Source organism: Paenibacillus lutrae, from assembly GCF_009757775.1.
Lineage (GTDB): Bacteria > Bacillota > Bacilli > Paenibacillales > NBRC-103111 > Paenibacillus_F > Paenibacillus_F lutrae.
The window spans coordinates 748,226-805,896 of record NZ_RHLK01000002.1; the positions used below are offsets into that span (position 1 = coordinate 748,226).

49 protein-coding genes and 3 pseudogenes (2 of these 52 running past the window's edge) are annotated in these 57,671 nt (G+C 52.1%); 31 read left to right on the forward strand and 21 right to left on the reverse strand.

Annotated features, from left to right (window positions below; all coding sequences use genetic code 11):
• Positions 1 to 772 carry the 3' portion of a 4-hydroxy-3-methylbut-2-enyl diphosphate reductase gene (locus EDM21_RS05610; RefSeq protein WP_157333625.1) on the forward strand. The gene continues 191 nt to the left of window position 1, outside the view, so only the last 772 of its 963 coding nucleotides appear in the window; the start codon falls outside the window, past its left edge; the stop codon is at positions 770 to 772.
• Positions 773 to 962: 190 nt separating this feature from the next.
• On the opposite strand, the pseudogene EDM21_RS05615 reads toward EDM21_RS05610, so the two are convergent.
• Positions 963 to 1,259, reverse strand: a pseudogene (locus EDM21_RS05615) (hypothetical protein); the annotation flags it as partial.
• Positions 1,260 to 1,424: 165 nt separating this feature from the next.
• On the opposite strand from EDM21_RS05615, the gene aroF reads away from it, so the two are divergent.
• The 5 genes from aroF (at position 1,425) to EDM21_RS05640 (ending at position 7,552) form a co-directional block, all read left to right on the forward strand.
• Positions 1,425 to 2,468 (forward strand): 3-deoxy-7-phosphoheptulonate synthase, encoded by a 1,044-nt coding sequence (gene aroF, locus EDM21_RS05620; protein WP_157333627.1) that lies wholly within the window; start codon positions 1,425 to 1,427, stop codon positions 2,466 to 2,468.
• 217 nt (positions 2,469 to 2,685) lie between these two features.
• Complete coding sequence (gene glnA / locus EDM21_RS05625; RefSeq protein ID WP_157333629.1) at positions 2,686 to 4,110, forward strand: type I glutamate--ammonia ligase; 1,425 nt, start codon at positions 2,686 to 2,688, stop codon at positions 4,108 to 4,110.
• Positions 4,111 to 4,278: 168 nt separating this feature from the next.
• Positions 4,279 to 5,589, forward strand: a complete 1,311-nt coding sequence (locus tag EDM21_RS05630) for a DUF1800 domain-containing protein (RefSeq protein WP_157333631.1) — start codon at positions 4,279 to 4,281, stop codon at positions 5,587 to 5,589.
• Positions 5,590 to 5,604: 15 nt separating this feature from the next.
• Entirely contained in the window at positions 5,605 to 6,831 is a 1,227-nt protein-coding gene (locus EDM21_RS05635) for a DUF1501 domain-containing protein (protein ID WP_157333633.1), read from the forward strand.
• Positions 6,832 to 7,003: 172 nt separating this feature from the next.
• A complete protein-coding gene (locus EDM21_RS05640) occupies positions 7,004 to 7,552 on the forward strand; it encodes a hypothetical protein (RefSeq protein WP_157333635.1) in 549 nt (182 codons plus the stop codon).
• Between the two features lie 130 nt (positions 7,553 to 7,682).
• Here the strand turns inward: EDM21_RS05640 and EDM21_RS05645 are convergent, their stop codons facing one another.
• Positions 7,683 to 7,778 (reverse strand): sporulation protein YjcZ, encoded by a 96-nt coding sequence (locus EDM21_RS05645; RefSeq protein ID WP_084783409.1) that lies wholly within the window; start codon positions 7,776 to 7,778, stop codon positions 7,683 to 7,685.
• A 5-nt stretch (positions 7,779 to 7,783) separates the two neighbouring features.
• On the opposite strand from EDM21_RS05645, the gene EDM21_RS05650 reads away from it, so the two are divergent.
• Together EDM21_RS05650 and EDM21_RS05655 are read left to right on the forward strand one after the other, a co-directional pair.
• A complete protein-coding gene (locus EDM21_RS05650; protein ID WP_157333637.1) occupies positions 7,784 to 7,975 on the forward strand; it encodes a hypothetical protein in 192 nt (63 codons plus the stop codon).
• Between the two features lie 2 nt (positions 7,976 to 7,977).
• Positions 7,978 to 8,784 (forward strand): YheC/YheD family protein, encoded by an 807-nt coding sequence (locus EDM21_RS05655; protein ID WP_157333639.1) that lies wholly within the window; start codon positions 7,978 to 7,980, stop codon positions 8,782 to 8,784.
• A 219-nt stretch (positions 8,785 to 9,003) separates the two neighbouring features.
• Here the strand turns inward: EDM21_RS05655 and EDM21_RS05660 are convergent, their stop codons facing one another.
• From EDM21_RS05660 to EDM21_RS05695, 8 genes and pseudogenes are all read right to left on the reverse strand, one after another.
• The gene (locus EDM21_RS05660) at positions 9,004 to 10,086 is read right to left on the reverse strand and encodes a YheC/YheD family endospore coat-associated protein (protein WP_157333641.1); all 1,083 of its coding nucleotides are present in this window, start codon (positions 10,084 to 10,086) and stop codon (positions 9,004 to 9,006) included.
• Positions 10,087 to 10,285: 199 nt separating this feature from the next.
• Positions 10,286 to 11,050 carry a C40 family peptidase gene (locus tag EDM21_RS05665; RefSeq protein WP_157333643.1) on the reverse strand — a complete coding sequence of 255 codons (765 nt, stop codon included), beginning with the start codon at positions 11,048 to 11,050 and terminating at the stop codon, positions 10,286 to 10,288.
• A gap of 25 nt (positions 11,051 to 11,075) precedes the next feature.
• A complete protein-coding gene (locus tag EDM21_RS05670; RefSeq protein ID WP_157333645.1) occupies positions 11,076 to 11,600 on the reverse strand; it encodes a C40 family peptidase in 525 nt (174 codons plus the stop codon).
• 217 nt (positions 11,601 to 11,817) lie between these two features.
• A complete protein-coding gene (locus tag EDM21_RS05675) occupies positions 11,818 to 13,167 on the reverse strand; it encodes a YheC/YheD family endospore coat-associated protein (RefSeq protein WP_157333646.1) in 1,350 nt (449 codons plus the stop codon).
• A gap of 82 nt (positions 13,168 to 13,249) precedes the next feature.
• A complete protein-coding gene (locus tag EDM21_RS05680; RefSeq protein WP_157333649.1) occupies positions 13,250 to 13,450 on the reverse strand; it encodes a CLC_0170 family protein in 201 nt (66 codons plus the stop codon).
• Between the two features lie 11 nt (positions 13,451 to 13,461).
• Positions 13,462 to 14,685 (reverse strand): annotated as a pseudogene (locus EDM21_RS05685) (Ger(x)C family spore germination protein).
• Positions 14,666 to 15,775, reverse strand: coding sequence for a GerAB/ArcD/ProY family transporter (locus tag EDM21_RS05690; protein WP_157333651.1), 1,110 nt, complete (start codon positions 15,773 to 15,775; stop codon positions 14,666 to 14,668). The pseudogene EDM21_RS05685 and the gene EDM21_RS05690 overlap by 20 nt, the downstream one beginning before the upstream one ends.
• Positions 15,772 to 17,424: a spore germination protein gene (locus EDM21_RS05695; protein ID WP_157333883.1), complete on the reverse strand. Its 1,653-nt coding sequence runs from the start codon at positions 17,422 to 17,424 to the stop codon at positions 15,772 to 15,774. Before EDM21_RS05695 ends, EDM21_RS05690 begins: the two co-directional genes overlap by 4 nt.
• 221 nt (positions 17,425 to 17,645) lie before the next feature.
• Here EDM21_RS05695 and EDM21_RS05700 point away from each other — a divergent pair.
• Positions 17,646 to 17,855 (forward strand): annotated as a pseudogene (locus EDM21_RS05700) (IS3 family transposase); the annotation flags it as partial.
• Positions 17,856 to 17,922: 67 nt separating this feature from the next.
• Here EDM21_RS05700 and EDM21_RS05705 read toward each other — a convergent pair.
• The 4 genes from EDM21_RS05705 to EDM21_RS05720 form a co-directional block, all read right to left on the reverse strand.
• Positions 17,923 to 19,023, reverse strand: a complete 1,101-nt coding sequence (locus EDM21_RS05705; protein WP_157333655.1) for a nitric oxide synthase oxygenase — start codon at positions 19,021 to 19,023, stop codon at positions 17,923 to 17,925.
• A 220-nt stretch (positions 19,024 to 19,243) separates the two neighbouring features.
• Positions 19,244 to 31,078 carry a beta strand repeat-containing protein gene (locus EDM21_RS05710; RefSeq protein WP_157333658.1) on the reverse strand — a complete coding sequence of 3,945 codons (11,835 nt, stop codon included), beginning with the start codon at positions 31,076 to 31,078 and terminating at the stop codon, positions 19,244 to 19,246.
• A gap of 401 nt (positions 31,079 to 31,479) precedes the next feature.
• Complete coding sequence (gene thpR, locus EDM21_RS05715) at positions 31,480 to 32,157, reverse strand: RNA 2',3'-cyclic phosphodiesterase (RefSeq protein ID WP_235918040.1); 678 nt, start codon at positions 32,155 to 32,157, stop codon at positions 31,480 to 31,482.
• A gap of 53 nt (positions 32,158 to 32,210) precedes the next feature.
• Positions 32,211 to 32,666 carry a GNAT family N-acetyltransferase gene (locus EDM21_RS05720; RefSeq protein ID WP_157333660.1) on the reverse strand — a complete coding sequence of 152 codons (456 nt, stop codon included), beginning with the start codon at positions 32,664 to 32,666 and terminating at the stop codon, positions 32,211 to 32,213.
• A gap of 278 nt (positions 32,667 to 32,944) precedes the next feature.
• Here EDM21_RS05720 and serC point away from each other — a divergent pair, with 278 nt between their 5' ends.
• Positions 32,945 to 34,033 carry a 3-phosphoserine/phosphohydroxythreonine transaminase gene (gene serC, locus EDM21_RS05725; RefSeq protein ID WP_157333661.1) on the forward strand — a complete coding sequence of 363 codons (1,089 nt, stop codon included), beginning with the start codon at positions 32,945 to 32,947 and terminating at the stop codon, positions 34,031 to 34,033.
• Positions 34,034 to 34,253: 220 nt separating this feature from the next.
• Here the strand turns inward: serC and EDM21_RS05730 are convergent, their stop codons facing one another.
• The gene (locus EDM21_RS05730) at positions 34,254 to 34,967 is read right to left on the reverse strand and encodes a response regulator transcription factor (protein WP_157333664.1); all 714 of its coding nucleotides are present in this window, start codon (positions 34,965 to 34,967) and stop codon (positions 34,254 to 34,256) included.
• A gap of 147 nt (positions 34,968 to 35,114) precedes the next feature.
• Here EDM21_RS05730 and trmL point away from each other — a divergent pair, with 147 nt between their 5' ends.
• On the forward strand, positions 35,115 to 35,579 hold the full coding sequence (trmL, locus tag EDM21_RS05735; protein ID WP_157333666.1) for a tRNA (uridine(34)/cytosine(34)/5-carboxymethylaminomethyluridine(34)-2'-O)-methyltransferase TrmL: 465 nt from the start codon (positions 35,115 to 35,117) through the stop codon (positions 35,577 to 35,579).
• A gap of 149 nt (positions 35,580 to 35,728) precedes the next feature.
• Here trmL and EDM21_RS05740 read toward each other — a convergent pair whose 3' ends face one another.
• Positions 35,729 to 37,081: an arsenic transporter gene (locus EDM21_RS05740; RefSeq protein ID WP_157333887.1), complete on the reverse strand. Its 1,353-nt coding sequence runs from the start codon at positions 37,079 to 37,081 to the stop codon at positions 35,729 to 35,731.
• A 687-nt stretch (positions 37,082 to 37,768) separates the two neighbouring features.
• Here EDM21_RS05740 and EDM21_RS05745 point away from each other — a divergent pair.
• The 5 genes from EDM21_RS05745 to EDM21_RS05765 all read left to right on the forward strand — a co-directional run bounded on the left by EDM21_RS05745 (position 37,769) and on the right by EDM21_RS05765 (position 41,545).
• Complete coding sequence (locus EDM21_RS05745) at positions 37,769 to 38,026, forward strand: AbrB/MazE/SpoVT family DNA-binding domain-containing protein (RefSeq protein WP_172798812.1); 258 nt, start codon at positions 37,769 to 37,771, stop codon at positions 38,024 to 38,026.
• Between the two features lie 223 nt (positions 38,027 to 38,249).
• Complete coding sequence (locus tag EDM21_RS05750) at positions 38,250 to 38,690, forward strand: DUF2500 domain-containing protein (RefSeq protein WP_157333668.1); 441 nt, start codon at positions 38,250 to 38,252, stop codon at positions 38,688 to 38,690.
• Positions 38,683 to 39,513, forward strand: a complete 831-nt coding sequence (locus EDM21_RS05755) for a CPBP family intramembrane glutamic endopeptidase (RefSeq protein WP_157333670.1) — start codon at positions 38,683 to 38,685, stop codon at positions 39,511 to 39,513. The genes EDM21_RS05750 and EDM21_RS05755 overlap by 8 nt, the downstream gene beginning before the upstream one ends.
• A 488-nt stretch (positions 39,514 to 40,001) precedes the next feature.
• A complete protein-coding gene (locus EDM21_RS05760) occupies positions 40,002 to 40,235 on the forward strand; it encodes a hypothetical protein (protein ID WP_157333672.1) in 234 nt (77 codons plus the stop codon).
• Positions 40,236 to 40,531: 296 nt separating this feature from the next.
• The gene (locus tag EDM21_RS05765) at positions 40,532 to 41,545 is read left to right on the forward strand and encodes an NAD(P)/FAD-dependent oxidoreductase (RefSeq protein ID WP_157333674.1); all 1,014 of its coding nucleotides are present in this window, start codon (positions 40,532 to 40,534) and stop codon (positions 41,543 to 41,545) included.
• A gap of 54 nt (positions 41,546 to 41,599) precedes the next feature.
• Here EDM21_RS05765 and EDM21_RS05770 read toward each other — a convergent pair whose 3' ends face one another.
• Positions 41,600 to 42,043, reverse strand: a complete 444-nt coding sequence (locus EDM21_RS05770) for an ArsR family transcriptional regulator (protein ID WP_157333676.1) — start codon at positions 42,041 to 42,043, stop codon at positions 41,600 to 41,602.
• A gap of 499 nt (positions 42,044 to 42,542) precedes the next feature.
• Positions 42,543 to 43,544 (reverse strand): DUF2161 domain-containing phosphodiesterase, encoded by a 1,002-nt coding sequence (locus EDM21_RS05775; protein WP_338043934.1) that lies wholly within the window; start codon positions 43,542 to 43,544, stop codon positions 42,543 to 42,545.
• 199 nt (positions 43,545 to 43,743) lie between these two features.
• Between EDM21_RS05775 and EDM21_RS05780 the strand changes: the two genes are divergently transcribed.
• The 8 genes from EDM21_RS05780 (at position 43,744) to EDM21_RS05815 (ending at position 51,193) form a co-directional block, all read left to right on the forward strand.
• A complete protein-coding gene (locus tag EDM21_RS05780; RefSeq protein WP_338043935.1) occupies positions 43,744 to 44,622 on the forward strand; it encodes a sigma-70 family RNA polymerase sigma factor in 879 nt (292 codons plus the stop codon).
• A gap of 122 nt (positions 44,623 to 44,744) precedes the next feature.
• Entirely contained in the window at positions 44,745 to 45,188 is a 444-nt protein-coding gene (locus EDM21_RS05785) for a carboxymuconolactone decarboxylase family protein (protein WP_157333678.1), read from the forward strand.
• 198 nt (positions 45,189 to 45,386) lie between these two features.
• On the forward strand, positions 45,387 to 47,282 hold the full coding sequence (locus EDM21_RS05790; protein ID WP_157333680.1) for a PrkA family serine protein kinase: 1,896 nt from the start codon (positions 45,387 to 45,389) through the stop codon (positions 47,280 to 47,282).
• Between the two features lie 205 nt (positions 47,283 to 47,487).
• Positions 47,488 to 48,876: an MATE family efflux transporter gene (locus tag EDM21_RS05795; RefSeq protein WP_157333682.1), complete on the forward strand. Its 1,389-nt coding sequence runs from the start codon at positions 47,488 to 47,490 to the stop codon at positions 48,874 to 48,876.
• Between the two features lie 137 nt (positions 48,877 to 49,013).
• Entirely contained in the window at positions 49,014 to 49,382 is a 369-nt protein-coding gene (locus EDM21_RS05800) for a hypothetical protein (RefSeq protein WP_235918041.1), read from the forward strand.
• Positions 49,383 to 49,595: 213 nt separating this feature from the next.
• Positions 49,596 to 49,871 (forward strand): hypothetical protein, encoded by a 276-nt coding sequence (locus EDM21_RS05805; protein WP_157333891.1) that lies wholly within the window; start codon positions 49,596 to 49,598, stop codon positions 49,869 to 49,871.
• A gap of 160 nt (positions 49,872 to 50,031) precedes the next feature.
• Positions 50,032 to 50,808, forward strand: a complete 777-nt coding sequence (locus tag EDM21_RS05810) for a class I SAM-dependent methyltransferase (RefSeq protein WP_157333684.1) — start codon at positions 50,032 to 50,034, stop codon at positions 50,806 to 50,808.
• A gap of 88 nt (positions 50,809 to 50,896) precedes the next feature.
• A complete protein-coding gene (locus EDM21_RS05815) occupies positions 50,897 to 51,193 on the forward strand; it encodes a hypothetical protein (protein WP_157333686.1) in 297 nt (98 codons plus the stop codon).
• Here the strand turns inward: EDM21_RS05815 and EDM21_RS05820 are convergent.
• Positions 51,171 to 52,235 carry a LacI family DNA-binding transcriptional regulator gene (locus EDM21_RS05820; RefSeq protein WP_157333688.1) on the reverse strand — a complete coding sequence of 355 codons (1,065 nt, stop codon included), beginning with the start codon at positions 52,233 to 52,235 and terminating at the stop codon, positions 51,171 to 51,173. The genes EDM21_RS05815 and EDM21_RS05820 overlap by 23 nt on opposite strands.
• A gap of 268 nt (positions 52,236 to 52,503) precedes the next feature.
• Between EDM21_RS05820 and EDM21_RS05825 the strand changes: the two genes are divergently transcribed.
• The 3 genes from EDM21_RS05825 (at position 52,504) to EDM21_RS24905 (ending at position 54,379) form a co-directional block, all read left to right on the forward strand.
• On the forward strand, positions 52,504 to 53,271 hold the full coding sequence (locus EDM21_RS05825) for a DUF817 domain-containing protein (RefSeq protein WP_201280758.1): 768 nt from the start codon (positions 52,504 to 52,506) through the stop codon (positions 53,269 to 53,271).
• Between the two features lie 81 nt (positions 53,272 to 53,352).
• Entirely contained in the window at positions 53,353 to 54,057 is a 705-nt protein-coding gene (locus tag EDM21_RS05830) for a lysoplasmalogenase (protein WP_157333692.1), read from the forward strand.
• Between the two features lie 199 nt (positions 54,058 to 54,256).
• A complete protein-coding gene (locus tag EDM21_RS24905; protein ID WP_338043936.1) occupies positions 54,257 to 54,379 on the forward strand; it encodes a DUF6254 family protein in 123 nt (40 codons plus the stop codon).
• A 105-nt stretch (positions 54,380 to 54,484) separates the two neighbouring features.
• Here the strand turns inward: EDM21_RS24905 and EDM21_RS05835 are convergent, their stop codons facing one another.
• Positions 54,485 to 55,552 carry a cation diffusion facilitator family transporter gene (locus EDM21_RS05835; protein WP_157333694.1) on the reverse strand — a complete coding sequence of 356 codons (1,068 nt, stop codon included), beginning with the start codon at positions 55,550 to 55,552 and terminating at the stop codon, positions 54,485 to 54,487.
• A gap of 17 nt (positions 55,553 to 55,569) precedes the next feature.
• On the reverse strand, positions 55,570 to 55,878 hold the full coding sequence (locus EDM21_RS05840; protein ID WP_157333892.1) for an ArsR/SmtB family transcription factor: 309 nt from the start codon (positions 55,876 to 55,878) through the stop codon (positions 55,570 to 55,572).
• 196 nt (positions 55,879 to 56,074) lie between these two features.
• On the opposite strand from EDM21_RS05840, the gene EDM21_RS24910 reads away from it, so the two are divergent.
• From EDM21_RS24910 to EDM21_RS05860, 4 genes are all read left to right on the forward strand, one after another.
• Complete coding sequence (locus EDM21_RS24910; protein ID WP_235918042.1) at positions 56,075 to 56,461, forward strand: metal-sensitive transcriptional regulator; 387 nt, start codon at positions 56,075 to 56,077, stop codon at positions 56,459 to 56,461.
• A gap of 22 nt (positions 56,462 to 56,483) precedes the next feature.
• Positions 56,484 to 56,687, forward strand: a complete 204-nt coding sequence (locus EDM21_RS05850) for a copper ion binding protein (protein WP_166541840.1) — start codon at positions 56,484 to 56,486, stop codon at positions 56,685 to 56,687.
• A 289-nt stretch (positions 56,688 to 56,976) separates the two neighbouring features.
• Positions 56,977 to 57,189 (forward strand): hypothetical protein, encoded by a 213-nt coding sequence (locus EDM21_RS05855; protein WP_157333696.1) that lies wholly within the window; start codon positions 56,977 to 56,979, stop codon positions 57,187 to 57,189.
• A gap of 124 nt (positions 57,190 to 57,313) precedes the next feature.
• On the forward strand, positions 57,314 to 57,671 hold the 5' portion of the coding sequence (locus EDM21_RS05860) for a helix-turn-helix transcriptional regulator (protein WP_157333699.1). Its footprint extends 593 nt past the window's final position; 358 of the gene's 951 nt are visible here — the first part of the coding sequence; the start codon lies at positions 57,314 to 57,316; its stop codon lies off the right edge, out of view.

The following is a 57,671-nucleotide window of genomic DNA, read 5'->3' on the forward strand; positions in this document are numbered from 1 at the left end:
TCTTGAAATTCTGGATCAGGTGACGACCGGGACAGTGATCTTCACGGCACACGGCGTGTCGCCTGAAGTCCGCCGCATCGCGCGCGAGAAAGGCTTGACGGTTGTAGATGCGACTTGCCCGGATGTGACCAAGACGCATGACCTGATCCGTGAGAAGACGGCCGAGGGCTATGAAATTATTTATATCGGTAAAAAACACCATCCGGAGCCGGAAGGCGCCATCGGGATCGCTCCCGACCGCGTTCATCTGATCGAGACGCTCGAAGACGCGGATGTACTGGAGCTTGCGCTGCAGAACTCCCGCGTGCTGATCACGAATCAGACAACGATGAGTCAATGGGACATTAAGCACATTATGAAGAAGCTGCTGGAGCGGTTTCCGAAAGCGGAGATTCATAATGAAATTTGTCTGGCGACCCAGGTTCGTCAAGAGGCTGTGGCTGAGCAGGCCAAAGAGGTCGATCTGGTCATCGTCGTCGGCGATCCGAAGAGCAACAACTCCAACCGTCTGGCGCAGGTTTCCGAGGATATTGCGGGGGTAAAAGCATACCGCATATCCGATGTATCCGAAATCCGCCGGGACTGGCTGATGACGGTTCGTAACGTAGGAGTGACGTCCGGCGCATCGACGCCGACTCCTATTACGAAGGAAGCGATCGCTTATCTGGAGCAGTTCGATCCTGCGGATGAGTCGACATGGGAAATTAACCGGACCATCAACATGAAGAAACTCATCCCGATGCCCAAAGCACGGGCCGGCATTAAATCCTAGCCGATCCGGTTCGCTTAATTCGGCAGGCCGTTTCTAAACGTATTTAGATTGCCGCCATTAATTAAAGAAATAGATACGCTAAAGACTGTTCGATAGTTAAAAAGCCGGATTCCTGTTCTAAGGAATCCGGCTTTTGATTGTTAAATAAGCTGAGATGCTGTTTAGATGTTGCTTCAGGCGTCCTGACTTGTTATTTCTTCGGGGATGGTTCATTTTTGTGTTCAATAACTTGCACTACTTTAGGTTCAATGGCTCTTAACTGTTGTTCATAGGAAATCGTGCTTTTGGGAACATCGCCATTATTTTCACCTTGAATTTGTGCATCCACCTGGGTTTTTGAAATGACATCAATCACTTGTTGTTTAGAGATATTTTTAGATGCTGCTATCTCCACAACAGAGTTCCCTTGTGCTAATTCTTCTTTTAATTCCTCCGGGCTAATTTTTAGTAAAGCAAACAGATCTGCATCATTTAAAAAGTCTCGGGCTTGACGAAACTGAAATAGAGTTGTATATTTACTTTATCGAATAAAAGCATAAAAGCTTAGACGTATAAAAGCTAAAAAGCATAGAAGCTTAAAAGCTCGAAAGTGAAATAGTGAGGAAGCACGGCCGGCATTAGCAAATACAAACCCATAGGAGTGGTGAATGAAATGATCGCAATTCTTTCTAATAAGGTGGAGCAAGGCCGAATTGATGATATCGTCCAAATTATCCAAAGCCATGGTGTGCAGGCTCATGTATCCCGCGGCGATGACCGGACGGTCATCGGAATTATCGGCCAAGCCGATCCTGTACTTGCAGAACAGCTGCGTCAGCAGAAAGGCGTCGAGCAAGTGGTGAAGATCTCGAAATCCTACAAACTGGCAAGCCGTGACTTTCATCCGGCGGATACCGTAATTCGAATCAAGGATGTCGAAATCGGCGGCGACCAACTGGTTGTTATGGGCGGCCCCTGCGCGGTAGAAACCCCTGAGCAAATGGATGAAATCGCACGTCTGGTCAAAGCGGCCGGAGGCCAAGTGCTCCGCGGCGGAGCCTTTAAACCTCGTACAGGTCCATACAGCTTCCAGGGCGTTGGAGTGGAAGGTCTGGTTATGATGGCTGAAGCGGGACGCAAGCATGGGCTTCTGACGATCACAGAAGTCATGACACCGGAATACGTCGATATATGCGCCGAGTACACGGACATTCTGCAGGTCGGTACCCGCAACATGCAGAACTTTGATCTGCTCCGTAAGCTCGGTACGATTCAAACGCCAGTGCTGCTTAAGCGCGGTTTCAGCTCCACTTACGATGAGTTCCTCAATGCGGCCGAGTACATTCTGGCGGGCGGGAATCCGAACGTTATGCTGTGCGAACGCGGAATCCGAACATTCGAGACGTACACGCGCAACACGCTGGATCTTACCGCGATTCCGGTACTCCAAAGCTTGAGCCATCTGCCGGTCATCTCGGACCCGAGCCACGGAACAGGACGCCGGGAACTTGTCGAACCGATGACCAAAGCATCCGTAGCGGCGGGAGCGGACGGCCTCATTATCGAAATGCATACAGATCCGGACAATTCGATGACCGGAGACGGAGTTCAATCGCTTTTCCCGGAACAATTCGCCAAATTGCTTCGCGATCTGGAGCAGCTGGCCCCGCTTTGCGGCAAACGTTTCGACACATCCAAGGAAGCTGTACTAGTATAATTCCACCAATAATTCCATTATTAAATCCACTGAAAACCGGAGAAATCCGGTTTTTTTCGTTTCATGTGATGAAACCTTACACAATTTAAAAAAATACCTGACATGACTATTGACGATATTTCCGGCAGCGCTATATAATATGTAAAAAGATGAGTTGAAAACTTGAACATTACACAGAGAATCCAATGTGAATGTACGGAATTAGGAGGGTTTACACATGTCAGTTAAGAACGTATTAGACCTTATCAAGGAAAAAGGCATTGAATGGGTTGATTTTCGTTTCGTAGATCTACTGGGTAAAGCGCACCACATTTCTTTGCCGGCTTGCGAAGTTGAGGAAGAAACATTCGAGAACGGGGTCGCTTTTGACGGTTCCTCCATTCAAGGTTTCCGCGGTATTGAAGAATCGGACATGGTTATGATGCCGGATACGGAATCCGTCTATGTGGATCCTTTTACCGCTCATCCGACACTGATCGTTATGTGCAACATCCACACTCCTGACGGCGAGCGTTATGAGCGCGATCCGCGCAGCATCGCACACAAAGCAGAAGAATTCCTGCAAACGGCCGGCGTAGGCACAACGGCATTCTTTGCTCCTGAATCCGAGTTTTTCATTTTCGACGACGTTCGTTACGAGAGCAGCATGAATACTTCCTTCTATTCGGTCGATTCCGAAGAAGGGGCATGGAACACTTCCCGCAAAGAAGAAGGCGGCAACCTGGGCTTCAAAATCGGAGTCAAAGGCGGCTACGTGCCTGTACAACCCGTGGACAGCCAGCAGGATATCCGCAGTGAAATGTGTAAACTTCTCCAAGAAGCAGGTCTTCGCATCGAGCGTCATCACCACGAAGTAGCAACAGCAGGTCAAGCCGAGATTAACTTCCGTTTTGACACCCTCACTAAAACCGCAGACAATTTGATGAAATACAAATATATTGTACACAACACAGCCAGACAGTATGGAAAAGTAGCGACTTTCATGCCTAAGCCACTCTTTGGAGACAATGGTTCCGGTATGCACGTTCACCAAAGTATCTTCGATGGCGACACGCCTCTGTTCTTCGACAAGAACGGCTACGCGAATCTGAGTGAAATGGCTATGCACTACATCGGCGGTATTCTGTATCATGCTCCCGCACTGATCGCGCTGACTAACCCGTCCACCAACTCGTTCAAACGCCTTGTTCCGGGTTATGAAGCACCGGTTAACCTGGTGTTCTCCAAAGGAAACCGTTCCGCGGCTGTCCGTATTCCGGTTGCTGCTGTGACACCGAAGGGCTGTCGGATCGAATTCCGTACACCGGACTCCACGGCTAACCCATACCTTGCTTTTGCAGCTATGCTGATGGCGGGTCTGGACGGCATCAAGAAGAAGATCGATCCTCGCGAACTCGGCTACGGCCCGCTGGATAAGAACATTTATGAGCTGTCCGATGCAGACAAATCCGAAATCCGCAGCGTTCCAGGCACACTGGAAGAAGCTCTTGACGCTCTGGAAGCGGATCATGAATTCTTGCTCCAAGGCGAAGTGTTCACGAAAGACTTCATTGCGAACTATGTCGATATCAAACGCGGCGAAGCGAAAGCTGTTGCAATCCGCATCCACCCGCACGAGTACTCCCTGTACTTCGGCTGCTAACAGCCTTCCTTGCCGGTTATTTTAAATGATGTCTTACAGACTCCCGAAACAGTTTCCAAATGTTTCGGGAGTTTTTGTTTTCTTAACACAGGCTTAGCATGTTCCTGAACTCTATGTCATATTTTGGTTGTATGATAGAAGGAATGAAGGAGTAAGGTGGTGCCACACATGAAAGATTGGAGCGAGAAGGAAGTGCTTCACCTATTGGGGAGAACGTCCTTTTCTGCTGTCCCGTCAGAAGTTCAAGAATGCTTGAAACTGGGAAAGGAAGAATCGGTCCGAAGGCTGACTTCCGGAATTCCTTTAATAGATGGATCACAGGATGTACTGCCATTCGGGCAGGTAAAAGCGGATGACAAACCGCTTATCGAGAAGGGGCTCGGCGACCAGCAAACCTACTGGCTTTACCGGATGATCGCGTCTCCGACTCCTTTGATCGAGAAAATGACCTTGTTCTGGCATAGTCATTTTGCCTCGTCCTATTACAAAGTGAGCGACATGATGCTGATGGTGCGGCAAAATGAGCTTCTGCGCAAGCATGCGCTGGGCAGCTTCCGTTCACTGCTCGATGCGATCCGGCAGGACCCGGCTATGATGCTGTATCTGGATGTTTCCACGAACCGCAAAGGGTCTCCGAATGAGAATTATGCCCGTGAGATGATGGAGCTTTTTACACTCGGAATCGGCAATTACAAGGAGGAAGATGTGAAGGAGGCGGCGCGGGCTCTCACCGGCTGGAGCTACGACCGCAAAGCGGATAAGGTACAGTTTGTCGACAAGCAGCATGACGAAGGCGGCAAAGTGCTGCTGGGGGAGAGCGGCAGATTCAATGCGGAAGATACCGTGATTATCCTGATGAGGCAGACGGCTCTGCCGAAGTTCATCGCTTCGAAGCTTCTGACATACTTCGGTACGGAGAATCCTCCGGAAGCATGGATCGATAAGGTGGCGCGGAACATCAAGAAATTAAATACGATCGGGGACGTTCTCTACGAACTGCTGATCTCCGATGAGTTCTATGAACCGGCATACCGGATGTCGCTGGTCAAAACTCCCGCGGAATACGTGGCCGGCGCTATGCGCTCGCTGGATATTCCGCTGACGGCAGCCATGCGCGCATCCATGGGCCTGATGGGCATGGATCTGTACGCCCCGCCGGATATATCCGGCTGGAAGGGCGGAGCATCCTGGCTGTCCACCAGCCGCCTGCTTGCCCGCTATCAATTCGCGGACAAAGTGTCCAAGCGGGTTACGGACAGCCAGATCCAGGCGATGTCGCCCGCAGAATCAGGGGCGGGCGGGGAGGCTTATGTCGAGCGCTGGAGCCGGAGCGTCGGCATTCCAAGTCTTGGCCGCAATACGGCGGCTGTATTGTCCCGGTATGCGTCCGAAACCATTGTAGCCTCCAAGAAACCGGCAGGGGGCAAAAGAAGTCTGCTTCAGCTTCTGCTCATTAGTCCGGAAGCGCAGATGAAGTAACCGGAGGGTGAGAATATGAATCTGACACGAAGAGAGTTTCTGATTAAAGGGACGGCGCTGGTCGCGGCGCTCGGGCTTGGAGGACCGCTGCTCTATGCGGACAGCAAGAAGCTGCTTACGCCGGGACCGTCCCGCGATACGGGCAAGGCACTGGTTGTCGTGCAGCTGTCGGGCGGCAGCGACGGGCTTAATACGCTGATTCCGTATGGAATCGGGGCTTACCATGACGCAAGGCCGACTCTTAAGCTCAAACAGCATGAAGTGTTTGAGATCAATGGGCAGCTGGGGCTGCACCCGAGCCTCAGCGAGCTGAATGAGCTGTACAAGCGGGGCAAGCTGGCGATTGTTCAAGGCGTCGGCTATCCGAAGCAGGATTATTCGCATTTCAGATCCATGGAGATCTGGCATACGGCGGAGCCGGAGAAGCGGATAACCAATGGCTGGGTAGCCCGGTATGCCGCCGCTTCGCTGGACGCCGGCAATCCGCTTCGGGCCGTGCAGCTCGGTAAGACACAATGCAGGGCACTGATGCATGATTCTATGTCGCTTCCATTGGTATCGACAATTGATTCTTACAAAATTTTTACGAACAAAACATCCGATCCCGACCGGAACCGTCTCAACAAGGCTTTCCTGGATATGTACGATCCGGGCAAGCAGATTACGCCGCTGCGCGTCATTTGCAGCAGCGGGATGGAAGCCTACCGCAGTGTGGAGGCTGTGCAGGCACTGGCTCCCCGGTACCGGGAAGGGGTGATTTATCCGGATACGGCTTTTGCCAGGGAACTGCAATTGGCTGTGAGATTGCTGGCGTCAGGTTCGGATACGCGCGTGTTCTATACGCAGGTAGGGCCTTTCGACGACCATGCCCATGAGAAGGCGAATCACGGCAAAATGCTGCGGACCGTAGACGCGGCTCTGGGAGCCTTCTACCGTGACCTGGAGGCGCACGGGCTTCAGGATAAAGTTATGACGATGGCATTCTCGGAGTTTGGCCGCAGGGTCAAGGAGAATGGCAGCGGAGGAACCGACCATGGAACGGCCGGGCCTGTCTTCCTGTTGGGAGGAAGCGTCAGCGGGGGACTGTATGGAGCTTATCCGAGTCTTACGAAGCTGATCAAGGGCGATCTTGAATCTCAGGTGGATTTCCGCTCCATCTATTACACCATTGTGGAAGATTGGCTCCAAGGCGATGCCAAGAGCACGCTGGGCCGGACATACGAGAAATTGTCGTTTATTTAGTGACCAAGAAGGCCAGTCCTGACGGAATGGCCTTTTTTTATTCTACCCTGCGTTCAATGTACGGTCTTATAATGGAGATGAAAAGACTTTGTTGTCAGCAATTTATTTGAAGTGACAGCCTTGCATTAGACTAAATGGTGAGAAAATTCGCTATTAAAGGGGGAGAATAAAGTTGAAAAAGTTTATCCTGTTATGCCTTTTCTTAATCACTGCGGCAGGCTGTTCTCAGAATCCTCCTCCGTACTCTTATGCGGCGCTTGATGTTTCGAAAGTCTATACATCGTTTGAAGAGATCGCCGAAGCTTCTCCAATCATCGCCGAAGTAAAGATAACGGATCATCAAGAAACCATTCATCACCTGAATGCGGATTTTGCCAAAACACAGATAGAAATCGTTACAGTCTTTAAGGGGAAACAGCAACTGGAGCGCACCCGCCTTAATCTGCTAGAGCTTGCGACACTGAATATTACCAAAGACACTCACAAAGGGAACTATGTGCTTTTTTTGCGGCCTTATGAAGGGCCGATCGCTCAAAATGCCTACACGATCGCCGGCGTATACCAAGGCAAGTTTAAAGTAGCCGACAATCATCAACTTATGTATGATGCAGAAAAATACGATGCCGTGAACACTTTTCAAAAAGAGTTTGTACAAACAATGAAGACAAATAAGCTGAGCGCAAAAATTGAAGCTTCTGTCTCCACCGGAAATTTGGAATGAATGAAGTGGATTTCTATCCACTATGCTCAACGTATTCTTGCTGAGCCAATAAGGCTGCTGCCACCAACAAAGAGAAGGCCAATCCCAAAGGGATGGCCTTCTCTTTGTTTAAAGCTTCATGCACGCCGGATTAGTACAAGAAAGCGCGGCTGATGATTACCAGAAGGATGAAGAGAACCAGAATGGCACCCGTGCTTGTGAAACCGCCGTATCCAACTCCTGACATTTCGCATGACCTCCTTCGTAATGGAGTACACGATATCCTATGCGGCGGGTTCCGGGTTGGTCTGGGTGGGCGCGCCTAATCTGCCGAGGATGGGATGCACGTTTTACCCGGCTCTGCCGTACACTATACAAGAGATGAAGCTTCGGCTGCGCCGGCTTCCACGGCAGCTGCTGCGCCTGGAGAACATGGGAGGATGACCATGGATTCACAGAATGTTCTGCCTAACAACAAGCTGGGTAAAACCCAATACCTTAACCGGCATCCGGAGCTAAAGAAGTTTCTTCCCGATTCAGCTTCGGAATCCAAAGAGCACATCCGGGATTGGCTGAAGCGATACAATGTGGTGTATGTCAAACCCAATAATGGAACCGGGGGCCGGGGGATTCTGCGCGTAGATATTCTGACCAAAGGTAAATACCGCTATCAGATCGGCAAGCGCAAGAAGGTGTTTGACAGCTACGAGGATCTGTACCGTTCTATGTTCCCTTACCTGAAGGAACGGAAGCATCTCGTTCAGCGCGGTATCCGGCTTCTAACCAGCAAAGGACGCCCGTTTGACATTCGGATTATGGTTCAGAAGAACTTCGACGGGGAGTGGGAAAACACCGGAATTATCGGGAGAGTCGCACACCCGGACAAAATCGTAACAAACTATCACAGCGGAGGGACGCCAACTGCCCTCCCGAGGCTGCTTGAAGAGTATTTGAAACCGGATCAAGTGGAAGAATACGTGAAAAAGCTGAACGGGCTCGGTTTAGAAATCGCGGAATATATGCATACCGGATATCCGAAAGTAACCGCCTTCGGGGTGGATATCGCGATCGATAGAGATCTTAAGCCATGGATTCTGGAAGTGAACACCAAGCCCGATCCGTTTATTTTCAAGAAGCTCCAAGATAAAACGGTTTTTCGCAAAATATGGCGGTACATCCGGGCCAATCACTCACCGCTCCCTGTATATAAAGGTAAAAAGCGGCACCGTAAACTTTCTTACGGCAAAGCATAGGGTAGAGGTTGTAAGGGGCGGGTGAGCTTCTCCAGTGGATACAACAAAAAGAATGGTTCTGCTAAGACACGGGAAGGCAACTTCCTGTGTCTTTTCGTCATCTTCGGTTCAGCCGGTCACAAGCTTCCTGCAGCGGTTACCTGTCAAGAAGAAGATGCTAAGTACATATAAAAAAACCTCTAATGCAGGGGCATTAAAGGCAATATGAAAATCATGGGATTATTCTTTCACGCTCTCTTCCTTCAGGTGCATGGCGTATTGGATAGGGCGGCGGATCGCTCTGACGTACAGATCGCTGCGCCCCATTTTCTTGAACAGTTCCCGGCCTGGCTTGGGATTCACTTCAATGAGCCAGACGCGGCCGCGTGTATCGATTCCGATATCGAGGCCGAATTCGAGCATGCTGCCGTACTGCTTCTCAATGGCCGATACGATCCCGTGAGCAAGCTCGCGGCACTCGGCTACGATTTCTTCCGTTTTTTTGACGCCAAACCGTTTGTGCAGAACATCGGCCACACTGGCCGCTCTGCCGCCGCCGTGAAGGTTGGAGGTCGGATTGTTCACGCCTCCGATCCTCATACCTTCACCGGTCACTTCCCAGTTTCCGTTCTCATTCTTCTGGATCAGGAGCCTCATGTCAGATACGTGACCCGGAATCAGTTCGAGGTCCAATCCCTGCTGGATCATGAAGCTGCCTTTACGGATTCTTTCCTGCTGGACCCACCGGTTGAGCCAGTTGCCGAGCGATGAAATGTCTTTGAAAAGCAGATTCCGCCTGCCGTATCCTCTCGTACGTCCCAGCAGCCGGTAACCGTCTTTTGTTTTGGAGACTTTCACGATACTTTTGCCTCCGGTCCCGTTACCCGGTTTAATATACAGGATCGTATGTTTTTTGAACATTCGTGTCAGGTTGTCTAGGCTGTAATCCACGGTAGCGGGAATCCATTTGATAAGATTCTCGTTATTGGTAAAAAGCCGGGTTGCGCTCATTTTATTCGTAAACGTGTTGTTGGCATATATAAAATGTTTTTGTTTGCGGAACTCGCGATATCCGTCTTGAGCCGTTCTGCAGCGGTCGATCACCACGTCGGGCCAAGGAAACGTCCGATGAGTCCAGCCGCCTTTCTCAAGTGGTACGTAGCCCCGCACCTGCTTTTTATCCGGGAACGCATCTTTATGCGAGAAGATAAACACAGTGGCACCTAATTTCTGGCCTTCCTTTACAAGTGAGCGGAAGTACCCCGGTTCTTTGAAGGAATGCCCCTCCCTCCAAGTGAGGATGCCGATTACGGGCTTTGCCATAACAACTACCATTCCCTTCCCTTAGACTGTAATATCATATGGTCCCTTAGGGAAGATGGTGTGCTGTGCCGCACCCAAAAGCGGCGTACTTGCCCCTATAGGGTGAGGGTAGTGAGGGTACATAGCTCGTCGAAGTTCATGCTTCCCTGCATTAAAAAAATCCGGGAGTATATCTCCCGGATTAAGACAGTTATGCAATTTATTTAAGAACGCGCGCCGCAGCGACAAAATGTTTCTGCTGCCAGCTTGCGTTCATATCACCAATAACAACATCATCCTTAGGGTTAACGTTGTGAATAAACTTGCCATTGCCCATATAGAGGCCTACATGTCCGATTTTTTGAACCTTATCGGTGTATTTGTATGTAGCATTGGTGGAGAAGAACACGAGATCTCCTTTGCGGAGTTCGCTTTTACTGATTGGAGTCGCGGCCTTATACTGGGATCTTGCTCCCCATTTCAGGTTGATGCCTTCCTTGGCAAATACATATTTGGTGAAGGAAGAACAGTCAAACAGTAATTTGTTCGTATCGTTCTTACCGTACTGATACTGCACTTTACCTTCCAGACTCTTGGCAAAAGCAATAATGTTGTCGGCTTTTTTGGCTAACGTAATGTTAGAGGATGACGAACTGCCGGATTCCGGTTTCGTAGTGGTACCGCCGCTTACCTTTTTGAAGAAAAGGGTAGAGATGTAACCGGTCTGTCCCTTGTAATTGACTTTTACGAAGTAACGGTTTGTTTCTTCCAGAAGTTTCAGCTCCGTACCTTTTGGAACGGTGCCGTAAATTTTACCTTTTCCGGAAACAGGTTCCTGTTTTAAGTAAGGGGTTCCGGTGGTAATAATAATGGATGTAGTACTTGATTTAACAGCGGGAGCCGTCTCTGCAAAGGCGGCTCCTGCTACAGAATAACTGCTGCCTAGTACGGCAAGGCTTAGTACTAGTTTAGATAGACGCTTCATTCGATTAATCATCTCCTGGTGTAAATTACTTGATGACTCGTACCGCTGTCACGTAGTGCTTGTCCCACCAGCCGGAACCCATGTTGCTGTATTTCACGCCTCCCTTACCGAAAGTGTGCAGGACTTTATTATTACCGGCATAAATACCGACGTGACCAATACGTTTAATGGAGTTCTTCGAATATTTCAGCGTAGCTGTCGTAGAGAAGAAGACCAGATCGCCTCTTTTAAGCTGGCTGCGTTTAATCGGCTTGCCGTTCTCATATTGACCGCGTGCTCCGCGTGCCAGTTTGATTCCGTTCTTCTGGTATACGAACTGTACCAGTGAAGAGCAGTCGAATGAGCTGGTGTTACCGGTTTTCGCTCCCAATTTGTAAGGTCTGCCCATATAATTATCGGCCAGATCAATAATCTTGTTGGCTTTGTTTGCAAAAGCTGCATTGGAGATCGCGGCCTCGGTTTGTGTAGGTAGAGCAGTTAATCCACCCGAGAGGGCTATTGTGGCGCTCAGACTTGCGATGATGAGTTTCTTTCCTAGTTGTAGTTTCATGTCTTGTACCTCCATCTCGTTGATGTTTCCCAGTATAGCATAGGAGAAGATGGAGTTTTTTGGATAAAAAAACGCAAACCCAGACGAGTACTGGGTTTGCGCGCTTTAATTAGAAAACAATTAGAATTGGCGGAAAGCATGATGTGCAGCAGATGAATAGGCTTCCACAGCCGATTTCCTTCGATTATCTCTTCCTATCTTTTATTTACGGCCAAAGTTAAGTTTGGGCGGCCAAATACTTGGAATACCGGATAACCCTGCGGACAGACGGGCGAATTTTGCCTTCACTGCTGTCCAGCGGGGTATTGTCGTTCTTGGAGGGCTTGGAGTTGACCTCCAGCAGCCACACTCTGCCGCTCGTATCCACAGCGAGATCAACACCCAGCTCGCCAAATAAAGAAGGGATGTTCGTCTGGATGCCGGCGGCGACAGCTACGGCAGCCTTACGGATTTGTTCCGAGATTTTCTTGAGGTCCGCTGCCGGAAGCGAAGTGCGGGCGAGTGTTTCCTTGACCGTGCCCAGTGATCCCCCGCGGGCGAGATTGGACACGAAGTGATTGGCCCCGGCAATGCGGGCGACCACGGAGGTTACGGCCCATTCTCCTTTTTGATCCTTTTGCACGAGGGCCCGGAAATCGACGGGGCGTCCGCCCACATGAATGAGCGTAAGCCCCTGCTGAATCTGGTAGCGGCTTGTTTTGAGTTTGCCCAGTTGGGCGCTGAACAGCTTGGATAAGCTTCTGTACACTCTCCGGTTCGTACCGTTAACCGTTGGAATCTCACAGCTGTACGTTTTATCTCCAAGGTCTGTAATGCGGAGAATGCCTTTGCCGAGGCTGCCCAGAACGGGTTTGAGGAACACAACCGGGTATTTACCGCACATCGTCTGGAGCATGGCATAGTTTTTAAAAGGATGAGACTCCGGCAGGAAACTTTTGCAGGCCTCATCATTTTTGAGGGCTTGAAATACTTCGGTTTTGTTCAAATATTTCTCGTTAAAGACTTTTGCCCCGTGAGACTTTGCTTCGCGAAAAAACTGCTGGACCTTCGGGCGCGCTTCGAGTACCCGGGAAGTCAGCCGGTTGTAAATGACCGAAGGGATAGGGAACGTCCCCCGCTTCCAGGAACCCTCCGAGTAATGCCACCCGCTTACCTGGGAACTGCCAGACGTAATTCCTTCTACCGTGAAGATGAACACACGCGCGTTCTGCTGCCTGCTTGCTTCATCAAGTTCCTGGCAGAAGGCCGTGATCGCGCCGAACAGCCCCTTGGACGAATCCGGGTACACGTTTTTGATCAGCACGCCGATCAGGGGATTCGTCTTGGGGGCTTTGGTGCCGCGGATTGTGGCGGTGGCGGTATCATCTTCAGCTCCGGACAATGCCGGCTGACTAGTGGAGTCCGCTGCAGAGGCCCCGTTTACCTCTAGCGGGAGATCTCCTTGTGATCCCGGACAGGCGCGGTCCGAGCGATTCTTACTGCGTGACGGACGCTCAGTTCCCCGGACCAGTCCGGCCGGGTGTGCAGATGCTTGCCGCGCTTGGCGGGACGGAACAAGTCTGGCCATAAACAAACCCCTTCTCCAAACGAATCTCCTGCAAGCATTTTATTAGAAGGGGACGCTTGTTGTGCCTGTACCTGTGAGGGAATTACCAGAAGTAATGGCGGAACAGGAAGTACATCAGGAAGATAAGCAGACCCGCTAGGATCTCGAACCAGCCAAGCCACATCGCCCAGGTTTTTTCTTTGTCCCAGCCGCTTATTTCGCAGATACGCTTCTCTACCAAGAGCAGCCCGAGACCGGCAAGCAGGAAGAAGGAAGCCAGGTAATGCAGATAGCCTAAATACATAACCTCTCCTCCTATTTGTATTCCATCCCGGTGCGGTTCAGATGAACTTTGGTGCTGACTTCTATCGGTAAGGTACGGTATGCCTGATGCCATTTCTCTTTCGTCTTGATGTGTGTGTTCCAATATCCGGGTTCCTTCGCTCTGACATATTCCCCTAATCCGAAAATATCGGACTACTTGGCCTGGGTTTTACGGATCAGGGCTTCAATAACACGTTTGGTTTCTTTGGCTACGCTTGATTCAATTTGGCCGATTGTCCGCTCTGTGATTTCAATGTCTTCGTCGTATTTTTCCTCAAGATCCTGCTCCAGATGCACCATGATGTGAAAATGCGGCTGCCCATCCTTCATATTCACCTGGATTCTCGATTTCCTCTCCGTCGTATTCGTCATGACAGGCCCTATACCCGGCACATTGACCAGAGGCGTATAGCCGCCCGGATTAATCTGCTTGACCGCCATGTAGGCGCCGATTTCCAGAGGTTCCGTAGTGCCTACCATTTTATTGTTTCTAAAAAGAGCCATGCCTCCGATCAGGATGTTTTCTTTCTGCCGGATGTCGACAAAGGGAAGATAGGCATCCTGTCCATGCTTGGACAATTTGCTCCAGAATACACCGATGTAATCGGGAGGGAATTTGCCGAGCTTTACCGATTTCTCCAGCATAGACAAGACGTAGAGCGTCGGCACTCTTTCGAGTGGAGGTGCTACATTCAGGAACCGGGCGGCTTCTCCATTGGAGACGAGCAGCCACGTTCTTCTGCGGACTTCCGAATTGCGGCGGAAGTAGTCGTTGAGATGCTCCATATGTTCGCGGGCCACCTCTTCACTAATAACGATCACGCGGAGATGAATGAGATAGGTAGGATCGGCAATCTGCTGCTGCAAATTGTTCAGGGCATCGTCGACGGTGTGCCCGTATACACGGACGACCCATACCGGTTTATCTTTTCCCTGTCCGCCGCCCCCTTCGCTGGGTCCTAACGGAATCCGTCCGGGGACCGCAATGGACGTGGTGACGCGGATCAATTTGCTGCCCGGTATCGGATTGGGGCTGGAATGATTGACGCGGTCGAGCTTGCTCTCTACCATGGATTGATCGGTCAGGTCGATCGCCATGCCGAGAATAAGCGACCGGTCTTCAATCTCCAGGCGGTCCCAGCATCCAGCCAACACCAAAGGGAAAGAGAGCCAAACGGCTAGAATCAGAAAGAGTTTACACGGATTCGGTTTCAACCCGGCCTCCTCCTTTCTTACGGATATAAGCGACCACGAGCAGGATGCAGGGATAACCCATTAAGAGAAGCAGTCCTCCCGGAACCATAACGGAGGAGATTCTGTACAACTGAAGCAGGTTTTGCGGCAGCATGCTGAGCAGAAAAAGAAAAGGAAGCAGCAGAGTCGCGATCATCCTGTGGTCTTTCAGTCCGAGCTGTTCTTTCAGTGTCAGAACGATAAAGTAATAACCGCTGAGAAGGGAATTAAATACCGAGATAACCCACACGATGAGAAATGTGGCATCCAGCCTCTCCAGGAATTCTCCCGGAATAATGGTTGCCCGCCCTAACTCAAGTGTCGGCCACAGCAGCAGTTTGATTTCCTGCGGTCCGAATACACCGACTGATGCAATGACCAGCAGAAGATACAGCCCCCCGGATATACTTGTGCTGATTAACCCGATCCGCATTGCGGTACGGGGATTCTCCATCCGGGGGATGATATAGGTGTAAATAAGAGCGTTGCGGAACAAAGCCGCTATGCCCAGTGAGCCCATCCAGAATTTCATATCCGGCGTTCTCAGAACCGGCTGGAGATTAAGCCACTCTACATTGCCCAGCGAAAGCATAACGATGAACAGCACAGGGAAGATAACAAACGGCATGTAGAAGGAGTGGATGAGCGAGAATGAATAGATATCTTTGCGTGCGGTAACGGCAACCAGGAGCAGCATCATCATAATAATGATCTCAAGGGGAGTCCGGCGAAGTACAAAGGTATTCGTAACCTCTCCGAATTCGCGGAATGTGATAGACGTCGTTACAATAAAATAAGCCGTAATCACGACAATAAACAGGCCCGACAGCCATTTACCCATAATCGTTTTGCCGTAGGTCACGAGGGATTGTTTGGGGAATCTCATCCCGAGCAAGCTCCAGGCCGTCACAAAGAGGGCAGCCACAGCGATTGCAATCAGGGTTGCCAGAGGAGCGGCGTTTTCTCCGGCTTGTACGGCGGCCCGCGGAAGCGGAAGAACGCCAATTCCGATCAAAGTCGTGACGAGGATGGAGCCTGCCTGCAGGTTTGAGATTTGCGGATGCTTGTTCATGACTTAGCCCCTTCTTGTTCTTCCGTTGCCTCGGGTGTAGAGTCCCAGGCAGATGAGTAGGAACGGAAATATTTGTCCGTCTGGTTCCGGCGGTTCCGGTTCATTGTCTGCAGATGGTCGGGACGTTTCTTCATTCCCCATAGAGGACCTCTTACTAAAGCATCCTTCCATCCCTGAGCGTTAAAGGGTACCAGTGGAGCGAGATAAGGAATCCCGAATGAACGGATACTCAGCATATGATTAACAATCAGGATAACTCCCAGCATCACGCCATAAAGGCCGAAGCAGCCTGCCAGAATGATCAGTGGAAACCGGAGCATGCGCAGGGCAATAGCGGCATTGTATGCAGGAGTGGCGAACGAACCTACTGTGGTTAAAGCGATAATTACAACGGTAATGGGGCTTGAGAAGCCCGCGGATACGGCAGCTTGTCCGATTACCAGGACCCCGACGATCGATAAGGCTCCGCCAATGAGCTGCGGCAGCCGAATCGTTGCTTCGCGGAGGATTTCCATGGATATTTCCATGATCAACACTTCAAGCATGGCCGGGAAAGGCACGCCCGCTCTTGCGCCTGCTACAGCTACCGCGAAGTCGGTCGGAATCAGCTCCGGGTTGAAAGAGATGACAGAGACATAGAGAGCCGGAAACAGCAGCGAGAAGACCAAGGCAATAAGCCGGATGATCCGAATCATGCTGGCGATGAGGAAGCGCTCGGTATAATCGTCTACCGTCTGATAGAATTGGGTGAACACAGTGGGCGCAATCAAGGCGAAAGGAGAACCGTCTACCATAATAATGACTCTTCCCTCAAGCAGGGCGGCGACGGTTTTGTCCGGGCGTTCGGTATTCTGTATCTGCGGAAAAGGGGAGAGCGGATGATCCTCAATAAACTGCTCCAGAAACCCTGCATCCAGAATGGCATCCGTATCTATAGAAGAAAGACGTTTTTTGGCTTCGTCGATTAAGACAGGATTTGTAATGCCTTGAATGTAGCAGAGAGCCACCTCCGACTTCGTTAAACGCCCGATTTGCATCGCCTCTACGCGGAAATCCGGGGTCTGCAGCCGGTAGCGGAGAAGAGACAAGTTCGTCTCCAACTGTTCGATAAATCCTTCACGGGGACCGCGGATGACCTGCTCGGTCTGCGGCTGCTCGATCGCGCGCTTCTGGATATGACGGGTATCGGTCAGGAAATAATGGGGAATCCCTTCGACGAGCAGAATAGTCTGACCTCTTGTAAGGTTATCAACCAGCTGTTTAATTTCAGAAGCGGTCTTAATGTGACTGACTTGAATCACCTGATTAACAATATAGTCGGATAACTGTTCTCCGGTCTGGATTTCGGGTGCAGGCCCGCCATCTTTTAAATGGGTCATCAACGGCTTAAGGAGATAGGAACGGATCACTTCCTGGTCAGATAAAGAAGTCAAGAAGACCAGAGAGGCAGGTGTGCTGTCAAATAAATGGAAATGACGGACGACAAGGTCCTCATTATTCTTCATTAATTCCTGAATGAGCCAGATATCATCGCCCAGGATGCCGCTTATTTCCCGGGGATGTCCGGACTCTTGCAAATATTCGCTGGGAATGATCCCTCTACCGCTTGTACTTGTCTGGCTGCTGTCACCCGTTCCTGTTTTCTTCATCCATTTCCACACGGATTCCGCCTCCTCTCTTGGCCCGGTCATTTCAATATAACTCTGCTTAATATGGGTCAAATAGGTTTGGATCATTCGTGAAAAAGGAAACGCCTGTCAGTAATCTGTCAGAAAGGTCTCCTTCTTTTTACAAGCAAAAGAGGTTAATTGGGAGCAAGAGGCTGAGACAAGGACGAAACTGCTGGAGAAAACGGAAATGACCCAAAGTTATGTCACTTGTCGGTCGGTGTATTGACAATGGACCCATGGAAGCCTTCTGGGGAACCTTGAAATGCGAGATGTATTACATGCATACATACAGCACGTTTGAAAAGCTCGAGAAGGCCATTGAAGCCTACATCTACTTTTACAACAACGAACGTTTACAGGCAAAATTAAACGGCCTCAGTCCCATGCAGTTCAGGACTAAGGCCGCCTAGTGTCTTTTACTTATTTATAGTGTCTACTTGATGGGGTGCAGTTCACATCATGCCTGCAAAGATCGGCTTATTTGTAAGGCTTGTCCTGGTAAAAAAAATTCGGAGTCTTCCAGGTATTCTCATACTGGTTATGGAAAATAGGGGTGACGGCGGGAGACACCGGAGGAATGAGCCACGTCCAGTCTCCGGTGACAGGACGCCCGCACTGCTTCTCCTGCTGCTCGAAAAGCTGAAACTGCTGCGCCGCGGTGTGATGATCGACGATGCTGACGCCTGCCTCGCGGAAGGAGTGATGCACCGCATGATTCAGCTCCAGCAGGGCGCGGTCTTTCCAGAACGATGCATTCGTTCCGGTATCGAGCCCCATGCAGGAGGCAACCTTCGGGAGCATATGGTAACGCTGTTCATCCGCCAAGTTACGGGCGCCGATTTCCGTTGCCATGTACCAGCCGTTGAAGGGAGCAGCCCCATACGTGATGCCGCCGATCTCCAGGCGCATGTCCGAGATGATCGGGACGGCGTACCACTGCAGCTTCAAATCTTCAAACCACGATAAATCCGGATGCTTCAGCGGAACTTGCAGAACATCTTCTTGAGGGATTTCAAACCAGACAGGCTCAGCAGCATCACCTGTTTGTATGACGAGCGGGAGGACGTCAAATGCGGTACCTTGACCCCGCCAGCCAAGCTCCATACATGTACGGGTGAAAGCCAGGGAATGCGGATCACCCAGGACACCGGCACCGGTCTCATAGCCGGCATACCGGATTAACTGGTGATTCCAGAGGTGGATGCGGCGGTTGTTCGTACCTTCCGCAGCGGAGTCTGGGGCGAATACCGTAATAGTCGGCCGGATTTTGCCTTCATTGGTACCGTAACGGATATGACGAAGCAGAGCATCGCGTATCCCTTCGGGCGCAGCCGTATCCCGCTCATCGAACACCTGCAGCGTATTCCAGAATAACCTGCCGATGCAGCGGTTGCTGTTGCGCCAGGCCATTTTGGCCCCATGCTGGAGTTCCTCATAGTGATGGGTATAAGTTCCGGTCTGCGATACTTCTCTGCTGATTTCTTCGAATCGGGAGGCTGCTTCTTCCTCGCTCCTGCCCCATTCACTGTAACATGTATAAATGAAAGCCCGCGCTTCTTCAAGTAATTTGGAATTCATCTGGATGGGAAGCCTCCTCTGCTCAAGGATCGGGACGGCACCCGGAAGTCCCTTGGTCCTTGCTACTTATGAGCGTATCACAAAATGGCCGGGACAAATCTGAAAGTTTTGAGAACGGAATATGACAGGCAGGTATGGCATTCAGTATGTCTTGATTCGGGCCGGTTAAACCTATAAAAAAGATCCGAAGATTATCTCTTCGGACCCTGGAACGAGTCAGCTATTCTTCATGCGTTACGATTCTGACGTTAACCGGATTCGATAACTGTTCAGCGGATACCGATCTACCGTCCGGTAGAAGCACATCGAATAGGAGCAGAACGCGATTATTCACGAGGGAGCCGGCCGAACCGGTAACCCGCACGATAAAGGTAATCGTAATGGAAGCGCCGGCGGCAATTTCCCCAAGCAGGAAACCTTCAATTAAATCGGCTCCCGGCACAGGAAGTCCGTTGATCCGGACACTGCCAGGCAAGAAGGTAAAGCCCTCCGGCAGGATATCCTTCAGGAAAGCCCGGGTAATGGGCAATCCGCTCGTATTAACGATCGTGACGGTAAAGGTGAGCTGATCTCCCCTTGCCGCTTCACTGCTGTCGACCTGCAAATCAATTTGCACGGTAGAAGAGTAGACCGGCAGGGTTACTTCATTGGAAGCGATGGCTGCCGGATATATGGTTTCCTGATTCGGAAGCCGGTACGTGTAGCGGACCACGGCACGATTATGCAGAATGCCACCTGGTGGCAGAGCCGTAATTTTCAGACGGAATGCGGCTGAGATGGATTGGCCAGGCGCTAGAGAGCCAAGCGCGAGTGAAGACGGATTGGCACCGGTCCGCGATTCCCCGTTTATTGTCAAGGAGTCAAGAACCCAAGCGGTTCCGGGCGGAAGCGGGTCCTGGATCGTAAGATCGGCTGGCAGTGTGCCGCTGTTACGGATCACCAGCGTATATTCCACGGTATCTCCAACCGTATACGAACCTGCGGCGGCTGATTTGACGGCACTCAGTACAGGTGCCAATGTTTGCAGCAGGGACACGTTGCTTCGAGATATTGCGGTTTCGATCTCGCCGGTTGGAGTCCGGTAGCTGCCAGAGACTTCGGCCTGGTTCTCAATTTCCCCGGATGGCGGCAGCGACACCACTGCGAGGGAATAGGTGACACTGGCCGATGCTTCCGGATTCAGCGGCGGCAGGAGTACGCCTTGCGCCAAATCTGCCGCCGGATTCAGGCTGCCGTTCACCCGCAGGCTGTCTGGCTGCAGCTCAGTTCCGGCAGGAAGGACATCTCGGAGAAGAAGAGACTCGGCAATAACGGTGCCCCTGTTGATGATGGAAACGGTATACGGGATGATGCTGCCCACTGTTGCCAGTGATATATCGGTTCGTTTGGATACTTCGACTCCAAAGGCGTATACGGGAACCGTAACCGTATTGGATGCAATTGTGTACGGACTCTCTGCATATACGAAACTGGCTTCCGCCGTATTTACGACAGATCCGGACGCAGGTACAGCGGTGATTGTGAGCGTGTAGCCCACTTGAACGGAACGTTGAGCCGGAACCTCGCCGAGTGTAATCCCGCTTTGCGGATGGAGATCAGGTGCAGGTATCCCGTTAATGGTCACACTTCCTGCCGCGAAGCTTGTGCCGTCCGGCAGCAGATCGCGGATCGTAACGGAAGTGGCCGCAGACTGTCCGGAATTGGTCAGCGTGATACCGTAAGGCACGCTGTCGCCAAGGGCAGCCGCCGAAGCGGTGCTGACTTTCACGGCGGATACGGAGTGGTCGGTAACCGGAATGATTACGGGATCCGAGACGGCTGCGCCTCCATGCGTCCGCCCGTCCGGCGTCTGGAAGGCATAGGCCGCCGAAGCCTGATTGGTAATCGTTCCGTCAGCAGGATCGCCTGAAACGGTGGTCTGGAAAGAGATAATAGTGGAAGATCCGGGTGTCAGGGTGCCCACTGTTATTCCTGCAGCCGGATTTAAGCCGGGTATGGCGGTCCCGTTGACCGTAACGCTGCCGGCAATGAATGTAGAGCCTTCAGGCAGCTCATCGGTTACGGTGACAAAAGCGCCGGTTGAGCCGCTGTTGCTTGCGGTTAAGGTATAGGTTACCTGCTCGCCAAACGAAATGCTGGAGGTGCTCCCTTGTTTATCAAGCGTGATGATTGGCTGGAGAACCGGAATTCCGACCGTATTCGAGAAAATCGTGCCCGGGACCGTTCCGCTGGTAAAGGAGACGGCAGCGCTGTTCGTCAGAACAGGAGGTGCGGGCAGCGCCGCTATTGCAGCGCTAAATGAGATTAGCACAGATTCACCGGGTTCCAGCGTTCCAACCGGGATGCCTGAAACGGGGTTGGCTTCCGGAACATCAGCTCCGTTTATGAGCACACTTCCCGGTATAAATACGGCTTCCGGCTCAAGCTCATCGGTCAGAACAACTTCCTGAATGGCTTCCGAATCGTTATTGGTAATCTCTACGGTATACACGATGATGTCATTTATAACGGCACTCGTTAAGCTGGCCTGTTTGACAGCCGTTACAGGAACATCCGACACAGCCACAGCAACTGTATTAGAGAAGTTCGCTCCTGACCCTGTTCGGCCGCCGGGAGTCACAAAGGTGAATGCGGCATCTGCCGTATCCAGCAGCAGCGGTGGAGCCGGGACGGAAGTGACGAGTACCTGGAAGGTGACGACCGCCGAAGTACCGGGTGCAATAGGGCCTGTTGCAACGCCTGTCACGGGATCCGCCCCGGGAACGGGGATGCCGCCAAGCGCTACACTATTCGCAAGGAAAGCGGAACCCGGCGGAATCGGATCCGTCACGATGGTGCTTGCTGACAGGTTGCCCGAGTTGTTCACCGTGATGGTATACGTGATGACATCTCCGACTGTCGCGTTGTCAGAACTGCCTGTTTTGGTCAGAACCAAGACGGGCTGATAGACGGGAACCGCGACCGTATTCGAAGCGGAAGTGAACGTAAAAGGTCCGCTTGTAAATGCGGCGTTTGCCTGGTTGAGAAGCTGGGCAGGCGCGGGCAGAGACTGCACCGTTACCTGGAAAGTCACAACGGTTGTTGCTCCGGGAGCGAGGGTTCCGATGGCGATCCCTGATGCGGGATTTGCACCGGGAATGCTTGTTCCCGAAGCGGTAACACTGCCGGGCACGAAGGAACTTCCGGTCGGGATCGGATCGGATACCACGACATTCGTCACGGCAGCTATGCCGCTGTTAGTGACCGCAACCGAATAAGTAAGGATGTCTCCGATGATGGCATCGGCAGCTGTAGTTCCTTTTACCAGCGTCACGTTGGGTGAAGATACAGGAATCGTAACCGGATTGGAGACGGCCGATCCGCTCACTGTCCTTCCATCCGGAGGCTGGAAGGTGAATACGGCGGATGCCTGGTCCGTTAGCTGCTGCGGGATCGGCACGGACGTGACGAGCGCCTGGAAAACCAAGGTGGCGGTGCTTCCGGGTTGAATGGTTCCGGCATCTATGCCTGCGGCGGGATTAGCTCCCGGCAGGGGATTGCCGCTAACGATGACACTGTTGGCGATCAACTCAGAACCGGCCGGGATCGCATCGGTCAGTATGACTTGGGCCGCAATATTCCCCGTATTGGCGGCCTGAATGGTATAGGTCAGCGTATCCCCGACTGTAGCATTGGCGGTGTTGGCGCTTTTAGCCAGCTGCAGCAAGGGCTGGTACACGGGAATGCTGATTTGCTGGGAGTAAGAGGTTCCCGAGAAAACACCGGAAGTAAAGCTGACTGCGGCCTGATTCACAAAAAACGGCGGCACAGGCAGCGAGATGACGCTGACTTGAAAAGTAACCGCAGTCGAAGAGCCTGGTGCGATCCCGCCGACACTGACACCGGATGCCGGATTAGATACCGGCGACGGAGCCCCGTTGATGGTCACACTTCCCGGTACGAAAGCCGTTCCCTCAGGGATCGGATCGGTTACGATCACATTGGCGATGGCCTCAATGCCGTTATTCGCTGCGACGATCGTGTAAGTCAGGACATCGCCGAAGACGGCGTCCGCTGCACTTACGCTTTTGACTGCGGACACATTAGGGGCGGAGACCGGGATCGTGACCACATTAGACACCGCGGAACCGGTAAGTATTCTTCCGTCAGGATGCTGGAAGGTAAAAGCGGCTGCTGCTTGATTGCTGAGTACAGCGGGTGCGGGCAGAGAGGTTGCCACGATCTGGAAAGTTACGGCGGAAACAGCCCCAGGTGCAATGGGCCCAAGTGCAATGCCCGCTGCAGGAGAGGCGCCGGGAACGGGGACTCCGTTAATATTGACGCTGTTAGGAACGAAATCCGAGCCTGCCGGAATCGGATCAGAGAGAGAGGTAGTGGCGGCAATATTTCCTGTATTCTCCACAAGGACCGTATAGACGATCGTATCCCCGATCGTAGCATTCGTTGAATTGGCGCTTTTGGTCAGGTTAAGAATCGCCTGGTAGAGAGGGAGGACAAGGGTGTCCGAGAACGAGCTTCCGGAGAAGGCTCCTGAAGTAAAGCTAACCCTCGCCTGATTCGATAATTGGGGCGGTGCCGGCAGTGAAGTAACGGTTACCTGGAAAGAGACTGTAGCTAAGGCTCCCGGAGCTATCGTACCGGCGGGCACTCCATTGACCGGATTGGCGGCGGGCAGCGGTGTTCCATTGAGACGGACGCTTCCTGGAACGAAAGTGGAACCGGCAGGTATAGGATCGGTTACGATGACGCTGGTAACGTTCGTGATCCCGTTATTCAGGGCGGTGATCGAATATGTGATGACGTCGCCGACAGAGGCATCCGGCGCATCGGCTGTTTTAACGACCGTTACGTCCGGAGCCGAGACGGGGATCGCAACCGTGTTGGAAACAGCGGAGCCGGTAACCGTGCGGCCGTCGGGCGGAATGAAGGAGAAGTTCGCCGCAGCCTGATTCGTAAGGGATGCCGGGACAGGTACAGAAGTTACAATAACCTGGAAAGTTACGAGTACGGACGTTCCCGGTGAGAGGGTGCCGACTACGATGCCCGCAGCGGGATTCGAGCCGGGAAAGGCCGTTCCGTTTACCGCAACGCTATTTTCAAAGAAAGCTGTCCCGGAAGGGATAAGGTCCGATATCACCGTTAAGGCGGCAATATTTCCCGAATTCACCGCTTCAATCGAATAGGTGATCGTATCGCCTACGCTTACACGGGTTGAATTGCCGCTTTTGACGAGTGAGAGAATAGGCTGGTAGACCGGAATGAGAAGCGGTGATGAAACGGATGATCCTGTAAAAGCGCCGGAAGTAAAGCTGACGGTTGCCTGATCCAGTAATTGTGGAGGAGCGGGCAGCTCGGTGACCGTTACTTGAAAACTCAACACGGCCGAAGCTCCCGGAGCTATGGTGCCCGCAGGTATTCCGGCAGCCGGATTTCCGAGTGGAACAACAGTCCCGTTAAGGGTGGGGCTTCCCGGCACGAGAGCAGAACCGGCCGGAATAGGATCGGAAATGACGACGCTGGTTACATTCTCGATGCCGCTGTTCGTTGCGGTTATGGTGTACGTAATCGTATCGCCTACAACCACATTGGCGGCGCTGGCGGTCTTGGTCACATTCACGTTCGGAGCCGAGACGGGGATGGAGAGAATGTTCGATAGAACGGATTGCTGGATAATGCGCCCGTCCGGCGGCTGGAAACTGAAGGCAACTGAAGCTTGATCGGTCAGGCGGGAAGATGGCGGTACGGCGGTCACAACCGTCTGGAAAGAGACTGTTGCGGTTGCCCCTGGAGCAAGAACTCCTCCTGAGAATCCCGCAGCCGGATCTGCCCCCGGCAGCGGCACGGCATTCAGGAGTACGCTATTGGGAACAAATACGGACCCGTCCGGTAACGGATCGGTAATTGTCAGGTTGGCGTTAATATTGCCATTGTTCGTAATGGAGATCGAGTAAGAAACCGTATCCCCGACTGTGGCGTTGGAATAATCGGCGGTTTTGAGAGCGGACAGTAGCGGCTGATAGACCGGCACGAGCACGGTATTCGACAGGCTCGATCCGGTAAAGGCGCCGGAAGTAAAGCTGACGACAGCCCGGCTGTCCAGTACCGGAGGAAACGGCAGGGAAGTAACCCGGGTCTGGAACGTAAGAACGGCCGAGGCTCCTGGCGCAATAATGCCTACGGGGACTCCGGTTGCAGGGTCCGCGCTCGGCAGCGGAATTCCGTTTAAGAGAACAGTGCCCGGAATAAATACAGATCCTGCCGGGATGGAGTCGGTGGCCAGGACTCCTGTCACATTCTCAATTCCGTTGTTAGCGGCCGTGATGGTGTACGAGACGATATCTCCCAGAACGGCATCCGTTGAAGGAGTGGTGAGAGTTACCGTAACGTCAGGAGCCGAGACTGGAATGGCCAAGGGATTCGATGCAGCCGTGCCGGTAATCGTTCGTCCATCGGGCGGAGTAAATTCGAAATCAGCCGTTGCCTGATCCAAGAGGAGCGAGGAGGGCGGAATCGAAGTAATCACCGTTTGAAAAGTGACCGTAACCGGAGAGCCTGGAGCTACGGCACCGACAGGTATGCCGGCCGCCGGATCGGCCCCGGCCAGAGGTGCGCCGTTAATCGTGACGCTGTTGGGTGTGAAAACAGAACCGGCCGGTACCAGGTCTGTCACGGTCGCAGAGGCTGGTATATTCCCGCTGTTAACGAGCTGGAGAGTATAGGTTACGGTATCGCCGAGTGTGGCATTGGAAGTGCTGGCACTTTTGGCAAAGCCCAGAATAGACTGGTAAACCGGAATTGTGACCGTATTGGACAAGGAAGAGAAGGACAGCGCTCCGCTCGTGAAGCTGACGGAAGCGCGGTTGACCAGATTCTGCCCGGCCGGCAGTGACTGGACGAGTACACGGAACGTAATGGCGGCAGCGCCGCCGGGAACGATAAGTCCGGCCGGTATCCCGGCGGCCGGGGAAGAAGTTACCGGGCTGCTGTTTACGGTAACACTCCCCGGGACGAGGATCGTTCCGTCCGGAATGGCATCGGTTACGATGACATTGGTCACATTCCCGACGCCGTTGTTGGTGGCCACGATGGAGTAAGTAATCGTGTCGCCGACCACGGCATCTGTCCGGCTTGCGCTTTTGCTGGCCGTTACATTCGGGGACGATACCGGAATGACGACCGTGTTCGATGAAGCCGAGCCGTTAATGGTACGCCCGTCAGGGGGCTGGAATGTATACGAAACAGCTGCCTGGTCGACCAATTGGGGAGGGGTTGGCACGGAAGTAATCACCACCTGGAATGTCATGGTTGTTGATGCGCCGGGCGCAAGGAAGCCTCCCGCAAAACCATCTGCTGGGCTTGCTCCGGGCAGCGGGACTTGATTAACAATTACACTGTTGGGCACAAAGGCGGAACCGCTGGCAATCGGATCTGTAACGGTTGTTAAGGCACCGATATTGCCGCTGTTCTGCAGGACAATCGTATAAGTTACGAGATCGCCGATGGTTCCGATAGGGCTACTAGTGCTTTTGCTGGCTGTAATAACCGGCTGATAGACCGGAATGACAAGGGTATTCGAAGCGGCAGAGCCCGAGAAAGAGCCGCTGGTAAACGAAAGGGAAGCTTGATTAGCGAGCTGCGGAGGCGAGGGCAGAGACGTCACTTGTACGGAAAAAGTAACCGTCGAGGATTCTCCGGCCGCCACTGTTCCAAGCGTGATCCCCAGGGCCGGATTCGCGCCAGGAACCGTAATGCCGCCTGCGGTTACGGATCCGGGTATGAATACGGAACCGTCCGGAATCGGATCGGTAAGGACGACATTTGTGATTGGCGAAGAACCGCTGTTTAGCACAGTGACACGGTACGAAACCGTATCGCCGGGAACGGCATCCGCTGCAAGCGAGCTTTTAAGGAGAGTAACGCTCGGTAAAGAGACGGGAAGCGTAACCGTATTGGACAAAGCCGAGCCGTTCAATAAACGTCCGTCCGGCGGCTGGTAGCTGTAGGATGCTTGAGCCCGATTGGTCAGGAAGGCAGGATCAGGCAGGGTGGCGACAATGGTTTGAAACGTGACTTCTACAGAGGCGCCCGCTGCCAGCGATCCGGCTGCAATTCCGGCAGCAGGGTCCGCTCCCGGAACAGGTGAACCGCCTACCGTCACGCTATTATTCAGAAAAGATGAACCGGACGGAATTGCGTCCGTGATGGTCAGAGCCGCAGCCAGGTTTCCCGTGTTCGTTGCAAGGATGGTGTAGGTGACGGTATCTCCGACCGTGACGCGGGTGGTACTGGCTGTTTTGACGGCACTAATGATGGGCTGATACACAGGCAGAGTCAGCGTATCGGAGTGCGTCGTGCCCGAGAAAGCTCCGCTCGAATAGCTGGCGGTTGCCTGGTTGCTCAGCTGCGGAGGCGAGGGCAGGCCGGTAACGTTAACGGAGAAGGTGACGGCGGCGGCGGCACCCGGCCCGAGACTGCCGACTGTGATGCCGGCAGCCGGATTGGCACCGGGGACGGGCGCACCTCGGACCGTTACGCTGCCGGGGTTAAAAACGGAGCCTGCCGGAATCGGATCGTTGAGAAGAATATTGTTAACGGGGCTGATCCCGTTATTGGTCACGATTATCGTATACGTAACTGTGTCTCCCACCACCGCATCCGCAAGCGGCGTTGATTTGGTCACGGTCACATTAGGTGCGGATACAGGCACAGATAATGTGTTGGATAGAGCTGACCCTGCCAGCGTGCGCCCGTCCGGAAGCGTATAGGTGAATGAAATGGCTGCCTGATCGATCAATTGGGCCGGATTAGGAACGGAGTTGACGACCGTAACAAATGTAACGACGGAAGCCCCGCCCGGAGAAATTGTACCTACCGTGATTCCCGTCCTGGGATCGGCCCCCGCTAGAGGAAGGCCGTTAACCGTCACGCTGTTGCCGGCGAATTCCGAACCTGCAGGGATCGCTTCGGTTAAGGTAGCCGAGCCGTTATAGTTCCCGCTGTTGGTAATTCGGATGGTATAGGTGACGCTGTCACCTACCGTGGCGGCTGTAGTATCGGCGCTTTTAACAGCCTGGAGAATGGGCTGGTAGACTGGAATTGTGACTGTGTTGGAACTGGATGAGCCTGTAAAAGTGCCTGCCGTAAAGCTCACCGCTGCTTGATTGACTAAAGTGGAAGGGGCGGCCGGCAGCTCATTGACACGGACGGAGAAGACGAGTGCAGCAGAAGCCCCGGCAGCAATAGGGCCAGCTGGCACACCTGCTGCCGGGTTGGCATTCGCTATAACGGAACCGTTAAGGGTGACACTCCCCGCAATTAAAGAGGTTCCTGCCGGAATGGGATCTGAGATAACGACACCCGTTACAGGAGCTCCGCCGTTGTTCGTTGCCGTAAGGGTATAAACAACGGTGTCGCCGACAGCGGCTGCGGTGGCCGATGCGCTTTTGGCCACAGTGACGTTAGGAGCGGATACCGTTACGACAATTTCGTTGGACTGGGCGCTTCCGGATAAAGTCCGCCCGTCGGGCGGCTGGTACGTATAGGAGACCGCAGCTTGATCGGTTAGCCGGCCGGAAGCGGGTACCGTGTTCACGACCGTTTGGAAAGTAAGGACGGAAGTTCCGCCTGCGCCTATTCCCCCTATGGGTATGCCGGTTGAAGGATTTGCGGCCGGCTGGTTCACTCCGTTCACGGTTACACTACCGGGCAGGAAAGCGGAGCCTGCCGGGATTTGCTCGGAGACGGCTGCATTTACGGCGATATTGCCCGTGTTACGGACTGTAACGGTATAAGTTAACGCGGCACCGACCGTTGCGCTGGGTGTATTCACGCTTTTTACGGCTGAGATAATAGGCTGAAAAACCGGCAGAGTAATCGTACCCGAGAGACTGGAGCCGGTGAATGCGCCGGAAGTAAAGCTTACGGTCGCTTGATCCGTGAGCTGTGCGGGCGACGGCAGACTTGTGACGTTAACGCTGAACGTGACGACGGCGGAAGCTCCGGCTGCAATCGTGCCGACAGGGACCCCGTTGGCGGGGCTCGCGGCCGGTACGGCGATGCCGTTGACGGTTACGCTCCCGGCTGCCAGTACCGAACCCGCCGGAATCGGGTCCGTTACGACAACACTGGTAACGGCTGCTATACCGTTATTCACGGCTGTTATCGTGTAGGTGACCGTATCCCCGACAACAGCATCTGTGGAGCTGGCAGTCTTGGTTACCGTTACATTGGGAGCGGATACCGGAATTGAAGTCGTATTCGAAGCAGCCGAACCGGACAGCGTACGCCCGTCAGGCGGCGTATACGTATAGCTCGCCGCCGCCTGATTAAGGAGCCTTCCGCCTGAGGGAATGGCGTTTACCACCGTTTGGAACGTCACGATGGCAGAGCCGCCGCCGGCATCTAGATTGCCGATAGAGAATCCGGCGGTAGGATTGGCGGCCGGCTGCGACACTCCCCTGACTGTTACGCTTCCGGCTACGAAAGAAGAACCCGCCGGAATCGCATCGCTAAAAGCAGCGGCTGCGCGGATGCTGCCGGAATTCGTCAGGGTGACGGTATACGTGACGGTGTCCCCGATGGTAGCCGAGCTTGTGCTTGCGGATTTGGCAAGACTGATCACTGGCCGGTACACCGGGATCGTGACGGTGTTGGACGGCACACTTCCGGAAATGACAGGACCGCCGGGAACACTTTGGAAGGAGAAGCTTGCCGTTGCCAGGTTTGAAATCTGAGCAGGTGACGGAAGCGACGTAACCGTCACCCGGAAGACGACGGTTGTCGTGCTCCCGGCGCCGACTGTCCCCAGCAGGATGCCGGTAGACGGATCGGCTCCTGTACGGACGGTGCCGTTCACGGTCACGCTGTTTGCAACGAGTGTCGTTCCTGCCGGGATGGCATCCGTGAAAACGGTGCTTCCTGCATCCACCAGCCCGGTATTCTGAACGGCGACCGTGAAAGTAATCGGATCTCCCACGATGGCCCCTGTCACATTGGCTGTTTTGGTCACCGTTACAAGCGGGGCATTAATATCGATCTGGATAGCGTTCGCATTGACGAGATAGGCATCCCCGGAAGTCGTCAGGCGAAGTATTCCCGTCGTCTGGGAGTTGCGCAGGGTGGCGGAAATGTCGACGTTCGTAATATCCCAGCCCTGCCTGCCTGCACTGATTAGCGTTCCGGGGGCGCCGTTGATGGCATTGCGCGTCCCGAAAGTTCCGCTGGTATCCAGCGTTCCGTCGTCCTTATTGATTTGGGACGCGAAGAAGTTGGCCGCAAAATTATTGGGTCCCGACAGCGCCTGCAAGGTAGAGTTAGAAGGGCCGAATAGAGCCTGGTCGCCCGTCCGGTTCGCGTCTCCTTCCTGAGCGCTAATCAGTGCTCGCCCTCTAAGCGTACCTTGGGCGGGGGTGGCAAACCCGGAAATTACGACGTTAACCGGACCGGAAGTCGACTGGACAAGCTCGGCGCCCACATTAAACGACAAATTACGGAAGGGCAGAGCGGGATTCTCGTACACCACAGCCAGCGTCCATCCGGCATGATTGGAGGTCGGGTCAGGGACGGTCAAGGTTCCTACAATTCCTCTGGCTGTGTAGGTGCCTGCTCCTCCGGCAGCGACGAGAGAGGTCACATTAGCGGTACGGACATAGGCCAGAACCGTATTTGTGGTAAGCACGACGTTATAGACGGTTAAGGGGTCCTGCGTAACACTGGAGGTGCCGGCAGGGGTCGTCAACGTGATCGGGTTGTTGATAAAGGCTGAGTTATCGACGGTTAAATCGACGTAGGTTCCGCCCCAGATCAGTTCTGCATAAAGAACAGTGCTTCCGGCCGGCAGATTGAGCACGGCAGAAGAACTGTTTGATGTGAACAGGCTGGTCGTACCGGCAGGATAAGAGCCGAACTGAGTCGCTGTATTCGTTGTAATGTACGCTCCGATACTGTCGATCGTCCCCGGCACGCCTGCCGTATCGGAGCGGCTCAGTCCGAGTGTATTGCCCGTGAAGGTAATCGCACCCGTCCGATTGGTGGCATAACGCTGAAGAAAGGCCATTTCATTGTTTCCTCCGTCAGATAAAAAATGGAAAACAAATACGGCTGGAATTTTTCTAAGTGTATGTGCATGCGGAGTGAACATTCCAATGGATAAGCTAAGAAAATGAAGGAAGTTCAGAGGGACGGGCATGGGAGGAGGGTAAAAAGAAGTTTGGTAAACCGGGATAATTGTAAGTAAATGCAATTAAATTTGCATAAGGGAAGGTCTATTTAGGAGCAAGGGATGTTGCAATTACGTTAAAGCAAGGAATGCGGTTGGCGTATCATGAATTGTGAATTCGGAATAACCGTTATTTATTCTCTTATTCTCTTATTCCTTTTCCTTTATGCCTATATTCCCTGATGCGCACCATAAAGCATTGGACCCGCCTCAATCTTCCCGAGGCGGGTCCAATGCGTCTACCCGCGCAGCTCAAAATCCGCTGCGCGCTCATACATCGGTGACCGGCCCATATGGGTCCGGTACACCGCGATCTTGTCCGCCTCCCAGGAGGCGGACGGCAGATCCCCCGGCGCGGGAAGCAGCTCCCGCGTCCAATGCAGCCCGCCGCTATATCGGCGGGCCAGCGTGATGTGCGGCCGGTACGGCCGGTCCTCCGGCTCGAAGCCGAGGGACGCGCAGGCCGCCTCCACATCACGCTGCAGGGCTTGCAGGGCGTCCAGATCGCCCTGCACTCCGGCCCAGAGGATGCTCGGGGCATCCTTTGGGCCGAAGGTCCCTGTGCCCGCCGCGCTCAGGCGCAGCGGGGGATGGCTGCTCGCCGCCGCAGCGAGCAGAGGTGCCAGCTCCGGCAGCGTGGACGCCGGAGTGTTGCCGATGAACTTGAGCGTAATGTGGTAATCGGCGGAATGAAGCCACTTCTGGAACCTTAAGCCGGACGATTCCAGCTCCTGGCGCCAGCCGCTAACAAGCTGCTTCGCTGACTCGGCAAGCGGGACTGCGATGAATAGACGGTCTTCGGAAGGGCTGGTCATGTATCGTATTCTCCTTGTTGGAACGGATATCGTTAATGTAGACAAGTTATAGAAGAAGCATACAGAAGTGCAGCACGTTCCGTGAATAATAGGAAGGCTCAACAAGCTGCTTCACAGGTTCCTATGCTTGTGAACGGCTGCAGGAATGCAGGCATCTATGCGGCCGGGATTTCCAGCACCGTAATCGACACACCCGGAGCGACCTCGATTTCCCTGACTTCCACAAATCCGAGTGACTTGTACAAGCTTAAGGCGGGCGTATTAAGAGTACCGGTACTTACAACGGTTTTTCGTCCTTGTGCAATCTTCAGCAGAACATGCAAGGCAAGCTTGCGGGCAATCCCTTTGCGGAAATGACGGGGATGCACAACAAGCCTGCAAATATCCACTTCCCCGCTGTCTTCCGTATAAGAAATAAACGCCGCAAGCTCATCCTCCTCCCAGAAGCCGACAAAATTTTCACCGGATTCTTGTAATTTCTCCACGGTATCTCTCAGCTGCGGGATTCCTTGGAATCCGATCAGGTCAGCCTCTATCTGATACGAGGGGATCTGAACGCTCAGCATCATGCGGGCCGTTTCTTCCTGCTGTACATCTAAAATGGTTATCATACGGGATCTACGCTCCTTGCAATCAATCTAGTCTGTCTCTTCATTAAACCACGCCGGGGAAAAGGTTCAAGACTTGAAACTTTCATTTGATTTGATCTTGGAGTTTTTTTGTCGATGAAAAAGAGAAAAAATCATTCCGGTCTGTTCTTTAAAGAGTCCATAAATCGGGGGCGAGCAGGTGCAAAGCGGCCGTATTCATGGAAGTTTCACTTGATGGCTATGGAGAATACTGCTATCATAGCGATAAAACAAATGAAGCAAGAGGGTGTGGGGAGACAATGGGAAACCGTGCTTACAATTTTAATGCCGGCCCTGCGGCACTGCCGCTGGAGGTATTGGAGCAAGCTCAGCAGGAATTTGTCGATTTCCGCGGTATCGGGATGTCGATTATGGAAATTTCGCACCGAAGCGCACAGTATGAGCAAGTTCACCAGGAGACGCAGAATCTGCTCAAGGAATTATTCAATATTCCGCAAGGCTACAAAGTACTGTTTCTTACAGGCGGAGCCAGCACGCAGTTCGCTATGGTTCCCATGAATTTTCTACAGCCCGGCAGTGTAGGCGCGTACTCTCTCAGCGGCGCTTGGGCGGACAAAGCGATCAAAGAAGCCAAGCTCTTTGGAGAAACGGTTATTGCGGCCAGCTCCAAAGAACAGAAATACATGCGTATGCCGGATCTTAGCAACTTGTCTCTGCCGGAAAATACAGCGTATCTCCATGTCACTTCGAATGAAACGATTGAAGGCTCGCAGCTTCAGAGCTACCCGGACACAGGAAACATTCCGCTGATCGCGGATATGTCCAGTGACATCCTGAGCCGTCAAGTCGATGTGTCCAAGTTCGGCATGATTTATGCAGGCGCTCAGAAGAATCTGGGACCTTCAGGCGTGACGGTCGTGATCGTCCGTGAGGACATGCTGGAGAAAGCGAATCAGAGCGTGCCGACGATGCTTCGCTACGATACGCACGTGAAGAACGATTCGCTGTACAACACGCCTCCTTCCTATTCGATCTACATGATCAATCTCGTTCTTCAATGGATCAAACGTCAAGGTGGGCTGGATGTCTTGTCGAAGATCAACCGGGATAAGACTTCGCTTATTTACGACACAATTGATAACAGTGCCGGATTCTACAAAGGCTGTGTAGATGTTGACAGTCGTTCGATTATGAACATTACGTTCCGTCTGCAGACAGAAGAGCTGGAGAAGCAGTTTGCCAAAGAATCCGAACAGCAAGGCTTTGTCGGACTCAAAGGCCACCGCAGCGTAGGCGGATTGAGAGCTTCCACTTATAATGCTGTGCCTTACGAATCGTGTAAAGCACTGGCTGATTTCATGAATGATTTCAGTAAGCGCAACGGGTAACGGCAACCGTTCTAGAATAGTGAAGAAAGGACCCCCTGGAGGGTCCTTTTCTATTGGCGGAAATAGGGATGAAAGACATCCCACCGAAGAGGTAGGGGACCGTACCTGGCGATTACTCTTGGCAGAGGGAGCGCCTACGAGTGGAAGGGGGCAAGTTAGGGAGGTCCCCCAGAGATACTGCGGTTAAAGCTTTACCTCTGGGGTGTTATGCAGGCTGTATTCAGGCGAGGCTTTCTTTTACAACCGGCTCCGTTAATTTGTAACCGACATTGCGTATGGTGAGGATATAGGCGGGGGTCCGGGCGTTGTTTTCGATTTTATCCCGCAGGTGCGAGATATGGACATCGACGATTCGTGTGTCGCCGAGGAAGTGATAATCCCAGACGCCGTGCAGCAGCTGTTGGCGGCTGAGAACTTTGCCCCGGTGCTTGACCAGGAACACGAGAAGCTCGAATTCTTTGGGGGTCAGTTCAACCTGTTCTCCCGCCAGCATGACTTCACGCTGCTCGGGCCTGATACTGAGCTGTCCGATGGTAATGACCGCTTCATCCCCGGTAGAGGGGAGTGTCTGAATGCGCCGGATGATGGCTTGAATGCGTGAAACCAGCTCCTGCGGCGAGAAAGGTTTCGTCATATAGTCGTCAGCCCCGTTATCGAGTCCGGCGATTTTGTCCGATAAGTCCTGCATAGCGGTTAACATAATGATCGGGACGAGGTTATTCTGCTCCCGCAGCTTGCGGCATACCTGGAGCCCGTCCATCTTAGGGAGCATCAGGTCCAGGACAATAATGTCCGGACGGAATTGTCCGATTGCTTCGAACACCGCCTCGCCATCATAGACACAATGAACTTCGAAGCCGACGAGCTTCAGATTGAACTCGATCAGCATGGAGATCGAAGGTTCGTCATCGACGATCAGCACTTTTTTCTTCATGAATCGGTCTCCTTTGGGTTCGGTTATTATCCTCATTATCGCCGGGTAGTATCACGGACATATTAAGATGAAGTAAAACGTATGTAAAAATTGCGGCTCGCATCCAAAGTGGTATAATACTTTAAAGAAAGAGGTGAACGTGCAAGAATGGCTTTTCATATTGTGTTAGTTGAACCCGAAATACCGGCCAATACCGGCAATATTTCCCGCACCTGTGCGGCGACAGGGACGTATCTGCATCTGGTTCGCCCGCTGGGCTTCTCTACCGATGACCGGACACTGAAACGGGCCGGGCTGGATTATTGGCATTCCGTCAAACTTGAATACCACGATTCTTTTGCTGAGGTCCAGGAGAAGTATGCGGGTCACCGGTTTTTTTATTCCACAACCAAGACGGACAGACGTTATTCAGACATTGAATTCCGGGATGGGGATTTTCTCGTGTTCGGGAAAGAAACCAAGGGACTTCCTGCAGAGCTGCTTGAGGCAAATCCCGGGCAGACCATGCGTATGCCGATGACGGATGCGGTACGCTCGCTGAATTTATCGAACTCGGCAGCTATCGTGTTGTTCGAGGCGCTTCGTCAGAACGGCTTCCCCGGTTTATCTTAATTGCTCGGATACACAAGAAAAAGAGGCCTGAGCCCCTTTTGCGGTGCAGCTAAAAAATACCCAAACGTTTTGACGTGCCTTCACATAAATTGTGCTGTGCGAATCATCTTATCTCTGTGAAAACGGCCTTCTTAGGAAGGTCGTTTTTTCTAATAGAGCCAGGATACCCAGTAACCGAGCACAATCAGCGTAAAGAATAGAGTGACCGGGATAACGGTAAACGTTACTTTCATATACTGGCCCCAGGTGATCCGGACATTGCCTTGTTTGATCATATGAAGCCAGATTAAAGTTGCGAGAGTGCCTATAGGCAGAAGCAAGGAGCCTAAGTCACTGCCGATTACACTGGACAAATAAGAGATTTTCAGTGTCATGGGATCGAGATTCATGTTGGTTAGAGTCAAGGTTCCAATCATTAAGGCAGGGTGGTTGTTGAACAGATTGGAGAGAACGGTAAGTAGTGACCCCATCGCGATACTTGCAAGCAGGTAGCCTTGCGTTAGGAGAGGTTCCATGAATTTCATCAGCCACTGGGTTAATCCGATGTTGTGCAGGCCATAAATAATGACGTACATACTGAAAGCAAACAAGAGAATATACCAAGGTGTCTTCTTAACCATATCTGTGGGAGGGATTCTGAGATAAATCCAACGCCAGCCCAGCAGAGCCATAGAACCGATGACGGCCATGAGCGGAACGGGGAAGTGTACGTAGGAAGCGGCGAAGAGGGAAAGCCGGACAGCGAGTACAAAGAGGAGAATGTTGCGCATAAATTTCGGGCGATTCTCAGGAATGACCGGCACCGGCACGGTTTTGAGCGGATGATTGCCGGGTGTAGGGGGATAACTCCATTGTCCCGGCTTAAGCTTAGAAATTGTACGCGGAATCTGATTGAAAAAGTAGGCAAACAGGAGCAAAGCCAGGAGAAGCAGTCCTGCTGAAGCGGGAATGAACATCATTGCCGTATGCATGTAGAGGTCCATATTTACCATTTTTAATGCAATCAGATTCACAATATTGCTCACTCCGATCGGGGCGCTGGACGCCGTTGCGATTAAGGCTCCCGACAGCAGGTAGGGGATTTTTTGGTGATTTTTAAGTTTCATGTGGTGAAGCAGCATGAGAAGGATCGGGGTCGTGATAAGAATACTGCCGTCGTTGTTGACGAACAGGGTCATAAGAAAACAAAACAGGTTCGTATACCAGAATAACCGGATTCCCGAGCCGCCCGCTTTTTCTGACAGCTTCTCGGCCGCCCAGTGGAAGAAACCGAAGCTTTCGAGGACGATGGCCATAACAATCGTAGCAATAATGGTAACGGCCGCGCCCCCTATCGTCTCTGTAATGATGATCAAATCCGATAAGGATACACTGCCGCTCAGGAGGACAAGCACTGCACCTACCGACGCCGGTATGGCTTCATTGACCTGTGGGCGCCAGAAGATGAAAGACAGTGTACCGAGAAATATTAGAATTGTGATCGGCATCAAGTACTCGTTCATCATCTCACCTCCTTCCCAACTAAACGAATTCGCCTAACCGTTATAGAATTCAAACGAAGACACCGGGTGGATTCTATCACCTCCTTTATATTTGTCTGCTAGATTTAGTTGTAATGTATGGTATGTGATTTTACTCGGCAGTGAACTAAGCGAACTCCTAATTTCTATGAGATTCAACGGGTTGCTAGGATTGATATATGGCTACGAATGATAGGAAGCATCCCAGGCAAGGTACCTATATATTCAGATGGGGGTATGTCCCTTTGTCCCGGAAAGGACCTAGATCCTTTGAAATGTGACATTCCCGGCATGGGAAATTCGTCTAGTCTGGAGCGGGTCTGAAGTTCTACTTATGAAGGGCTCGAAATGAGCGTGTGCCTGGGATATTTGCGAAGCCGGGTTATGACCTGAGAATCAGGTTAAACAAAGGACTTACCAATGGTTAATTAAAAAACTGGAAATTTTGTTATCAGATTTTACAGGTACGCCTAGATCTGAGCAAACCAAAGGGTTCCAGTATTGACAAAGTTGTGGAATGTTCAATTATCTCTAAATTTTCAAAATTAAACAGCTGAAAATAAAAGATTTTACCGAAATAAGAAGGAATCGTACGAAACTTGGCGAATAAAAATGGGTAATGTTACTTATGCCGATTTGAATTTCGGATGAAAGAGGTGAGTGGAAATGATGAAACCTGCTGGAGTTGTACGTAAAGTTGACCAATTAGGTCGTATTGTTTTACCCAAATCGCTGCGCAAAAGATACCAAATGAACGAGGGCGATCCAGTCGAAATACTAGTTCAAGGGGACCATATCATCTTAGAGAGATACCGCCCCAAATGCGTATTTTGTGGAGAAATGGACCATGTGAACGAATTCAAAGAACGTCACATCTGTGCCAGTTGTCTGTCGGAAATGAACGCGATGAAACAACCAAGATCGTAGGTCTCCTTTCCTATCCATTCGGACTGGAAATCAGGACAACAGCAAACAGAGGCATCGCTTCCATCGGAGCGGTGCTTTTGACGTTTTATAGGGAAATATTCACCTCCCAAGACAAAACGCTTGTGGTAATATAAGGGAGGCAATTGGAAATGCGGTGAAGATCGTAAGGGGCAAGGTAGTGCGATCCATAAGAATTTTCCGCAGAGAAAAGGAGGGGGCTGGCATGGACTTTGAACCGCCAGGGTTTGGAGATTTTGAAGGAGTCGCAGGAAACGGATTTCCTTTAGACGCATTCGGATTGTTCGGAATTGTTTTTATGATCGTGTTCCTGCTGATCGCCGGACTCATTATTTTTTCGATTATAAAAGCAATCGGTCAGTGGAGTCATAACAACAAGCAGCCCGTACTGTCCGTCTACGCGGTAATAACGGCGAAGCGCACTCATGTATCCCGCAGGAGCAATTCCAATAGCAACGATTCTTTCTCCAATTCCGGCTCGACAAGTACGACGTATTACGCGACATTCGAGGTGGAGAGCGGAGACCGTCTGGAGTTCGCCATCAGCGGCCAGGAGTACGGTCAGCTTATGGAAGGCGATACCGGCAAGTTGACCTTCCAAGGGACGCGCTATCTGGGCTACGAAAGAAGCAGAGCCGTTGAGTAAAGCCGGACTGGCCGCGGGCCCTCCCCGTCTGGGACCTTCAGCAGGCGGCCAAGCGGGCGCGGCGGCGGGATTTGTCGGAGCCATGCTGCTCGTTCAACTGACGCCCGCCTGGGCCGGACTTACGGCAGCGGCCCTCCTCATAGGGCTGGCCCTGTTCCAGCAGCGTGCCGGACGCATCCTGCTGCTGACGATCGCCTCCATATTGACGGGCTACTGGTTGTCCGCGTGGCTGGGTGCGTGGCTAAGGGCGGAATCTTTAACGGGATTCGCCGAACCGGCTCGGATTGCTCTGTCCAGGCTTGGTTTGATCGGTTACGTCATCCCGCTGTCTCTTCTTTACATATGCGTCAAGCCTGACAATTCCTATCTGGCTGCCGGCCGGTTCGGGAACATCATTTATTTCCCGTTGGTCTGGCGGGGAATTAAAGATCCGGTTTGGCGCTCTCTTCTGATCTCCTCGGCTGTTGTGACGGTTTCATTCCTCTTCGTGATTGATTTCGGACAGGATCGGTTGCTGCAAATTCTCGGCTACTCCGTTTTATTTGCAGGCATAAATGCTGCGCTGGAAGAAGTGGTCTGGCGGGGCTATCTGCTGAGCAGGCTGGTTGATCTCATGGGCGAACTCAAAGGAGTTCTCGTTTGCTCGGCCGCTTTCGGCTTCTATCACTATTCCATCGGATTTCCGTGGGCGATCTGCATCCTCTTCGGAGTGCTGGGCATCTGGCTGAGCGGTTTGGCGATCCGCGCGCAGGGGCTGCTGCCAGTATTTCTGCTTCATTTCGTTATGAATATCCTTTTCGGATTATCCGGAATGATATTCTAATGCAGCGCAACAGCATACAAATTCCATGAAAAAAAGCCCTGAGTCATCAGGGCTTTTAAACATTGCGCGCAACGGTACCTGGCTTACAGGCCTTTCGTCTTATCCTCGTTGTACGAGGATGTGAAGATGGCCACAATAAACATGAGCAGGACCGTGTTAATAATCCAGAAAGCAGCTGACATCTGACACACCTCCAGAAAGCATACGTTATGCTTATTATACCCAACTGCCGGGCAAAAGAAAAGGATATATAAAGTTTTTTGAATGCGATGGTCCAGGATAAAACCACAGGAACCAGATCGTCTCTGTTGAATACAGGTAGAAATAAATAATTTACACATCATGTAAATATTGGTATTTTAAAAAGTGTTGTTGAAAATAAAATTACAGGAGGCGATGGTCTATACAGAGAACGTGCACGGGGAATTTGCTGATGGAATAGGGACTATCACACACTTGTGAACATATAGAAAAGAGGGATTCATAGTTTGAAGGAGCTCGGACCGGTATTAGTTTTCTCAGGATTAATGTTAATTGGATTAGGATTATTTGAAAAAATTCTAATGTATATAACCCCCGCTGGAAACAGCAATTTCAATGGCATTGAAGGTGTCACTTATAGGTACATCTGGAGCTTGTCTAATGTAACATTATTTATTGGCGGAACAGTCCTGTTATTAGCATTTTTAATGTATTTGTTTATAAATGAGAAAAAGCAATAAAAGCATAAATTTCTTTTGGAGCTATCGCCGCTTAGGCGGTAGCTTTTTATTTGCTTTTTGGGACAGATTATCTTGATGATGCCGCGAGTTGTTTCGCTTCTTCCTTCGGCCGGTTCAATTATGCTGCGCCTTAACAGTGCCTTAACATGATGCTTTGCAGACGTTGAGCGGTGTATACGAGGACGATCTGAAGGAGTGAAATCAGCTAAGGTCTAAGATTACAGGGGGCTTACTTCGGGTAAGTTAACCGGAGAAGATCTACCCATTATTTACTACAAGAAGGTGAGCTGAAGCGAATGAACTATGACGGAATTATTATCGGCGGCGGCATTGCCGGACTCCAGGCAGCCGTTCAGCTTGGCCGCTATGGTCATAAGGTGCTGGTCATTGATGCAGGCTACGGGCGTTCGACCCTATGTGCGCGTTATCATAACGTGCTCGGCTTCCCGGATGGCGTCTCCGGGGAGGAGCTCAGGAAGACGGGGCGCAAGCAGGCGCAGGCGCTCGGCGTGGAATTCGCGGACGGCCTGGCGATCCGTGCAGCCGGGAATCTGGACACCGGCTTCCGCGTCGGTATCCGCAGGCTTGCGCAGCAGGAGAGCGGCGGGAATCACCCGCTCGCAGCGCATGAACCCGGCGGCCGGGGATTGTCCGCCGAAGCGGAAGCCGATCCGGATACGGAGTACACCGGCTCGACCCTGCTGCTTGCCACCGGCGTAATGGACCGGTTCCCGGAACTGCCTGGGCTGCGCGAATGCCTGGGACATACGATCTACGTATGTCCGGACTGCGACAGCCACGAGGTGGCGGGCCGCCGGACGGTAGTGCTTGGTGCGGGCGATCCTGGAGCCCGCATGGCTTTGACGCTGCGCCCTCGTACCGACAAGCTTACGCTGCTGAACCATGAACGTAAGCCTATCAGCCCTGCGGTGCAGCAGGAACTGGATCTTGCCGGGATCCAGACAATCCCGGGACCGATTGCCGCCATCCAGGCCGAGGAAGGCGGCAGGCTGGTCCGCGTGCAGCTGGAGGACGGCCGCACGGTTGAAGCCGAGCGGGGATTCCTCGCTTTCGGAGGCAATGCGGTGCACTCGGATCTGGCGGTACAGCTCGGCGCCGAGCGGATGGAGAACCGCCATGTATTGGCGGACCCGCGCAGCAAGGAAACGAACATTCCCGGCGTCTATGCGGCCGGAGATATCGGCGTGCATGCCGAGCAGCTTACCGTCGCCATGGGTGAGGGAGCGATGGCCGCCATCTGGATGAACAAGGCCATTGAAGCGAAGAAACGGAAGAGTCAGCAGGGGTAAACCCGCTGGCTCTTTTTTTATACAACGTGGCAGGATGGAGGCCGGAGCCTATCTCTATTCATTCTTTTGCCGCTCCTCATCCCCAGTCCAAGTATCCTTGACTGCTGCTGCTTTTCTCTCCTCCAGAATTCTTTTATATTGTCGCAGCAGCCTGACTTTCCTCTGCTCGAAAAGCCTGGCCACTATGGAAGTTCCGCACAACTGCGCATTTTCACTGAAAAGACTGGCCGAGGGACATGGAGCAGAGTCGTCTAGCAGCACGAGGGCCTTCTCCGTCAGCCGATACAAGTAAGCAGGTCTTCCGGGTGATTGCCGCCGTATGGTCTGCTGCACATAATGGTTCTGCATGAGGGCGTTCAGATGACGCCGAATGCCCGCAGGCGTCATTTTGAGTTCATGGGCGATATGCTTAATGTCAGAGGTTCCCAACCTCTCGAGGCAGAACAAAATTTCTTTGCGCGTGGGTTGGTCCAGAGGATGGAAATGCGCTGCTTTCACATGTGTGCCCACCTTTCCCTTAATAGCCGGATTCTATGATATATAGTTTACAATAAATACCATTTATACCTTTAGATTATAAGGAGTGAGAAAAGTTTTGTCTATATGCAAAAATTTTTGCTAAAGTGAAGTTTTGGTGAACGGAGTATGTCCATTCTGTGAACTGCCTTTGTTTGCAGGCTTAAGAAAGAGGAAGAGCCTTACATTTGAAAGTGCCGGGGTGCGCAAACAAAGCCCGGATTTCCTCTGGCATCAAGAAGGAAATCCGGGCTTATTGAGTGAGGGACTTATATCTGCGCGGCTGAATTCGGGAGTCAGACTCGCTTCATGTCTGCGCAGCCGAATTCTGGAGGCAGACTCGCTTCATGTCTGCGCAGCCGAATTCTGGAGGCAGACTCGCTTCATGTCTGCGCGGCCGAATCCTGGAGGTAGACGCCTCCTATGCCGCCATTAAAATTTGCGGATGTTTATTGGAGAAATCACCGGAACTCTTCCGGTTTCATCCTGAGTGTGCAGGCCGCCGCTTGCGCGCTGCCTTCCCAGGCTGCGAAGCAGCTCGTTCCTGCAGGGCAGGAGGCTGCGGCGTTGATGCCTCCGGACTCCCATCTGCCGGCTGCTCCGCTTGGATTGAAGCATCTGCGGCATGATCGGCTATGAGGAGCGCAGAGGCATGACGCCCGCGTGTTCCGCGCTTTGTAGCGGGCTTCGGCTCAGCCCCGGGCAGAGAAGCAAGAGGCTCAGCGCCGGCAGTACTTGAGTCTGCAAGTTTGGCCACCTCACCGCCTGTGCTCTCCAGAGGAGCGACCACGTGCGCGAAGGCCGCGAGCGCTTCCGCACCCTGCGGCGTCAAGCTGTAGACACCGCGATTCACGCGGGCGAACCAGCCGTAGACGTTGCGCTGCAGGAGCGCCGCCGTCTTCGTGTTGCCGGTGAGCTCCCGCAGCTTGCGCGGACTGAGCGGCCCCTGCTGCCGGAGGAGCAGGGCGCAGTGGAGCGCCTTCTCGCGGTAGGCGGTCACCAGTTTGCGGCGAGTGCTGCCGCCCACGTTGTAGTCTGCGCTGCGCTCGCGGAATTCGCCGAGCAGGCGGTCGGCCTTGCGCTTGCGCGCGGGAGTGACCCGGGCAGGCGACTCCAGCCCGGGAGGATCGCAGACGATATCCACGGCCGGCTTCTTCGTCTTGTAGAACTGCACCGTTATGAGGCCGAGTCCCAGACGCCCGCACAGCTTGCGGATGTCGCCCCATGTCATGCGGTGGGGAACTCTTCCTTTGGCCGGAAGCTCGATGGCGATATAGACCTGCTCCGTCACGTCCTGCCTGCGCAAACCCTGGATGAGCAGCGGCACGGTGAGGCTGCGCTTCAGCTCTACGATGACCGGCGCTTCCCCTTCCCGCACAGCGACAAGATCGCAGTGGCGCACCTCGCCGCGGACTTCATAGCCAAGCTGCTCCCAGTATGCTTTGACGGGGGCGTACAGCTCGGTTTCGCTTTGGATGGGCATGTCCGTGGCTCCTTTCAGGCCTTACGATGACCGGTTCTTGTGGTACATTCTTTCAAGTATACCATAAGGCATCTTCGTATGAAGGAAGGCATTTTTGCAAGAGATTCTGGAAATTTTTGACGGATGCATGCTAAGATAGGCGACAAGTTGATCCATTTTTTGCATCGGATGAACATTTTATAAGGAGGAGTTCTGAATAGTGGAGGAGTTGTACAAGGATTATCATCTTCTGCTCGTTTCTATTGCTTACCGGATGCTGGGTTCACTCGCGGATGCCGAAGATATCGTGCAGGATGTATTTGCAGATGTGGAGCCCCGCATGCTGGCACATATAGTGAACAGGAAAGCCTACTTGTGCAGGTCGGTGACGAACCGATGCATCAATTATCTTAAATCTGCGCGAAAAAGAAGGGAAGTCTACGTCGGCACCTGGCTGCCGGAACCTCTTGTGACGCTTGCTGAGGGAGACCCGATGGACACCATAGTGAAGCAGGAAAGCATCTCTTACGCTTTGCTCGTTACGCTCGAACAGCTGAATCCGGTAGAGCGGGCCGTCTTTATTCTGAGGGAGACTCTTCATTATACCTACAAAGAGATTGCAGAGGTGCTGGAGCGGACAGAAGGCAGCTGCCGCAAGGTCTACAGCCGTGCCAAAGCCAAGCTGCCCGCGCCGGGGGAACTGCCCTTGGCGGCACTTCCGGCAAGAACGGAGCAGGAGGAGAAGTTCGTGAAGCTGTTTCTGCATGCGGTGTCATCGGGGCATTTCGAAGAATGTTTGTCCATGCTGACCAGGGAAGCTGTCCTGTATACGGATGGCGGGGGCAAGGTACGCTGCGCCCTGCGTCCCATTCTCGGGACGCAGCGCATTCAAGCTCTGTGGTCGGGGATCGCTCCAAGAGGTTATTTTGAAGGACGTATGCTTCCCGTGTATGTGAATGGCCGGAGAGGATTCGTACTGCTGAGAGCAGGCAGGCCAGTCATGGCCGTCAGTATGCAGTGGGACCCCGAGCAGGATCGCATCCGTAAGCTTTTTATCGTATCCAATCCGGATAAACTTCAGCGTATTCCGCTGTTATAAGCTCCTTGCTGCTCCGGTGTCCAGGCTTCAAAGTTGTTTTTGTTTGCCCGTTACCCGGTGTCACAAATTCCTTCGCTGCCTTGTTCTATCCTTGAGATTATCTATTTGAAGGAGGAAGAACGATGGAAGAGAGAATGAATATGGTAACGGCGGTGCCAGCCGGATACGCGGCAATGGCCGAACTGGAGAAGTATGTGAAATCAACCAGTCTGAATCCCGAATTAAAGGAATTGATCAAAATTCGCGCTTCCCAAATAAACGGCTGCGCCTTCTGCCTGGATATGCACACCAAGGCTGCCCGCAAGCTGGGGGAGACGGAGCAAAGATTGTATACGCTGAGCGCATGGCGCGAGACGCCCTTCTTTACGCCGGAGGAACGTGCGGCTCTCGCCTTCACTGAAGCCGTTACGCTGGTAACGGAAGGACACGTGCCGGATGATGTGTATCAGCAGGTGCGCGTTTATTACGATGAAGTCCAGACTTTTGAAATCCTTATGTCAATCGTGGTCATCAACGCTTGGAATCGTCTTGTGATTTCCACGAGAAGAATGCCCGCAGCAGACTGAATCCATCCCTAATAGAAAGCTAGTCCCTGCCATGGAAGTGCTCCTTTGCTGCCATCTCATGTAAGGCTTGTTTTTCCTTTGTTCCTGTACAAATTTACAGGCAAGTATTGCGCCGGGGCCGCATAGGATTGTAGTACCCTAAATCACCATCACGAGCTATCCGCTCTTTCGAGGCAATGGCAGTGAGAGGAGGTACCCATGGATATTTTCAAACGCATCACGGAGCATCGGACTGAGAAGGAACAACTGGCATGGACGGGTTCGTTCCGGGAGTATCTGGAGCTGGTCCGTCAAAATCCGAGCCTGGCGATGACAGCCCACGCACGTGTATACGAGATGATTGCTTCTCACGGCATCGAAAAGAATGATGGGCCTACCCGCTACAACTTTTTTGACCAGGAAATTTTTGGGCTCGACCGTGCGGTAGAAAAGCTGGTGGAAGAATATTTTCATTCGGCTGCCAGAAGACTGGACGTCCGAAAACGTATTTTGCTGCTGATGGGGCCGGTAAGCGGAGGGAAGTCAACGATTGTAACGCTGCTCAAAAAAGGGCTGGAGCAGTTTTCGCGGACGGATGCAGGGGCCGTCTATGCGATTAAAGGGTGCCCGATGCATGAGGATCCGTTCCATCTCATTCCCTCTGAGCTGAGGCCGGAAATTGAAGGGGAACTGGGCATCCGCATCGAGGGGAATTTGTGTCCTTCCTGCCAGCTCAGGCTCAGGACCCAGTACGAAGGACGCATTGAAGAGGTCGAAGTGGAACGCGTCCTGATTTCAGAGGATGACCGCATCGGGATCGGTACGTTCAGTCCGTCCGATCCTAAATCGCAGGATATTGCGGATTTAACAGGCAGTATTGATTTTTCCACGATTACGGAATATGGCTCCGAGTCGGACCCGCGCGCCTACCGTTTCGACGGCGAATTGAATAAAGCCAACCGCGGACTGATGGAATTCCAGGAGATGCTGAAGTGTGACGAGAAGTTTCTGTGGAATTTGCTGTCCCTGACGCAGGAAGGCAACTTCAAGGCCGGGCGGTTTGCTCTTATATCGGCGGATGAGTTAATCGTCGCCCATACGAACGAATCGGAGTATAAATCTTTTATCGCGAACAAGAAGAACGAAGCTCTTCAATCGCGTATGATTGTGATGCCGATTCCTTATAACCTGAAAGTGTCGGATGAAGAGAAGATCTACAAGAAATTGATCAAGCAGAGCGACATGTCGCATGTGCATATTTCCCCGCATTCCTTAAAAGCAGCGGCGATTTTCTCCATTCTGACCCGATTGAAGGAAACGAAGAAGCAGGGCATGGATCTGGTGAAGAAAATGCGCATGTACGACGGGGAAGCGATAGAAGGCTACAAGGATGCCGATTTGAAGGAGATGCAGAACGAGTATCTCGAAGAGGGGATGAGCGGGATCGATCCCCGGTATATCATCAACCGCATTTCGAGTGCTCTGATCCGCCATGATCTTCAGTGCATTAATGCGCTGGATGTGCTGCGGGCCCTTAAAGACGGGCTGGATCAGCATCCGTCCATTACCAAAGATGAGCGGGAACGCTACCTCAATTTCATTTCGGTGGCTCGTAAAGAGTACGATGATCTTGCTAAGAAAGAAGTGCAGAAAGCGTTCGTGTACTCGTTCGAGGAATCGGCCAAAACGTTGTTTGATAATTACCTGGACAATATAGAAGCTTATTCGAATTGGGGTAAAATCAAAGATCCGTTGACTGGGGAAGAGATGGACCCCGATGAGCGGCTTATGCGTTCCATTGAGGAACAGATCGGGATTTCGGAGAATGCGAAAAAAGCGTTTCGCGAAGAAATTCTGATCCGTATTTCGTCTTATTCCCGCAAAGGGCGCCGGTTCGATTACAGCACGCATGAACGGCTGCGCGAAGCGATTGAGAAGAAGCTGTTCACGGACTTGAAAGATATCGTCAAAATCACGACCTCCACGAAGACACCGGATGAGCGGCAGCTTAAGAAGATCAATGAGGTGACGAGACAACTCATTGATGCCCACGGATACTGCCCGGTCTGTGCGAATGAATTGCTGCGCTATGTCGGCAGTCTCCTGAACCGTTAGGACCGCGACTTTCTACAACTGCCCGTCCGTCTGTTAGTCAAGACGGACAGGGCTTTTTTTCATTTGCCAAACAAGGGATCGCATCTTGCAGAGGGGGTGTGATAAAATAGGGCAATATGGAATTTTTTTTTAATATTATTAGGCGAAATTGAATAAAAAGTTCCGGTCATTCATTCCCGATTGGTCCAGGAGGATTTACACCATCATGTCCAAACAAGATCCGAAGATGAATTTGACAGAAGGACCGATAGCGCGCAAACTGCTACTCTTCTCCCTTCCTGTTCTGTATGGGAATGTCCTTCAGTCCCTCAATGGAACGGTTAACAGCATATGGGTAGGTAAATTTCTCGGTGAGAGCGCTTTCGCCGCTACCTCTAATGCGAATAATGTGATGTTTCTGATGTTAAGCTCGATCTTCGGAATCGGGATGGCGTCCACGATTATGATCGGACAGAGCATTGGCTCGGGCGATATAAGGCAAGCCAAGAGAGTAGTCGGGACAAGCACCTTGTTCTTTTTTACGCTGTCCATGTTCGTTGCTGCGGCCGGCTTTTTCTTGTCTCCTCAAATCCTGGGCTGGATGAATACGCCGCCGGATGCGATAGAGATGGCCAATGCGTATCTCCGAATTATTTTTATGAGCATGCCGTTCATGTTCTGCTTCAGCCTGATTATGACGATTCTCCGCGGTGCGGGGGATTCCAAGACGCCTTTTAAATTTCTGGTCATGGCCATTATCCTCGATATCGTGCTGAATCCGCTGCTGATCTTCGGCTGGGGGCCGATCCCGGCATTTCATATTTCGGGTTCGGCGCTTGCGACAGCGATCTCTCAATTGGTCGCGCTTGCCGCCATTCTCCTCTCGCTGTACCGCAAAAAACATTTTCTGCGGATTACGCGTGATGACCGCCGGCTCCTTCGCTACGATCGGGAAATTATAGGTTCCCTGGTGAAGAAAGGGGTTCCCATGGGCCTGCAGATGATCGTCGTTTCGACGAGCGCGCTTGCGATGATTAATCTCGTCAATCGTTTCGGTTCGGAGGCGACGGCTGCTTTCGGCGCGGCTATGCAGCTGTCCTCTTATATTCAGATGCCGGCGATGGCCATCGGGGGCGCCGTATCCTCCTTTGCGGCTCAGAATGTCGGCGCAGGCAAATGGGATCGGGTCCACCGGGTTACGTGGCTTGGGGTTGTCTTTAACTTTGTAATGACGGGCGTGCTTGTCGTTCTCATTTATCTGTTTAACCGCCAGGCGCTGGGTCTGTTTCTTCCGGAAGGCCGGGCGATTGAAATCGGCATGACGATCAATACGATCACTTTATGGAGTTTTGTTATTTTCGGCATCACTTTCGTTGTGTCGGGTGTAGTCCGTTCGACCGGGGCTGTCATGGTCCCGCTGCTGATTACGTTCCTCGCCCTATGGTGTATGCGTATTCCGCTGTCCTATTACTTGGCCGATTCTTACGGGTTAGATGCGGTCTGGTGGAGCTTCCCGATCGGGTTTACGGCGGGTTCGCTCCTCTCCGTTGCTTATTATTTCTGGGGAAATTGGAAAAAGGCGAGTATGCTTACGTACGGTGCCCCGAAGTCTTAAGCGGCTTTATTCGCGCATGCTGATCTTAAAAGGCGCCCAATCATGGGCGTCTTTATGCACCTTCTGGGCATTCGTACATACGATGTGGTAGATGCAAGGAGCTACACCATAATCTACCGAATGCGAGGGAATAAGCCATGACTTTCGAGGGACAGAATCAGGAAGCTTTTTTGAATCAGGAGAACTTTTTTGAGCAGCAGCAAAATGAATGGAATCAAGGAACTGCCTTGATCAGCAGTGAAGAAGAGGAAGCAAGGAAAAATCAGTTTGGCGGGCCTGGAGGCAATCCGGGTGGTTATCACGGGGGCAATCCCGGCGGTTTCCACGGAGGTTATCCGGGAGGCGGAGGCTATCATCATGGAGGAGGCTACCATCACGGCGGCTATCCGAATTATCCTTTCTACCCTTACTATCCGCAGCAGCCGTATTATCCTTATTATCCTCCTTATTACAACTATCCCTACCAGTACCCGTACCCGTACCCGTACTATCCGTACAAAAGATAACGATCCATTAGGAACAGGTCCGGCCTTTGGCCGGACTTTTCCTTTGGATGCGTGCGGTAACTTTGGGCGCGTGCGGTAAGGGAAGGGGAGCCAGGTGAAGCGGGGTTCGATGCCGGATGATTTTGTTCAGCGGGAAAATAAGCTATAATAGAAAAGCCGATGGACAACCCGGAATCGCAAGATCCGGGTCAACAAATAGACGATAAGACAAGGATGGTTCCGGTGCTTAGAAATATTTCAGATACACTTTTTTTGATTTCTTTGGCTGTTCTTATGGTCTCCGCCATTTTGAACGGAATTAATTTTCAATCTTTCCTGCTCAAAAGAAAAGACGATGACCCGCGCAAACTTGAAGTTCCTGTAAAAAGCACCCAGCTTGAGAAACAGAACAAGGGCTTAACGGCTTTTTTTCGTTCCAAACTGACTTGGATTGGTCTGGCGTGTGTGTTTATCTCGGTTGCACTCTCGTATATCGAACGTTATGTATAGAACTTGAAAGACGGCCGCAGTCTTGGAAGACAGGCCGTTTTTAACTGTTTAGTTATAGGTATATCCTATAATATAAGAGAAAATTAAGTATTGGATTTTATAAAGGTTTGCGTACATACTTGGTCTATATCGATATTCTGTTAAACCGGAGGCGGTATAGATGTTGAAACGTACGGAAGGTGTAGACTGGGATGCGGGGCACTATGACAAACAGATGGATTTTGTGGCCAAACACGGAAGATCCGTGCTGGAGCTGCTGGGTCCGGTTCAAGGAGAGTCGGTGCTGGATCTGGGCTGCGGGACAGGCAGCTTGAGTGTGGAGTTAGCGGAGCTGGGAGCGGATGTGACCGGAGTTGATCTGTCGGAGACGATGATCGAACAGGCTCGGCTGAAGTATCCCGGACTCCGGTTTGAGGTGGGAGATATGCGCAGCTACCGCTCTCACCGTCCATTCGATGCCGTATTCTCGAACGCGGCGCTGCACTGGGTTCCACAGGCGGACGAGGCTGCCCGCACGGTAGCAGAGGCACTGAAGCCAGGCGGCCGCCTGGTGGCCGAGTTCGGCGGCTTCGGCAATGTGGCCCGGATTGAGCGGGCACTGGCCGAAGCGCTTGCCGGAGCGGGGATTGATCCGGCAGGGCGCAACCCCTGGTATTTCCCGACGATCGGGGAATACTCGGCGCTTCTGGAGCGCGCGGGACTGGATGTTCGCTACGCGGAAAGATTCGACCGCCCGACGCCGCTTCCGGAAGGGGAGCTTGGGCTGCGCCACTGGCTTCATGCGTTCGCCGGAAGCTATTACGCGGGCCTCGGCGGCGAGGTGCAGGAGCGCGTGACGGCTGCCGTGGAGGAGCGTCTGCGGCCGGAGCTGTACGCGGACGGCACCTGGAGCGCCGACTACAGCCGCATCCGCGTTCTGGCGGTGAAGCCGCGGTAAGCAGGAGGGTGAATCTCCTGCCAGAGGAATAAGGGCGCGGGCTGCTGCGGCGCCCTTATTGTACGGGGCTGCGCCACGGACGGCAAAGATGGCTCTGGCAGCTCTGGCAGTTGCTGCCGCTCAGCGGCTGGCCCGGGCTGCTCAGGATGCAACCATGGCTCGTGTGGATGCTAATCGCAGGCTTTGCGTATTAAAGCGACCTGGCCCGGCCCAAACGATGCCTGATTGGCGGGTAGCTGCTCCAGCAGGATGTAAACCGAAGCATGCAGACGCTAATGACACTCTCAGCGTTCAGCCAGGGGCCCGGGACGCAGCAACGGCTGGCTGCCTGGAGAGCCGGTTACCGCAGGACGGTGCGGCTGTTATCCCGATGCACGGGCGATAAACTCAGGCGCGAGCACCACTTTCTCATTCGCCCGTCCGGGGTGCTGCTTCCGGTAGAGGAGTGTCTCTACCGCGCGGATACCCAGCAGCTCCTTGCTCAGCTCAACGGTGCTGAGCGGAGGGGATGCGGCGGCAGCGGCTTCAATGTTATCGAAGCCGATTACCCGGCACTGCTCCGGAATGCTGCATCCGCGCCGCTTGAGCAGTGTGAGCAGCTCCAGTGCTATGTAATCGTCCGCGCAAATAAAACCATCGGGCAGTTCTCCGTTCTTGAGCAGGTTGACCCGGACCGCTAAATCTTGCGCCCAGGTGGGACTCGTCATATAGGGAACCGTCCATCTGGACAACGCGACCGGACGGCCTTGTTCTGCAGCGGCTTCCGCGGCCAGACGACAACCCAGCGCACGTTCCCGGAAGCTCAGGGAATAGGAATCGCTGCCGATAAAAACCAGGGAGTCGCAGCCTTCGCGCAGGAGCTGCTTGCAGGCTGCAATGGCTCCATCCATGTTGCTGTTAACGACACAGTCTACATTAACAAGCGGTTCCTCATGGTCGACCAGTACGAGGGGAAGAGTTGTCTGCTGCAAAGAAATAACCGCACGAGTCGAGAAGGTACCGAGCAGAATATGTCCTGTGCATAGAGCAGGATCCAGGTAATCGGGTATATTCAGCTCATTTTCCTGATGGGTAGGAACCGGAACGATCCAATAAGAGATTTTTTTCTCGCGGCATGTTTGAGTAAGTCCTCCCAGCACCTTAGACCAGAAAAAAGGGTCCAGCTGTTTGATGGTGTGGATCCAGACCAGAATATAGGTTTCGCCCGGCAACCCGTAATTAGCGAAAGAATGGATACGTGTCCTAAGCTCAGCTGCAGCTGAGCTTTTGGTGATTTTTTTACGGTACCCCATGGATTTTGCCGTTTCAATGATTTTGTGCCTTGTTTCTTCGCTGACCCCGTACTTGCCGGAAAGCGCTTGCGAAACTGTGTATTTAGAAATGCCAAGCCGATCGGCAATATTCTGCATGGAGACATGTTTACTCATCGTGCACCGCCTTTTCGGTTCGTATCCGCAGGACTTTTTATCATTTTTCCCTCATTCAGCCATTCTGTCAATACTTTCTTTTTGCATCCCTTCCTGTCATTTCCTTTCTTCTTATATAGACCTTTTGCTTCATCGGAATTATGCTAAACTAACAAAGACATACATAATCTTGATTAAATGGGATCAGGAAAAAGCAGTGTGAACTGCAGATGAACGGAGGGGCAGGTTGTTGGTCAAAACCTTACAGCTGCAAACCGGACAACTTTTTATGTTCGGCTATCAACAGGCATTGTCTTGTTTGTTTCCGGCTCTCATTTTTGCGAGTCTGGCGATTTTAAAAGTATTCGATGTCCCTTATACGTATGATGTCATGCTCGTGGTCTGTCTTCTGATTCAATGGATCATGGTTAAAACCGGACTTGAAACGAGGGATGAGTTGAAAGTCATTTGCTTGTTTCATTTGATCGGGCTTGCCTTAGAGATTTTTAAAGTCAACATGGGCTCATGGTCTTATCCCCAGGAAGCCTGGACCAAAGTATGGGGCGTCCCGCTCTACAGCGGATTTATGTATGCCAGTGTAGCCAGTTATTTATGCCAGGCATGGCGCAGACTTCATGTTCAGATTCATCATTGGCCTTCTTCCTGGCTGACTGTACCGACCGGAGCGGCTATTTACTTGAATTTTATGACGCATCATTATATAGCGGATCTGCGCTGGGTGCTGACTGCGCTTTTATTCATCATCTTCTTCAGATCGGCCGTCACGTTCCGGGTAAGAGCGATCACTTACCGTATGCCGGTTATCCTTTCTTTTTTCCTGATCGGATTCTTTGTGTGGCTGGCTGAGAACATAGCGACTTATTTGGGCGCGTGGCAGTACCCCAATCAGAGGGAAGCTTGGAGCATGGTGTCTTTGGGTAAAATGAGCTCCTGGTTTCTACTCGTTATTGTGAGTTTCCTGATCGTTGCCCAGCTTAAGCATGTGAAATCCAGTGAAAGCCGCGGGCAGGAGCCGCCAGTTTCGGCATCGGACTAGAGAAGGAAGGGCTGCAACGATTTCTATGCCAGCAGAAGGGGTAAAGGAACGTATACTTTGCTTCGCCATGGGGGGATTCGGATGGTAATGGGGTGGTTGTGGGCCGTACAAGTGGTTTTGTTCATAGCGGGCACCGGCTCGGGTATTCGCAGAAATAACAAGGAAGGCTCCGGGCTGAGTCTCCCACTGTGGGCCAGAATGTGCATAAGCCTGACATTGACGGCGGCAGCCTTTGCACTCTGGAGAGGGAACCAGGACTCGCCGTATGCCGAATGGGTATTCTGGGGCATGGCCTGGTCTTTTATCGGTGATTTAACGATGGCGGGACTGATCCCTATGCGCCATAGGCTCATAGGGGGAATGGCTACATTCGCAGTGGCTCACGGCTTTTATATTGCGGCTTTTACAGCGGCTCTGAATAATGAAGGAATGCCGGTTCTTAATGCAGGCCTGGTAGCGGCAGCAGTGATTTATCTGATTCTGCTGATTGTCGGCTGGCTGAGATATATCCGGAACCTGCAGGCCCCTTACGGTTACAATGCCGGCGCATTGGTGTACGGCATATGGATCAGTGTGATGGCATCCGTGGCGGTCGCTCTTGCCTGGGGACTGGGTGGGACGCATTGGGTGACTGCGCTTGGCGGGTTGCTCTTTGTAATTTCGGACTTTATTATTGCAGTTGTCACAATAGGAGCTAAGCCGTTACGGCATAACGGTTATTGGGTCTGGTTAACGTATGTCGGCGCACAGATGTGTATCGTGTACGCATCTGTTCTTGTTCTCTGAAGAACGCTTGTGAGAGTGTGAGAGTAAATGGTGTCATAAGCAGGCTAACGCTGACACAACATTTCCCGGGCAATGTCGGATGTTGTATGCCGGATGAACACGCATAGGGGAAACGATCTTGTCGAATGCTAGAGAAGCGGAGCGGATGATCGCCTGGTCGATCGAACCGTTTACCCCTGAATAAAGGAGCTGACGTTTCGTGACACACTCGAAAAGCCGCAGAGAAAGTATGGTCAAAAGCCGTAAACAAAGGCAAAATCCGCACGGTAAGGTTCCCTCGCTCAAAGAAATTGCCGCTGAAACGAACCAGGGGATCGAGTAACACGCTTCGACTTCGATGTAAAGCCGCGGCAGACAACAAGGAGCCCGCTATATACGCGGGCTCCTGTTTTCAATTCTTAACGAAATTCCTGCATGACTATCCGATTTACACTTTTAGCTCCGCATGCTGCAGATGCTCGGTTTCCACTTGGATAGTCGCATGCTGGATGTTGAACCGTTCTTCCATCAGACGGATCGCTTGCTGGAGAATACCCTGGCTGTCAGCCGGGTCTTCAATTAAAAGGTGGCAGCTGAAGGAGTCTAGACCGGACGTGATGGTCCATACATGCAGGTCATGAACGTCACGTACGCCGGAGATGCTGAGCAGCGACTGCTTGATTTCTTCGCAGTTTATTCGGCTGGGCGCGCCTTCAAGCAGAATGTGCGTAGTCGCTTTAAGCACTCCCCAGGCGCTGCGCAGGATAAGGAGAGCGACAAGGACGCTGATAATCGGATCGGCCTGGTACCACTGGAAGACCAGCATGAGCAGTCCGGCAACGATGGCACCTACGGAGCCTAAGGCATCTCCGAGCACGTGTAAGTAAGCGCTTCTTACATTCAAATTGTCCTTGGCATCTCCCATCCGGGTAAGAAACCATGCACTTGCCAGATTAGCAAGAAGACCGATGGCTGCGATAATCATCATCGAGCCGCTGGCAACCACCGGGGGATTAGCGAACCGTTCAATCGCTTCCCAGATAATGAAACCGGCGATAACAAATAAGGTAGCCGCATTAAACAGCGCGGTTAAAATTTCAACGCGGTGGTAACCATAGGTGCGTTTGGGCGAAGCGGGTCTGGCTGCAAACCACATGGCAACGAGGCTGAGCAGCAGAGAGGCTGTATCGCTGAACATGTGGCCGGCATCTGAAAGAAGGGCCAGCGAATTGGTGACAATTCCCCCGGCAAATTCCAGCAGCATAATGCCGGAAGTAATGATGAAGGCAATGAGGAGCCCTTTCTTGTTGTTCGGACCGTGATGATGTCCTAAAGCATGGTCGTGGCCATGGTCGTGCCCGTGATGATCATGCCCCTGGTGATCATGCCCTTGGTGGTCGTGACCGTCATCGTGACTGTGCCCGCTATGACGGTGGCTGTGAGGAACCTGGGTCTTGGATGTTCCCGACGGTCCGGGTGAATCATCGGTTCTTCGCGTAGATTTAAAGGTACTCATGGAACACATCTCCTTTGCTATTCATGTTCAATATGCTGAATCGTTTGTTTAAGAAGAGAAAGAACATGCTCATCGTCGCAAGAGTAGTATAACGTCTTGCCGTCACGGCGGAATTTGACCAGCCGCAGTACTTTAAGCAGGCTGAGCTGGTGTGACACGGCAGAGGGGGTCATATTCAGCAGCTCTGCAATGTGATTGACGGAGCACTCTTCCTGGGAGAGCAGGTAAAGAATTTTGATACGCGAAGGATCGGACAGAGCTTTGAAAATTTGGGAGACAGAATCGACTGTCTGGGGGGGAAGAAAAGTATGGTCGCAAGATTCCATGCGAATTGTCATCTCCAATCATCTGAACAACTGTTCATATGTTAATTTGATCTTAACTCAGACTGGAACACATTTCAAGTGACGGACGATACTTTTTTCCTTAAGCCGGAGTGGACCAGGGGATAATAATCTTTTTCATAAATACTTGAAGTACCCTACGGGGGTATGTTATTGTATAAGTATGGAGGCGACGCAGATGGAACCAATCAGCTCCAAGGAATATCAGAATGATGAAGGAATATCCGCTATACCAACGGAAGTTGCCGTTTCTGGAGCAGATTGTCATACATCTAGCGGCAATTCTGAAAGACACAGCCATCATAGTGATAAGGTGAAAAGCAATTTGATTTCCCGCCTGAATCGCATTGAAGGTCAGATTCGTGGAGTAAAGGGCATGATTGAGAAAGATACTTATTGTGATGATGTATTGAATCAGATTGCTGCCGCTCAATCCGCCCTGAATAGTGTGGGTAAATTATTGCTTGAAGGTCATCTCAAGAGCTGTGTTATGGAACGTATTCAGGAAGGTGACACGGATGTTATTGATGAACTGCTTATTACGGTCAATAAATTAATGAAATAAAACAAACAAAGGAGAGAGTACAGTGGAACGAATCCAATTGAAAGTAGAAGGAATGTCCTGCCAGCATTGTGTCAACTCTATAGAAAAAGCCGCCAGCGAACTGGGAGCCAAAGCCCAGGTCCATCTCAACGAAGGCCGTGTAGAAGTGGAATACGATCCTGCCACCGTGAAACCGGAGCAAATTAAAGAAGCTATCGAAGAACAGGGCTATGAAGTAACAGCTTGATTGTTCGATTGTTTAACCTTACTTGAATTACCGCAAAATCGCTTAACGGCTTATTTTCAGCCGATAGGCGATTTTTTTTTGATGCCGGTCAAGCGATGGATTGCGTTAAAACCGGATTACCAAACGGATGAAGGAATATCCATTTTTGCCGGCGTAATAGGAAGGCGATAATTAAATTTGTAAAAAAGTAAATAAAAGCAAACATATATTCGAGACACCTTACTGTCAATAAGGAGTGATATCCTAAATAATGTAAGTGATTATATTCCATTTACATAGGAGTGAGGGAATGAATCGTGTACAATCCGGGAAAGCACTGCAGGTGGACATCGGAAAAATCTGCGCACAGCTGGGACTGGATTCGAACATCATGAAGGATCTCAAAGTACGACATTATACAGTGCCAGCAGAGAGAAATGAACCAGAATCCGGTGAACGAGTGCTGCGGAGCAGAGAAGGAACGAAAAAGATCTTTTTATCGGGCAAAAGAAGTAGGAATTAGGCACTTGATGCTTAGTTCCTATTTTTTTATAACTGAGATGATAATTTATGAAAAATTTAGAACGAATGGATGGTTAAATGTACTAAAATAGGAAATAAGCCCTAAATAAGAGGAGAACAAGTTTATGATCGAAAAAGTGATCCGCTTGCTGAATATTATTCAGGCCATTCAGGCTAATCCGGGAATATCGGCTTCTGATATAGCGTTCAAATGTGACATTCATCTGCGAACCGTGTACCGTGACCTCGATACGCTCAGTCTGATCGCTCCGGTAACGAACGACGGGCGCGGTACCGGCTATCGTTTTATGGGGAAGTTCTTCCTGTATCCACTCAATTTTACAGAGCAGGAGGCGCTGGTATTTTCCCTTCTTCCTTCGGTGGTGGATAGGAGTAAGCTGCCTCCGGGCTTTGATCGGGCCTACCACAAAGTGATGGCCACTCATTTTAAAGAAAAAGCGCATCATAAAGATATCATTCAGA

Coding starts and splice junctions, on each gene's coding strand:
- aroF (WP_157333627.1), top strand. CDS start 1,425: ATGATCGCAATTCTTTCTAATAAGGTGGAGCAAGGCCGAATTGATGAT.
- glnA (WP_157333629.1), top strand. CDS start 2,686: ATGTCAGTTAAGAACGTATTAGACCTTATCAAGGAAAAAGGCATTGAA.
- EDM21_RS05630 (WP_157333631.1), top strand. CDS start 4,279: ATGAAAGATTGGAGCGAGAAGGAAGTGCTTCACCTATTGGGGAGAACG.
- EDM21_RS05635 (WP_157333633.1), top strand. CDS start 5,605: ATGAATCTGACACGAAGAGAGTTTCTGATTAAAGGGACGGCGCTGGTC.
- EDM21_RS05645 (WP_084783409.1), bottom strand. CDS start 7,778: ATGTCAGGAGTTGGATACGGCGGTTTCACAAGCACGGGTGCCATTCTG.
- EDM21_RS05650 (WP_157333637.1), top strand. CDS start 7,784: ATGACCTCCTTCGTAATGGAGTACACGATATCCTATGCGGCGGGTTCC.
- EDM21_RS05655 (WP_157333639.1), top strand. CDS start 7,978: ATGGATTCACAGAATGTTCTGCCTAACAACAAGCTGGGTAAAACCCAA.
- EDM21_RS05660 (WP_157333641.1), bottom strand. CDS start 10,086: ATGGCAAAGCCCGTAATCGGCATCCTCACTTGGAGGGAGGGGCATTCC.
- EDM21_RS05665 (WP_157333643.1), bottom strand. CDS start 11,050: ATGAAGCGTCTATCTAAACTAGTACTAAGCCTTGCCGTACTAGGCAGC.
- EDM21_RS05670 (WP_157333645.1), bottom strand. CDS start 11,600: ATGAAACTACAACTAGGAAAGAAACTCATCATCGCAAGTCTGAGCGCC.
- EDM21_RS05675 (WP_157333646.1), bottom strand. CDS start 13,167: ATGGCCAGACTTGTTCCGTCCCGCCAAGCGCGGCAAGCATCTGCACAC.
- EDM21_RS05680 (WP_157333649.1), bottom strand. CDS start 13,450: ATGTATTTAGGCTATCTGCATTACCTGGCTTCCTTCTTCCTGCTTGCC.
- EDM21_RS05690 (WP_157333651.1), bottom strand. CDS start 15,775: ATGAACAAGCATCCGCAAATCTCAAACCTGCAGGCAGGCTCCATCCTC.
- EDM21_RS05695 (WP_157333883.1), bottom strand. CDS start 17,424: ATGAAGAAAACAGGAACGGGTGACAGCAGCCAGACAAGTACAAGCGGT.
- EDM21_RS05705 (WP_157333655.1), bottom strand. CDS start 19,023: ATGAATTCCAAATTACTTGAAGAAGCGCGGGCTTTCATTTATACATGT.
- EDM21_RS05710 (WP_157333658.1), bottom strand. CDS start 31,078: ATGGCCTTTCTTCAGCGTTATGCCACCAATCGGACGGGTGCGATTACC.
- EDM21_RS05720 (WP_157333660.1), bottom strand. CDS start 32,666: ATGATAACCATTTTAGATGTACAGCAGGAAGAAACGGCCCGCATGATG.
- serC (WP_157333661.1), top strand. CDS start 32,945: ATGGGAAACCGTGCTTACAATTTTAATGCCGGCCCTGCGGCACTGCCG.
- EDM21_RS05730 (WP_157333664.1), bottom strand. CDS start 34,967: ATGAAGAAAAAAGTGCTGATCGTCGATGACGAACCTTCGATCTCCATG.
- trmL (WP_157333666.1), top strand. CDS start 35,115: ATGGCTTTTCATATTGTGTTAGTTGAACCCGAAATACCGGCCAATACC.
- EDM21_RS05740 (WP_157333887.1), bottom strand. CDS start 37,081: ATGAACGAGTACTTGATGCCGATCACAATTCTAATATTTCTCGGTACA.
- EDM21_RS05745 (WP_172798812.1), top strand. CDS start 37,769: ATGAAACCTGCTGGAGTTGTACGTAAAGTTGACCAATTAGGTCGTATT.
- EDM21_RS05750 (WP_157333668.1), top strand. CDS start 38,250: ATGGACTTTGAACCGCCAGGGTTTGGAGATTTTGAAGGAGTCGCAGGA.
- EDM21_RS05765 (WP_157333674.1), top strand. CDS start 40,532: ATGAACTATGACGGAATTATTATCGGCGGCGGCATTGCCGGACTCCAG.
- EDM21_RS05775 (WP_338043934.1), bottom strand. CDS start 43,544: ATGCCCATCCAAAGCGAAACCGAGCTGTACGCCCCCGTCAAAGCATAC.
- EDM21_RS05785 (WP_157333678.1), top strand. CDS start 44,745: ATGGAAGAGAGAATGAATATGGTAACGGCGGTGCCAGCCGGATACGCG.
- EDM21_RS05790 (WP_157333680.1), top strand. CDS start 45,387: ATGGATATTTTCAAACGCATCACGGAGCATCGGACTGAGAAGGAACAA.
- EDM21_RS05795 (WP_157333682.1), top strand. CDS start 47,488: ATGTCCAAACAAGATCCGAAGATGAATTTGACAGAAGGACCGATAGCG.
- EDM21_RS05800 (WP_235918041.1), top strand. CDS start 49,014: ATGACTTTCGAGGGACAGAATCAGGAAGCTTTTTTGAATCAGGAGAAC.
- EDM21_RS05805 (WP_157333891.1), top strand. CDS start 49,596: ATGGTTCCGGTGCTTAGAAATATTTCAGATACACTTTTTTTGATTTCT.
- EDM21_RS05810 (WP_157333684.1), top strand. CDS start 50,032: ATGTTGAAACGTACGGAAGGTGTAGACTGGGATGCGGGGCACTATGAC.
- EDM21_RS05815 (WP_157333686.1), top strand. CDS start 50,897: ATGGCTCTGGCAGCTCTGGCAGTTGCTGCCGCTCAGCGGCTGGCCCGG.
- EDM21_RS05820 (WP_157333688.1), bottom strand. CDS start 52,235: ATGAGTAAACATGTCTCCATGCAGAATATTGCCGATCGGCTTGGCATT.
- EDM21_RS05825 (WP_201280758.1), top strand. CDS start 52,504: ATGTTCGGCTATCAACAGGCATTGTCTTGTTTGTTTCCGGCTCTCATT.
- EDM21_RS05830 (WP_157333692.1), top strand. CDS start 53,353: ATGGTAATGGGGTGGTTGTGGGCCGTACAAGTGGTTTTGTTCATAGCG.
- EDM21_RS05835 (WP_157333694.1), bottom strand. CDS start 55,552: ATGAGTACCTTTAAATCTACGCGAAGAACCGATGATTCACCCGGACCG.
- EDM21_RS05840 (WP_157333892.1), bottom strand. CDS start 55,878: ATGGAATCTTGCGACCATACTTTTCTTCCCCCCCAGACAGTCGATTCT.
- EDM21_RS24910 (WP_235918042.1), top strand. CDS start 56,075: ATGGAACCAATCAGCTCCAAGGAATATCAGAATGATGAAGGAATATCC.
- EDM21_RS05855 (WP_157333696.1), top strand. CDS start 56,977: ATGAATCGTGTACAATCCGGGAAAGCACTGCAGGTGGACATCGGAAAA.